Raw genomic sequence first — 54,423 nt, 5'->3', positions numbered from 1 at the left:
TCTTCAGGTCGCCCGAGCGCGCCAGCAACGTGATCACCGGGTCGAGGTTGCTGATCGCGTCGATCTGGCCCGAGCGCATCGCGGCCACCGCACCACTGCCGGCACCCACGCCGATGATCGACACGTCGCCCGGCTTCAACCCGGCCTTGCCGAGCACGAAGTTGGCCAGCACGTTGGTGCTCGAGCCCGGCGCGGTGACGCCCAGCTTCTTGCCTTTCAGGTCGGCCACGCCCTTGAAGTTGGGCATGGTCTTCGGGTTCACGCCCAGCACGATCTGCGGCGCGCGGCCCTGCAGCGCGAAAGCGCGCAGGCGCTGGCCTTTCACCTGCATGTTGATGGTGTGTTCGAACGCGCCCGACACCACGTCGGCGCTGCCGCCGATCATGGCCTGCAGCGCCCGCGAGCCGCCGGCGAAGTCGGCGATGGTCACTTCCAGGCCCTCGGCCTTGAAGTAGCCCAGGCTCTCGGCGATGGTGAGCGGCAGGTAATAGAGCAGGTTCTTGCCACCGACGGCGAGCGTGAGCTTGGGCTTCTCGACGGTCTGGGCTGAAACGAATGCAGGCATCGCGATCAGCGAGCTTCCTGCCAGAACAAAACTGCGGCGTTGCATGGTCAATGTCTCCTGGTGGATCGGTAGGCCGGGGGCGCCCCGTAGAATGAATTTCAATGAATCCATTTCACCCGCGGGTCGCCGCTCTGGCCGGTCTTGTCTGCACATTCTCGCTGAGCGGCCTACCGAGCGGCGCCTGGGGGCAAACCACGAGGGCGCCGGCAGCAGCCGCCGCAGAGCCGGCGGCTTCGGCGCCGGTGTCGTGGACGGCCCGCAAAGTCTACGAGCAGGCGCGCTCGCAACTGGTGCAGATCCGCACCGTGCTGAAGGGCCGCGCCAGCCAGACCTCGGTCGGCTCGGGCTTCTTCGTCTCCACCGAAGGCCACATCGTCACCAACTTTCACGTCGTGGCCGAAGCCGCGCTCAAGCCAGAGCGCCACGACCTCGTCTACGTGACGGCCGACGGCCGCGAAGCGCCGCTGCAGATCTTGCAGCTCGACGTGCTGCACGACCTGGCCCTGCTGAAGGCCGACGACGCTGCCGCCACGCGCCCCGCCTTCGAAGCGCTGCCCTTTCGCCCCGAAGCCCAGGCGCTGGCGCAAGGCGAGCGCATCTACTCGCTCGGCAACCCGCTCGACGTGGGCTTCGCGGTCACCGAGGGCAACTACAACGGCCTGGTCAAGCGCAGCTTCTACCCGCAGATCTTCTTCGGCGGCGCGCTCAGCGGCGGCATGAGCGGCGGGCCCGCACTCGACCAGGAAGGCCGCGTCATCGGCGTCAACGTGGCGCGGCGGGTCGACGGCGAGCAGGTGAGCTTTCTGGTGCCGGCGAGCTTCGCGGCGGCCCTGCTCAAGCGCGGGCGCGAAGCGGCGCCGATCAAGACCGCCGCCTACGGTGTGGTCACCGACCAGCTGATGCAGCACCAGGCCGCGCTGACCGAGCGCTTCATCCAGCAAGGCTTCAAGAGCGCAACCCACCCGCGCTACAAGGTGCCGGTTCCGAGCGACCAGTTCATGCGCTGCTGGGGCAGCAGCGAGCCGTCGCGCACCGGTGGGCTCGACCTCGAACGCTCCGACTGCGTGATGGACACGCGCATCTACGTGGGCGACTACACCACCGGCGCGATCAGCCTGCGCCATGAAAGCTACGACGGCGCCAAGCTCGGCACGCTGCGCTTCGCGGCGCGGTACTCGGCGAGCTTTCGCAACGAGTCGTTCGTGCGGCTGCGGGCCGGCCACCAGACCAAACCGCAATGCCACGAGGCTTATGTGGAACGCGGCGGCCTGCCACTGCGCGCGGTGGTCTGCCTGCGCGCCTACAAGAAGCTGCCGCAGCTCTACGACGTGTCGGTGCTCGTCGCCACGCTCGACCAGACGCAGTCGGGTGTGCAGGGCCGCTTCGACGCGCAGGGCCTGAGCTTCGAGAACGCGCAGAAACTCGCGCGCCATTACATCGACGCTTACGGGTGGGTGAAATGAGCGGCGCCGACAACGTGCTGGCCCTGCTCGAAGTGCTCGACCGCGACGGCCAGGTGCGCCAGTCGATCGGCGTGCGGCACTGGCCGCTGCGCATCGGGCGCGCCCTGGGCAACGACCTGGTGCTGAGCGACGCCCACGTCGCTGCAGAACACCTGTCGCTCGCGCTCGAAGAGAACGGGCTCGAGCTGCAGGTGCTCGACACGAAGAACGGCGTGCAGTTCGGCGCGAAGAAGCTCCCGGCCGGCACCCGCCAGCCGATCGCGCCGAGCGGCGACGCGCCCGAGTTCAGCGCCGGCCGCACCCGGCTGCGCCTGCGCCTGCCCGGCCACACGCTCGCGCCGGAGCTGCCGCTGGCCGTGGTGGCGCCGCTGCGCCAGAGGCTGGTGCCGGTGCTGGCGGCGGCGCTGGTGCTGCTGGCCGGCATGCTGTTCAACACCTACCTCGAGACCGATGCCGACGGCCTGGGCCGCGCGGTCGGCGCGACGCTGCTCAGCACCGTCGCAGGGGCCTTGATCTGGTGTGGCGCCTGGGCGCTGCTGACCAAGACCTTCACGCACCAGGCGCGCTTCGGCTGGCACCTGCGGGTGTTTCTGTTCGCCAGCATCGCGTGGCTCGTCGCCGGCGCCTTGCCGCCATTGCTGGCGTTCGCGCTGTCGTGGCCCTGGCTGAGCGATTTCGGCTTCGTCGGCAGCTACATCGTCGGTGCGGCGGCGCTGTACTTCCACCTGCTCGCGGTCGAGCCGGCGCGCCAGCGCGGCCTGCGCTGGGCGGCGGTGGCATGCGCCGTGACCGGCGTGGCCCTGACGCTGTGGTTCAACCAGCAGCGCACCGACCAGCTCGGCGAAGAGCTGTATATGAACCACCTGTTCCCACCGGCGGTGCGGCTCGTCGGGCCGGTCGCCAACGACGCTTTCATCGACGGCCTGGGCAAACTGAAGCCGCTGCTCGACAAGAAGGCGCTCGAGAAGTCGGGCTCCGACGAGGCCGGCGACAAGGGCGAGGCCGAAGAGTGAGCCCGCGAACACACGAGGTGAATCGACCATGAGCGTGAACACGACCCCGAAGCGCACCGTTCTCGTCACCGGCGGCGGCCGGGGCATCGGCGCCGCCACCTCGCTGCTGTGCGCGCAGCACGGCTGGGCGGTGGCGGTGAACTACACCAGCGGCGAAGCCCCGGCGGCGGCCATCGTCGCGCAGATCCGCGCGGCCGGCGGCAGCGCGCTCGCCGTGCAGGCCGACGTGTCCGACGAAGCGCAGGTGCTTGCGATGTTCGCCACCATCGAGCGCGAGTTGCCGCCGCTCGGCGCGCTGGTCAACAACGCCGGCGTGGTCGACGTGCAGGCGCGAGTCGATGTCATGAGCCTGCCACGCCTGCAGCGTATGTTCGCGATCAATGTGTTCGGCAGTTTCCTGTGTGCGCGCGAAGCGGTGAAACGCCTGTCGACGAAGCACGGCGGCCAGGGCGGCGCGATCGTCAATCTGTCGTCGGCCGCGTCGCGCATCGGTGCGCCCGGCCAGTACGTCGACTACGCCGCGGCCAAGGGCGCGATCGACGTGTTCACGATGGGCCTCGCGAAAGAAGTGGCGCTCGAAGGCATCCGTGTCAATGCGGTGCGCCCGGGCATCATCGAGACCGAGATCCACGCTTCGGGCGGCCTGCCCGACCGCGCCAAGCAGATGGCGCCGCTGGTGCCGATGCAGCGTGCCGGCAGCGCCGACGAAGTGGCGCAGGCGATCGTCTGGCTGATGTCCGACGCCGCAAGCTACACCACCGGCTCGATCGTCGACGTGACCGGCGGACGTTGAAGCCTGTCTTTTCTGCTCCCCCGGGAAGGGGATGGCGAGCAGCATTCATCGCGAGTTCAATGACCATGACTGCTCAAGCCCTGCCCGCGCCCGCCATGCCCAAGCTGCCCCTCGTCACCGACCGGCCCCAGACCTGGGGCGAAGAGATCGCCAACAGCATCAGCCATGGCATCGGCTTCCTGCTGGCCGTGGCGTCGCTGCCGGTGTTGCTGGGCTTCTCGCAAGGCAACGGCAGCACGATGAACAACGTGGCCGTGTGCGTGTTCTCGGCCACGATGATGCTGCTGTACTTCGTCTCGGCCGTGTACCACGCCGTGCCGGCCGGGCGTGCGAAGGACCTGCTCAACCGCTGCGACCACGCCGCCATCTACCTGTTCATCGCCGGCAGCTACACGCCCTTCGTGCTCGGCGTGCTGCGCGGCGGCTGGGGATGGTCATTGTTCGGCGTGGTGTGGGCGATGGCCGCGCTCGGCGTGGCGGCCAAGCTGCTCAACCGTCTGAAGCACCCGCTCTGGTCGACCGGGTTGTACGTGGCGATGGGTTGGGTCGCGGTGGTCGCCGCGGCGCCGCTGCTGGCCCGCATGCCGGGCGCCGGCCTGGCGTGGCTGATCGCCGGGGGCGTGTCGTACACCGCCGGCGCCGTGGTGTTTCTCTACGACTCGCGCATCAAGTACGCGCACTTCGTGTGGCACCTGTTCGTGCTCGGTGGCAGCGCCTGCCACTTCTTCGCGGTGCTCGGCTACGCGGGCTGAACCACCCCCCGCTTCAGCGCGGCGAGAGGATCGCCATCGTGATGCGCGAGACGCAGGTCGGCTGACCCTTGTCGTTGTGCATGTCGATCTGCCACACGTGCGTGCTGCGGCCCACATGAACCGGCCGCGCGACGCCCGTCACCCAGCCCTCGGACACGCTGCGCAGGTGGTTGGCGTTGATGTCGAGCCCCACCGACCGGTGCCCGGCGGGCGAGGCGAACGCCGCGCCGCACGAGCCCAGGGTTTCGGCGAGCACCACCGAAACCCCGCCATGCAAAATGCCGACCGGCTGGCGCGTGCGCGAATCGACCGGCACGCGGGCACGGATGAAGTCGTCGCCGACCTCCAGAAACTCGATGCCGAGCAAGGCGACGGCGGTGTCGACGTGCATCGCGGTCAGGATCTCGACCGTGGCGGGTTGTTTCCAGATCGTGCTCATCGTGGCGTGTGCGTGGTGGTGGGCCGGCAAGTTTGGCAGAGCAGCGGCCTCAACGCGCGGCCGCCACGCGCTTCACGCTGCGCACCGCGATCGGGGCCTTGAGATATTGCTCGGTCTGTGCCTTGCGGTAGATCGCCTGCACCACGGCCATGCCTTCGACCACCTGCCCGAACGCGGCGAAACCCTGGCCGTCGGGGTTGCGGCCGCCGCCGAAGTCGAGCTCGGGCTGGTCGCCGATGCAGATGAAGAATTCGCTGGCCGCCGTGCCCGGCGTGCTGCGCGCCATCGAGACCGTGCCGTTGCGGTGCAGCAGCCCGCTCTGCTGCGTGGTCTCATGTTCGATGGGTGGGCGCGGCGGTTCCTTGCCGTCGGGCAGGTCCATGCCCCACTGCACCACCTGGATCTTGTGCGGCGTGTCGGCCGGCTGGTTGGCCGGCGTCACGATGCGGTAGACCGCGCCGCCGTCGAGCCAGCGCTGGTCGACATACGCGAGGTAGTTGGCCACGGTGAGTGGCGCACGCGCCGTGTCGACGGCGATCACGAAGGCGCCGAGCGCAGTGTCGACTCGTGTGAGCACGCGGCCCTCGCCCGCCGGCGCTTGGGCGTGCGCACTGCGGCCGGCCGCGAAAGCCAGCGCCGAAAGACTCAGAACATCACGTCGTTGCATGCTTCGCGCTCCAGGGTATGGAGCGCGATTCTGCTACGCCCTCGGTTCGCCCAGCCGGTTCACGGTGACGGTGCGCCCCGGGGGGTTGACCATCTGGATGTGGTGCTCGCGCCCGCGGAAGACATAGGTCACGTCCCAGTAGTCGGGCCGCGCCTGGTTCGGCACGTTGGTGCAGCGCTGCACGTCGCGCGTGACCACGGCCTGCCCGTTGCTGCCACGGCCCACATTGGCGCCGACTGCAGCACCTGCCACGGCACCGCCGGCGGTGGCGATGTCCTGGCCGCGCCCGCCACCCACCTGGTGGCCGAGCACGCCGCCGAGCACCGCGCCGAGGATGGCACCCCCCACGTTCACGTCGCCACGTTGCTGCTGCACGACCTGTTCCTGCTCGACCCAGCAGCGCTGCTGCGGCTGCCCGAGCACGGCGCGCACCGAGGTCACGTCGGCCTGGTACAGGCGCTCGTTCGGGCGGCGGTGGTTGTCGTAGACCGGCACCGGCATCGGCGCGTAGCGGTTGTCGGGAATGCGCGCGTTGGTGCTGATGATGCGGGCCGACGAAGCACGGTCGTTCAGGCCCATGGCCGCGAGCGATTCGTAGCGGCCGGGGCGCAGCACCACGCAGCGGCCACGGTATTGGGCGTCGCTGCAGACCTCCCAGCGGTCACGCAGCACCACGACTGAAGACGCTCGGTCGTTGAACCCGTAGCGCTCGAAGTTGGCGACCGGGCGTTCGGTCGTGAAGATGCGGCCCTGAAACCCCTCACGTTCGTGGAAGGTGACCTGGGCGAAGGCCGGTGCGGCCATCACGACAACGGCCGCGGCGACTGTTCTTCTCAGCAATGTGTTCATGGGGTGTTCGTTCGCAATGACGGAGCGGGCAGTATGGGCAGCACGCCCACCTGCGAGCCAGCGGACACCGCCGCCTGGCCTCGTAGTTGCCGTCCTACGCGCGGGTGCAGGCTGGCGGCACGCGCCCGCCCGGTGCGCACAACTGGCGGCCGAGCCAGATCTCGTAGGTGTCGACGCCGGGTTTCGCGTTGCGCAGATCGCTCACGGCCGGCCGCGCCTCGATGACTTCGGCGACCGCCTTGGTGACCCAGCGTGCATAACTGCGGTCGCTCTTGCCTTGCACACGCACCTGCGTGGCCTCGGGCGCGCGGGCGCCCACGAGCTCGATCGCCGGCGCGTCGTAGCCGAAGCTGCGCATCTTCGCGGCCAGCACCTCGGCCATCGGGCGCTGCGCCTCGCTGGCGATCTGGATGTAGGCCAGCGGATGGCGGGCCTGCGCCTGCTGAAGCAGCACGCGCACCTTGCCGGCCTGCTGCGCGGTGTAGTCGCCGCGCGGCTCGGCCGCGGCCAGCAATTGCCCGATCGGCCCGCGGTTGACCTGCAGCGTGCCGGGCAAGGCGCTTTGCAGCAGCACCAGCGTGTTCACCACGCCCGAAGCGGCGCTCGCGCTCAGCGTCGCCGGGTTGGCCTTCAAGACCTGCAAGGCCTTGTCGACGGCCAGCGGCACGGCGTCTGAGAGCGCCTGCGGGTCGAGCACCAGACGCGTGGTCGCGGTGACCCGGGCCTCCTTGTTGTCGTCGAACAAGGCTTCGACGCTCGCCGTGAGTGGCGTGAGCGCTGCGGCAGGCGGGTCGCTGCGCGGCGGCTGGCGCGGCAACACCGGGGCCGCCGCCACCACGGCAGGCGCAGGTGGGGTCGGGCGCGCTGCGCTGCCGGGCCTGATCGAACGGGTCACGATGCCGGGGTCGAGCGCGTCGGGGCGCGCCGGACGCGCTGCCGCCACGGCCGTGCCGCCGGGTGCAGGCGGTGCGGGCCGACTCGCGGCCGCCAGCGCCGGGTCGGGCACCGGCGGCCGGGTGACGGGGGCACTTTCCCCTTCCACCGGTGCCAGCGCGAGCACCTGCTTTTCGGCCTCGGCGCGCTGGCCGCGGTCGAGCAGCGCTTCGGTGCCGGCCAGCGCGAGCTTGAACGATTCCAGCGCATCGGCTGGCCGGCCGGTCTGCGCGTAGATGTGGGCCAGGTAGTAGTGCGCTCGCGCGTGCCCCGGCCGGCGCTCGATCGAACTCAGGTACTCGTTGAGCGCCTTTTCGAGCTGCGGCACGTCGGCGATGTGGGCGTCGAGGCCGGCGCGGAAATGGCGCTCGGCTTCGATCTTGATGGCGTCGATGCGGCGCGCTTCCTCGCGCTGCAGCTTGTCGGCCCGCGCCTGCGCCTCGCGCGCTTCGGTCGCGGCCTGCTCCTGCTGGTCGTGCAGGTACCAGGCCACGCCACCGGCACCGGCCAGCACCAGCGCACCACCGGCCATCCACGACGAGCGGCGCGGCCAGCGCCGTGGCGGCGGCAGCGGCGTGGCGAGCAGCCCGCGCGGCGTGCGCTGGCGGCGCTGCTGCACTTCGAGCAGAAGCTTCTCGAACGCGTCGTCGTCGGCGTCACCTTCCCAGTCGAGCAGGTCGAGCGTGTGCAACTGGCCGAAGCCGAGCGGCAGCTCGATGTCTTCGATGCGCACCGGCAGCAGCTTGTCGTGCTTCAGCGCGCGCGACGATTCGTCGCGCACGAACGACGAACGTGCCGAGTCGGCCGACCACAGCACGATCACGACCGCCGCGCCCTGCAGCTTGCTCTCGATTACCGCGGCGAACTCGCTGCCGGCCGTGAGGTCGCTGTCCCACCAGACCTGCAGGCCGCTCGCGCCCAAGCCTTCGGCCAGTTGCTCGGCCACGGGCCGGTTCTTGCGGGCGTAGCTGATGAAGACGTCGGGCGCGGCCGAGTCGGTCGGTTTCATGATGAAGCCAGCACCTTCAAGCCTTTCAGGATCTCGGCGGCCGCGCGCTGTTCGGTGCTGCCGGCCACCGCCTGGTAGGGCTCGAGCGTGAAGCGCGCTTCGGTGTAGACAGAATCCCAGCTCGACGTGGCCGGCACGCGCGCCTTGAGTTCACGCGCCGCCTCCATCAGCGCCGGCGCCGAGCCGGCGAGGCGGCCCTGGGCCAGCGCTTCGAGCAAGGCCAGCTCGGTTTGCCCGACCACCGACCAGAAGTCGGGCCGCTCAGTCGCGGCCTTGTCGAGCGACTCGCGCACCACGCTCAGCCGCGCTTCGGTGAGCTTCGGCGCGCGCTTCTGCAGGAACGCGAGCCGCAGTTCGGCGCTGATGCCGTTCTTGGCCGGGTAGTAGAGGTTGTCGGCGTTCGATTGGCACGCCAGCTGTTCGGCGTGGGCGTAGTGCACGACCATCTTCTCGAGCGCCGCGAGCGAAGCGGCGTCGCGGCCGGCACGGCTTTCGAGCAGCACCAGCCGCTTCCAGGCCGAGCCGAGCAGGCTTTCGCGTTCGACCGTGGCCTGCAGCGCCACGAGCTTGCCGAGCTGGGCGATGCCTTCCTCGATCATGTGGCGCGCGGCGGCTTCGTCGCTCAGCTTCTCGCCGCAACGCGCCAACTCGTTGCCGAGCTGTTCGGCGGCGCGGAACGAAGCGCTGCCGTCGGCCGAGTTCACCGCCACGCGGTACCACTCGATCGCTTTCACGCTGTCTTTCGCCTGCCCATACGCCAGACCGAAGGCTTCGGCCACGGCGCCCATGTGGCCCCACTCGGGCGCGAACTTCGATTCGAGAAAACGCAGCTTGTCGCGCTGCGCTTCGGCCTTGGCCGGGCCGAAGCGGCTGCGGATCGCGAGTGTCTCGAGCGCGAGCGCGAGCGCCACCGGCGACGACACGCCGATGAACTCGTCGCCCACCGGCGGGGCCGGGCGCTGCGCGTCGGCGCCACCGCGGCTCCAGGTCCAGCCCGGGTCGCCGTAACACTGGTAGGCGGCCCAGGTGTTGCCTTGCGGGTTGTCGCGCCAGGCCGCTTCGCGTGCCGCGGCCACGGCGTCGATGAAACGTTCGCCACGCAGCAGCACCGAATAGAAGGTGGTCGCGAAGGTTTCGGCCGGCTCGTCTTCCACGGCCCAGCCGGCGGCGATGACACAGCGCACGCCGACCTCGATCAGCGCTTCGGCGATGTTGGCGGCGAAGGTCGCGCGGTCGTAAGGCTTGAGCGTGGTCGAGGCGTCGCGGCCGGCGAGATGGCAACAGTTCAGGAACACGAGTTCGGGCACGACGCGCATCGCCTTGATCTCGGCCGCGCCGAGGAAGGTGTTGCCCGAGAGCACCACGCCGCCGTCGATGCCGAGCTGGCCGTGGCCGGCCACGTGCACCACGCGATAGGGGCGCTCGAACAGCGCGTTGATGATGCTGCGCGCGTCGTCTTCGCCGCTGACGAGCGAACGCAGCTTGGCCGCGGGGATGCCGTCGGCACCGCTGGTCAGCCGGTTCACGACCGCGATCGCCTCGGCGCGCGCGCCCGGCAGCGGCGGGTAGTCGGGGTTGTCGCACTTGGGTTCGCCGATCACGAGCACGCTGTCGTCGGCGTTCGCGTCAGACACCTGGGCGCGGAACTCGTTGGTGCGCAGCTTGCGCAGCAACTTGCTGCGGATGGCCCAGGGCCGGGCGTCGCCACCGCTCTGGGCCGGCGCGTCGGTGTCGAGCAGTTCCCAGGGGATCACGGCCGAGCCGCTGTCGAGCTCGATCAGCATCTCGGTCGTGCCGCCGAGAAAGGGCTCCATCTCCACCGGCACCAGCAGCTTGAAGAGGGTGCGGCCGATCTGCGAGTCACGGTTCTCGTCGTTCGAAGCCTTGGCCACCAGCTCCCTCAGCAGCGTGCCCTGCGCATGCACCGCGCGCACCTCGGTGCGGGCGCGGCGGGTGTCGAGCACGTACTCGATGCAGGGCTGGCCGTTCTTGCCGGCCACGCTGAGCGCGCTGATCAGGTCGTAGGCCGCGCCGCGGTAACTCGAGTCGAGCGAGCGCCGCAACGCACCGTCACCCGAGGTGACCAGGCCCACCAGTTCGAGCTGGTTCGGCGTGGCGATGGCCTGCACCTGCAACGAGCGCCAGGCCTCGCTGGCGCGGTCGAGGTAGAACTCGACGAAGATCAGGCGGCCCAGCTGCGGCCAGCCGCCCTGTTGCAGTTTCTGGCTGGCTTCGAAGGCGCCCTGCGCGATGAGCTGCGCCGCGCTGCCCGGCGAGATGCCCTTGCCGCCGCTGCCGATCAATGTCGCGGCGAGTTCGAACTGCGCGTCGCCGCCCTGTTCGGCCACTCTTTGCGCGTAGGCCAGCACCGCCTGTCGCACGGTGTAGACGAGCTCGCTGGCGCGCAGCTTGCCCTCGTCGCCGAGCCCCGCCACGACCACCGCCTGCGGGCGCGCCATCACGAACGGGTTGTTCGGGTCCTTGCGCACGTTGCCGAAGATCTGGTGCGAGCCGGTCGCGTCGGGGTACAGGCCGGCGGCGAGCGACTTGCTCATCGCGTGGCCCACGAGCCCGTCGACGACCCATTCGGTGCCGGTGAGTGCGATCGAGCGGTAGTGGCCGACCATCAGCGGCTGGCCCACGAACTTCAGGTCGCCGTTGAGCACCGACACGCGCAGCGCCGTGCTCTTGCCACGGCCGCGCCGCGCCTCGGCACCAGCACGCGCCGCGCCCAGCACCTCGGCCACGCTGGCCGGCGGGCTCGACGACTGCAGGCCCCGCGAAGGACGGCTGCGCACCAGCGCCGTGGTGGCGGCGGCAGCACCGCCCGCGCCGCGGGTTCCGGCCGCGGCCGGCACGTAGGCCTCGAGCTGGCGGGTGTCGCCGGTCGTGAGCAGCTCGATGTAGGCCGCGAAGGCGCTCGATTCGTCAGGCAGCTTGCCGTGTTCGGCGTCGAGCTTCCAGGTGCGCACGCCGGGCAGCAGCGCGCTCTGCAGAGGCACGCGCCCGTCGCCGTCGTCGGGGGTGTCGAGGTATTCGAGGCCGTCGGAGGTCTGCGTGAAACCGGCCGGCGTGAACGCGGCGTGGCCCACCACGAGCAGCATCTTCTGCGCGTCGGGGCCGAGCGCTTCGGCCTGCGCGTCGAGGCGGCGGCGCAGCTTCACGGCCTGGTCGAGCACGTCTTGCGGTGGCGCGCCCCACTCGTAGATGGTGCGCTGCGAGCCTTCGTCGTGCCACAGGCTGCGGTCGCGCAGCGCCGCCATGTCGTCGTCGGCGAGCTTCTGCCAGGTGGTGGCCTTGTCGAGGCCGAGGTTCGGGTCGAGCAGCGCGGCCTGGAGCTGGATGAAGCCGGGCATGCCGGCCATCATCTTGCGCGTGCCGCCGTTGTCGAACAGCGAACCGAAAGCGACCAGCGCGTTGCCGAAGTTGTCGTCGCCAGAGAGCGTCTGCATCGGGGCCCACGAGCCACCATTGGGTGTGCCCAGCATCAGCAGGCGGCCGCCTTCGCGCGCCATCATCCTCTGCCACGTTTCCGGCTTTTCGAGGCGCATGGTGCGCGCGACCAGGCCGCCCATCGAGTGCGCAATCAGGCGCACCGGCTGTTGGCTCACGTTGCGCGCGGCGAGCGCGGCGTCGACCGCCACCGCGAGCCGGCGCGCTTCGTCTTCGACCGGGCGGCGCCAGTCGTAGGCGAACGGGATCACCTCGTGCGTGTCGGCCAGGCGCTCGATCAGGTCGTCGTAGACCATGCCGATCGGGCCGTCGGGTTCGACTCGGTTGGCGGTGGCCGGGTCCCACGCGAGCTTCTTCAGGCCGTTGATGAAGCGGAAGCCGAGCCAGATGCGCTTGCCGTCGAGCTTGAGGTTGGAGCCGAGGATGCCGGGCAGCACGAACACCGCCGGTCGGTCGGCCGCCGCGCTGCCTTCCGCGCCGCGCGAGCGGGCCACGGCACGCGCCGCGCGCGTGCCGCTCGCGTCCTGCCCGGCCCACGAGAGCGGGCCGATCACCGAGAAGTCGTCGGGCGCGGCCTCGAACAGCGCACTCGTGATCGCCTTGACGGTGCGCTCGTTGACGAAGTAGTTGAAGTGCGAGACCTTGGCGCCGCGGTCGAGCAGGAAGCTTGCGCCGGCGCCACTGGCGGTGGCCGCACGCGGCGCGCCGCCGTACATCGAGCGGGTCTGCACCACGAGGTCGTTGTCGGTCCAGTAGAAGGCATCGGACAGCAGCGTCTTGACCCACGAACCGATCGAGTCGCCTTCCATGTCGCCGGCGATCACGCGCAACTCGCCCGGCAAGCTGTCGCTGCCGCCGTTGAGCCACTTCACCATCGGGCTCTCGGGCATCATGGCTTCGATGCCGGGCAGTTCGTCGGGCTTCGCGCGGCGCCGCGCCACTTCGTGCAGAAAGTCGACGAGCTGCGGCGCGACCGGCACACCGCCGAGCTCCAAACCCCACTTCAGCACCGACAGGTAAGCGTCGAAACGCTTCGACGCGAGCAGCGTGCCACGGGCCGGGCAGGCCACGCGCACCACACGTTCAATGCGCAGGCCCTTGGCGATCGCTTCTTTCGAGAGCGCGATCAGGTCGGCTTTCTGCTGGGCCCGGTCGGCCCCGGCGAACAGCGCCAGCTCGTCGGCGGTGGGCGGCTTGCCACCACACGCACGCGCCAGCACCTCGGCCACCAAACCACCGCGCGAGTGCGTGACGAGGTGCAGGCGCGCGCCGGCCGGCATGGCACGCACGAGCGTCAGCGCGTTCGTGATCGGGCTCGCGCCCATGGTCGGGTGGTCGAGTGCGTAGACACGGCCGGCGTAGTGCGCGAACAGCTCGCGCACGGTCTGCGGGTGGAGGGCCCAGAGCTTGCCGAAGGTCTGGGCCGTGTCGACGAAGGTGCCGTGGATCAACACCAGCAGCGGGCCGCCATCGGCCGCAGCGGGCACGGCGTCGCGCTTGCGGCCGCTGCCCTTGAGCGCCGTCAGGGCATCGGGCGAGAGTTCGTACACGCCGGCATCGACCGCGCCGTCGACCTTCTTCGTGACCGCGGCCGCAGCGAGCTTGGCGGCCGGGTCTTTGGCGAGGCCGGTGACGACCTCGAACGCGCTCAGCACCGCCTGCCCCATCCAGCCGCGCGTGGCACCGCGCGTGGCGCCGGCTTCGAGGCCGGGCCAGCCGAGCTGCGGCGAGACCACCACTTCGCTGTCGCTCGCCGCATTGACCGCGCTGCGCGTGGCGCCAGCGCTCTGCGCGCGCATCAGGTCGCGGGCGTCTTCCGGGTGCAGCACCAGCGTGGGGCCGTTGGCGATGCTGAGCACCACCACGTCGTCACCCGGGCGCGCTGTGACGCGCACCGCGTCGCCACCGCCCCGCTGCGTGCCGACCAGCACCGACGCCTTGGCCGTGCCACGTGTCGCCGCGCCGGCCGCCTGCGGCTTGCCGGGGATGATGAAGGTGATGTCTTGCGCCGATGTGGCCATGTCTCGCTCCTGTGAAATTCGTGCGCCGGGCCGGCGGGCTGCAGTGGTCAGCCCGCCAGGGCCTTGCCCACCTGCGCGATCAGTTCGGCCGGCACCACGGCCTCGCCGAAGGCCCCTGCCAGCAAGGCCTGCGCGGCCCGTTCGGCGCGCTGCGTGCCGCGTGCCCCATGGTAGAAGATGACGGGCAGCGACTGCTGTTTCTCACGCAGCGCGGCCAGCAGGCTCAAGCCCGCCGCCACGGGTTCGCCGTCACGCTCCCAGTCGGTGATCACGAGGTCGAAGCCTTCGGCGTCGCTCTCAATGCGCAGCAGGGCCTGCTGCGTGCTCAGCGCCGTGACGACCTCGATCTGCAGCTTGGCCAGCACCGCCGTTTCGTAGCGGTTGCCTTCGGGCCGGTCGTCGACCCACAGCACCCGCTTCTGCTCGGGCAGGTCGATCAGCGTTTGCACACCTTCCTGCAGCACGCGTGCGGCGGTGCCGGTCAGGCGCGGCGCCTGGCGCAGGCGACCCGCCTCGTCGACCTGATGCGAGACCGCCGCGAGCAGCCGGTCGAGCACCGGGTCGGGCGGGGCCGCACCGGCGGGGGCCGGTGTCGGGCGGGGCCGGATGACACTGCGTTCGCCGGCAAAGGCCTCGAACGGGTCGGCTGCAGCGGGCTGTGCCGACGGGCTTCCGAAATCGAAAGACGGTGCGGATGATGGCGGCGCCCGCACCACCGGCGGCCGGCGTTCGCGGATGCCCTTCACGGTCGCGCGCAGGCCCTTGGCCACGTCGGTCCAGGCTTCGTCGCGGTTCGACCATGAGGTCACCGGGCGAAGGTCGGTGGGCAGGCCTTGCAGCTTCAGGAAGGGCAGGTCTTCGGCGTCTTCGGGGTCGAGGTTGACCGCGCGCACCACGATCGGCACCACCACCGTCTGCCGCGCCACGTGACGCTGCATCGCGGCGCCGAGTTCGGTGCCCATGATGTAGTCGGACTCGATGAAGTCCTTGCTGACGAGCAGCAGCACCAGCTCGGCTGCGCGCAGGTTCTTGTCGATCTGCTGCGACCAGTCTTGCCCCGGCACGATCTTGCGGTCGTGCCAGGGCGCGAGCAGGCCGCGCCGTTCGAGGATCTTCAGGTGACCCTGCAATTCGTCGCGCAGGCCTTCGTCTTCGTGCGCATAGCTGTAGAACAGCGTGACCGGCGCCATCGACGGGTTCATCGCAGGATCGATCGTCTCGCTGCTGGCCATGTCGGGTCCATGCGTGGCAGGGGCGCGCGCCCTCGGGGAGCGCATCATGGGCGCGTGGCACCGCAGGTGCCAGCCCTAGTTCATGGGCGGCCCGAGGGTCTGGGAAACATCGGTGGCGCGCGCTGCCGCTGCTGAATAATTCTTCGATGAGCTGTCGAAACCGGCGCCACCCGAACGTCAAGGCACAGATGCGGCATGGTGCCGTGTCGACCACGGAGCAAAGACCATGAGATACCTTCTGAGCATCTACGCCAGCGAAACCGAAGAAGACAAGATGTCGCCCGAAGACACCGGCAAGCTGATGCAGGCTTACGGCGCCTACACCGAAGCGCTGGTGAAGGCCGGCGCGCTGCAGGCCGGTGAGCGGCTGCGCCCGAGCACCGACGCCACCTCGGTGCGGGTGCGTGGCGGCAAGACCGAAGTGCTCAACGGCCCGTATGCCGAAACCCGCGAGCAGCTCGGCGGCTACTACCTGATCGACGTGCCCGACCTCGACGCCGCGCTGGCCTGGGCCGCACGTTGCCCGACCTCGAGCTACGGCACGATCGAAGTGCGGCCGATCTGGGAGATGTGAACCCCTCGTCCGACGCTGCTGCCGCGGCCGCCGAAACAGCGGCGCGGCGCAGCTACGGCAAGCTCGTCGCGTACCTGTCGGCGCGCACGCGCGACGTGGCGGCGGCCGAAGACGCGCTCGCCGCCGCGTTCGAGTCGGCCTTGCGTGACTGGCCCGCGAACGGCGTGCCGCACAGCCCCGAAGCCTGGCTGATGACGGCCGCCAAGCGCTCGTTGATCGACGCCGCGCGGCGCCGCAAGACGCACGACGAGTCGGCCGCCGACCTGCTGCTGATCGCCGACCTCGCTTCCGACCCCGACGCGCAGCGCGCGATCCCCGACGACCGGCTGCTGTTGATGTTCGCCTGCGCGCACCCCGCGATCGAAGCGGGCGTGCGCGCGCCGCTGATGCTGCAGACCATTCTTGGCTTCGACGCGGCGGCGATCGCGTCGGCCTTTCTCGTGGCGCCGAGCACGATGGGCCAGCGCCTGGTGCGCGCCAAGGCCAAGATCAAGCGCGCGGGCGTGCCGTTCCGCCTGCCCGAACACGACGATCTGCCGGGCCGGCTCGACGCCGTGCTCGAAGCCATCTACGCCACCTTCACCGAAGGCTGGTCCGACCCCGCCGGCACCGAAACCCGGCGCCGAAACCTGGCCGACGAGGGCATCTGGCTCGGCGAACTGGTGGCCACGCTGCTGCCCGACGAACCCGAAGCGCTGGGCCTGCTCGCGCTGATGCTGCACGCGCAGGCGCGCCGCGGTGCGCGGCGTGATGCGGCGGGCGCTTACGTGCCGCTCGCCGACCAGGACCCGGCCCTCTGGAACGCGGCGCAGATCGACGCCGCCGAGTCCTTGCTGCTGCGTGCCAGCAAGATGGCCACGATCGGGCGCTACCAGCTCGAAGCGGCCGTGCAGTCGGCCCACGTGATCCGGCGCCGCACCGGCCGCGCCGACTGGCCCGCGATCGTGCAGCTCTACGACGCGCTCGCCGCGTTGACCGGCTCACCCGTGGTCGCGATCAACCGCGCCGTGGTGCTGGCCGAGACACAAGGCGCCGGCGCAGGTCTCGCGGCGCTCGACGCCGTTGCCGGCGATGCGCGCCTGGCCGACTACCAGCCTTACTGGGCCGCGCGTGCCGGCCTGCTCGCCCGCAGTGGTGCCGGCACCGAAGCCGACGCGGCCTACGTGCGGGCCATCGGCCTGGAAGCCGACCCGGCCGTGCGGCACTTCCTGCAGCGGCAGCGCGCCGCCCTCCACTCGCGCCGCTGAGCGGCTATTGGCGCCACCGCGCTGGCGATTCGTCGCAGCCCGACAGCGGCTGTGGCGGCGCTGCGTAGCATCGCCCCCATTCAAGACTCGGGGAGCGGCGGATGAACGAAGTGCTTCAGGCGCAGGGGCTGCGCAAGGCCTACGGCGAGCGCACGGCGGTGGCCGATGTGTCGCTCACGGCGCGTGCCGGCGAGGTGCTGGGCCTGCTCGGCCCGAACGGCGCCGGCAAGTCGACCACCGTCGGCATGATCGCCGGCCTGACGACCCCCGATGCCGGCTCGGTGACGGTCGGCGGCGTGACCCTCGCGGCCGACGAGTTCGGCTTCAAGCGCCGCATCGGCCTCGTGCCGCAAGACCTGGCGCTGTTCGAAGACCTGCCGGCGCTGGCCAACATCGAACTCTTCGGTGCGCTCTACGACCTGCCGAAAGCGACGCTGAAGAAGCGCGCGATGGAGGTGCTCGAGATGGTCGGCCTGGCCGACCGTGCGCGCGACCAACCCGCCACCTTCAGCGGCGGCATGAAACGGCGCCTCAACATCGCCTGCGCGCTGGTGCACGACCCCGACGTGCTGCTGCTCGACGAGCCGACCGCCGGCGTCGACCCGCAGAGCCGCAACGCGATCTTCGACAACCTGGAGGCGCTCAAGCGCGCCGGCAAGGCGCTGGTCTACACCACGCACTACATGGAAGAAGCCGAGCGGCTGGCCGACCGCATCGTCATCGTCGACCACGGCAAGGTGGTGGCGAGCGGCACGCTGGCCGAATTGCTGCGCGTGTTGCCCGCCGCGCAGACGCTGTCGATCGACATCGACGGCACGCCCGATCTGGTAGCGCTGCAAGCCATTGCCGGCGTGAAGCAGGTGGCGTTCGAGGCCGGCACCCTGAGCATCGGCCTCGACGACCTGACCCGCAGCGCCAGCGCCGTGCTGCAGGCCGTGAGCGCCAGTGGCGCCGTGGTGCGGCACCTGAGCTCGGGCCGCGCCAACCTCGAAGACGTGTTTCTCGCGCTCACCGGGCGCCAGCTTCGCGACTGAACCGCACAAGGACAACGAGACATGAACGCTTTCATCGCGCTGCTGCGCAAAGACCTGGTGCTGTACTTCTCGAACCGCCGCTCGGTGATCATGAGCATCGCGGCACCGATCCTGATCGCCGCTTTCTTCGGCAGCCTGTTCGGTGGCCACGACAACAAGCCGGCGAACATTCCGGTCGCGGTCACCGACCTCGACAAGAGCGAACTCTCGGCCAAGATCGTCGCCGCGATGCGCGCCGACAGCGCGCTCACGCTCAGCGAAGCGAGCGAGGCCGACGCCCTCGCGCAGGTCAAGGCCGGCAAGCTGCGCGCTGCGGTCACCTTGCCCGCAGGCTTCGGCGCCAAGGCGGGCAACGCGCTCTTCGGCGGTGCCGACAAACCGCAGATCGTGCTGAACTACGACCCGTCGCAGTCGATGGTGTTGCCATTGGTGCGCGGCCTGCTCACGCAGCACGTGATGCAGGTGGTGAGCCAGTCGGCGATGAGCGGTGCCGGCTCGATGATGAAAGACATGCGCGAGCAGCTGCTGAAGAACCCGCAGATGCCAGCCGGCCAGCGCGACGAGCTCGTCAGCATGTTCGACAGCATCGCCAAGGTGCAGGAACGCGCGGCGCCCGCGCCCGGTGCGGCCTCGTCGGCTACGGCCGGCGCGAGCTTCAGCGTGCCCTTCACCACCCGTGAAGTCGAAGCCAGCTCGCAGCCCGAGACCCACTACAACAGCTATTCGCACGCCTTCGCCGGCATGGGCGTGCAGTTCATCCTGCTGATGGGCGTGGACATGGCCGTCGGGCTGCTGCTGATGCGCCGCCTCGGCTTGTGGAAACGCCTGCGCGCCGCGCCGCTGTCGCGCAGCAAGCTGCTCGGCAGCCGCATCGCGAGCACGGCGCTGATCGCGCTGATCGTGTTCGCGGTGATCTACGCCGTGGCGATGGCCGTGTTCAAGGTGCGCGTCGAAGGCAGCGTGATCGGCTTCGTCGCCGTGCTGGTGGCCTTCGCGCTGCTGACCGCGAGCTTCGGCCTCTTGATCGCGGCACTCGGCAAGACGCCCGAAGCGACCCGCGGCCTGGCGATCCTGGCGACCTTGCTGCTGGTGATGCTGGGCGGCGCCTGGGTGCCGTCGTTCATCTTCCCGGCCTGGCTGCAGACGGTCTCGCTGTTCGTGCCCACACGCTGGGCCATCGACGGCCTCGACGCGATGACCTGGCGCGGGCTGCCGCTGGAGGCGGCGGCGATGCCGGTGCTGGTGATGCTCGGCTTCACCGCCGTGTTCACGGCGCTGGCGATTGCGCGGTTTCAGTGGGAGGAGTGAACGCCCCCGCCGCGCTCAGCGCGCCGGCCGCTGCATCTGGCACGAAGTGGGCTGCGAGCTGACGTAAGAGTCCCACACCACCTCGGAGCGGAAGCCGTAGCCGGTGTTCTCGGCGTCGTACTTCACGCCCTTGCTGCCCTGCTTGGCCCACAGGCCGAGGAACAACGGCGCCTGCAGCTGGTGGTCGGCCTTGCGCATCTCGATGTCGCCGACCGGGCTCTTGTACTTCATGCCTTCGAGCGCGAAGGCCACTGCCTTGGCGTCGGTCGACTTCGCACTGCGCATCGCCGCCTGCAGCATGTTCATGCTGTTCCAGTGCGCGGCGAAGATGAAGTCGTCGCCGGTCTTCTTCTTGTAGTCGACGTAGATCTTCTCGAGCTCGGGCGTGGGCGCGTTGTGGCCCCAGTTCCAGATCACGCCGACCTTCTCGGCGCCCCACGAGCCCATCTGGGCCGGGATGCTCGGGTTGTTGGCGTTCATCGTGTAGAAGTTGATGTTCTGGCCGAAGTCGCGCGCCGACTTGAACAGCAGGCCCAGGTCGCTGCCCCAGTTCGAGGTGACCACGGTGTCGGCGCCCGAGGCCTGGATCTTCGCGACGTAGGGCGCGAAGTCGCGCACCGTGGCGATCGGCACGAAGTCGTCGCCGACGATCTGGATGTCGGGGCGCTTGCGCGCCAGGTACTCTTTCGTCGCGCGCGACACCTGCTGGCCGTGCGTGTAGTTCTGGTTCAGCAAGTACACCTTCTTGATGTCGGGCCGCTTCATGAAGTAGGTGGTCAGCGCCTCGATCTTCATTTCGCTCGACGGGTAGAAGCGAAAGTGCCAGAAGCTGCAGCGGTCGTTGGTGAGGCCCGGGTCCATCGCCGAGTAGTTCAGGAACACGGTGGCCTTCTGCGGCTCGCGTTCGGCCAGCTTGTTCAGCGCGTCGACGAGCGAAAAGGCCACGCCCGAGCCGCCGCCCTGGGTGATGTAACGAATGCCCTGGTCGGTGGCCGACTTGAGCACCGTGACGCTCTCTTGCGGCGAGCCCTTGCCGTCGAAGGGCACCACCTCGAACTTCGGATCGTTCGGCGCGCTGCGCGCGTTGATCTGGCTCACCACTTCGCGCAACTGCTTCAGCGAGCCCTCGCCGGCAGCGGCGAACGGGCCCGAAAGCACGTCGATGAAGGCGACCTTGACGGTCTCGGCCAGTGCGGCCTGGGTGGCGAACAGCAGTGCGCTGGTGGCGAGTGCGCGGGCGAAGGTGGTTGTGCGGTGCATCGGCGTCTCCGGGGTTGGCCGGCCGATTCAAGCACGCCGGCCCGCGCCGGCCGATGGGCGTAAACCCGTTGCCGCGCTACTGTTGCCGCCACTCCTTCTTCCAGAGCTTGTTGATCTCGATCGCCAGGCCAGGCGACGGGTCGCCGATCACGGTGGTCTTGCCCTTCTCGTAGATCGTGCCGTAGAGCTGGCCACGGTCGGCGGCGTAGAGCAGCACCGCGCTGTTGTCGCCGCAGTCGCCGTTCTTGCAGAAGGCAGCCAGCACGAACTCGTTGCCGACGACGCGGACCTTGCGGGTCGTGGGCGCCGGGCCGTCCATCTTCGCGAGCCAGGGTGTCTTGGCCTTGGGGCCGAGCGCCTTGACGTAGAGCTCCTTGAACTTCGGGTCTTTCAGGTATTCGCTCGGCTCGAGCATGCGCTGGGCCTGCGCCAGCGGCAGCAGAAGACACAGCGCGAAGAGGGCAGCCAAACCCTGGCGCAGGTGCTTGGTGAAGGGGGTTCGGCGCATGGTGTTCTCCTCGGTCCGGGCTCGGTGCCGGCAGTTTAAGGACGGCAACGCACGCGTGGCAAACTCGAGCCCGCCCGACCGGACACGAATCTCGCTGCGCCGTGCAGCCTTCCGCAGTACGCCCATGAGCACCACAGAAATCTTCCTGATCGCGATGCTGATCATCTTCAGCGTACCCTACCTGATCTGGCGGCTCGGGCGCACCGAGTACTTCGCGCCGCTGGTGGTGGTGCAGATCATCTGCGGCATCCTGCTCGGGCCGGGCGTGCTGGGCGCGGCCTTCCCCGAGTACTACAAGTTCGTGTTCAGCGCACCGGTGATCCAGAGCCTGAACGGCATCGCGTGGTGGGCCGTGATGGTGTTCGTGTGGGTCGCCGGCATCGAGCTCGACCTGCACCAGGCCTGGGAACACCGCGTCGAAAGTGGCATCACCGCCGGCCTGGCGCTCGGCGTGCCGCTGGCCTTGGGCAGCGTGGCGGCGCTCGGCATGCTGATGTTCCCGGGCTGGGTCGGCGCCAAAGGGCAGAGCTGGCAGTTCGTGCTCGGCATCGGCATGGCGTGTGCCGTGACGGCGCTGCCGATCCTGATCCTGCTGATGGAGAAGATCGAGATCCTGCGCCAGCCCATCGGCCAGCGCATCCTGCGTTACGCGAGCGTCGACGACATCGCGATCTGGGGTGTGCTCGCACTGATCCTGCTCGACTGGGAGCGCGTCGGCAAACAAGGCGGCTTTCTGCTCGCCTTCCTGGTGGTGGGTTACGGTTTTCGCAAGCTGATGCTCGCCATCCCCGAGCGCGACCGCTGGTACGCCGGCCTGATCTGGCTCGCCGCCTGCGGCTTGGGCGCCGACTGGTCGGGCCTGCACTTCATGGTCGGCGCGTTTCTCGCCGGCGCGAGCATGGACTCACACTGGTTCGACCAGAAGCAGATGGACGCGCTGCGCGGCCACGTGCTGCTGGTCGTGATGCCGGTGTTCTTTCTCAGCACCGGCCTGCGCACCAACTGGAACGTGGGCGGCGCGGCGGTCTTCATCGCCGCGGCCGTGCTGCTGCTGGCGTCGGTCAGCGGCAAGCTGATCGGCACGCACCTGGCCGGGCGGGTTCTGAAGTGGCAGCCGGGCGAAAGCTCGCTGATCGGCTGGCTGCTTCAGACCAAGGCGCTGATCATGATCATCTTCGCCAACGTGTTGCTCGACAAGCAGATCATCACCAGCGAAACCTTCACCGCGCTGCTGCTGATGGCGGTGGCCAGCACGATGCTGACGGTGCCGGTGGTCTCGCCCAAGCTGGCGCGCATGAAAGAGATCGTGTTCCGCGCGAAATGATGCTGCGCTAACGCCGTTCCACGATCACCGGCACGAGCTGCAAGGCCGTGCGCACCCGCTCGGCCACGCCGCGCGCTTCGTCGCGGCTCGGGTAGGGCCCGGCCTGCAGGCGGAACACCGACGCGTCGCTGAACACCGCCAGCAACGGCGCGAGCCAGTCGGCTTCGCTGCTCACGCGCTTGTGAAAACCCTCGGCACCGTCACGCTGCTTGAAGGCGCCGAGCTGGACCCAGAAACCGCGCGCGGGTTGGGTGAAGGCGCGGGCGGCCGGGGCGTCGGCGACCGGTGTCGCGTCGACCAGCGGCGCAGACACCGCCGGTGCAGGCGCCGTGACCTCGGCCACCGGCACGGACGCAACGGACACGACGGGCTCGGGCACCACAGGCACTGCCGCCGGCATCGGCGGCGGCGCCAAAGCCGCGTTGCTCGCTTCAGCCAGCCGCACCGGCTCGGCCTCACGCCGCCACGCGCCGGTGCGGATGTCGTCGAAGGTGATGCGCTGCAGTTCCACCGGCGCCACGCCGCGCAGCAGGTCGAGCTTCAGCGCCGCCGTGTAGCTCAGGTCGACGATGCGCCCGGGGTGGAACGGCCCGCGGTCGTTGATGCGCAGCACCACCTCACGGCCGTTGGCCGGGTTGCGCACGCGCGCATAACTCGGGATCGGCAGCGTCGGGTGCGCGGCCGTCATCGCGTACATGTTGTAGACCTCGCCGCTGGCGGTGCGCCGGCCATGGAACTTGCGGCCGTACCACGAAGCGAGGCCACGTTCGGTGAAGGGTGCGTCTTGCGTGATCGGGGTGTAGTCGCGGCCGAGCACCGCATACGGCTTGTTCGGGCCGCCGCTGCGGATTGGCTCGAGCTTCGGTTCGGCATCGGGCACCCGCGCCAGGTCGGGCGGCGGGTTGGCTTCGGCGCCGTCACGCTCGGACGACGGCGCCGGCCGGCTTGCCGGCGCCGAGGCGGTCGAACCACCGCGTGGCGGCCCCGAGGCACAACCGGCAAGCACCGCCGCCAGCAGCACCAGCAAGGCGGGCAAGGGCCATCGAGGGTGGCACGGCGGCGTGGGCATCGGCATGGCCGCGACCCTACCTCAAAGGAGCGGCCCGTGGTGCGGGCGGCAACGGCTCAACACGGCCGTTGCACGGGCTCACCGGGCTGCGTATTCGGCCGCGCGTGAAGCGGCAGCGGTGACCTTTTCGACGAGAAAAGCACCGCCCGCGTAGCGCTTGCGTGTCTGCGGCGCGGCCCAGGTGGCGTCGTCATAGGCCCCCAGCACCACTTCGCCCTTGATGACGACGAACTGGCCGCCGTAGAGCTGCGACAGGGTGTCCTGGTGGGCAAGGTAGTAGGCGCGTTCGCGGTGAAGATCGAGGCTCATGGTGTTGTTCCTTGGGGTGCGCACGGGCCGCGCGCTGACCATAGGCGCAGTGTCGGCGGCACCAGCGCCGATGAACCGTGGATCAATCGGGCAAATCACCGCCAGATGTCGAACGGCATGGCCCGAGCCCCGGCTCAGTCGACCGGCCAGGGCATCTCTTTGGGCAGCGTCATCGGCGCCGGTTCGGCCACCTTCGACTTGCCGCGCACCTGCTTGCCAACCTCGCGCCACCAGGGCACGACCGGTTCGGCGCGCAGGGGTTCGACCGCTTCGCCGAGGCGCGGCATCACGAGCTGCGCTCCCTGCTTCGGGCCGAGCGCGAGCAGGGTTTCGGCCGGTGCGTCCCAGTCGTGCAGCGCCAGGCTGAAGGTGCCCCAGTGCACCGGCAGGAAAGCGCCACCGCCGAGCAGCGCGAGCGCTTCGAGCGCGTGTTCGGGGCCGAGGTGGATGTCGCCCCACGACGGGTGGAAAGCGCCCACTTCGAGCATCACCAGGTCGAACTTTCCGAAGCGTTCGTGGATCGCCGTGTACTCGTTCGTGAGGCCGGTGTCGCCGCTGAAGAACACGGAATGCTTCTGCGTGCGCACGACCAGCGACGACCACAGCGTGGCATTGCGGTCCTTCAGCCCGCGCCCCGAAAAGTGCTGCGACGGCGTGGCCGTGACCGTGAGCTCGCTGCCGGGCAGCGTGTGCGATTCCCACCAGTCGAGCTCGGTGATGCGCTCGGGTGCCACGCCCCAGGCTTCGAGGTGGGCACCGACACCGAGCGAGGTCACGAACGGCACCTGCATCTTCGCCAGCTCGCGGATCGTCGGGTAGTCGAGGTGGTCGTAGTGGTCGTGCGAGACCAGCACCAGGTCGATCGGCGGCACGGCGCGCAGCGCCACCGGCACGGGCTGGAAACGCTTCGGCCCGGCCAGCCGTGAAGGCGAGGCCCGCGGCCCCCAGACCGGGTCGGTCAGCACGCGCAGGCCGTCGATCTCGATCAGCACCGTCGAATGGCCGAGCCAGGTGGCACGCAGGCCGGTGTCGGGTGGCTTGCCCCAGGCCGCGAGCGGGTCGAGCGCCGGCAGCGGCGCCTCGGGCACGCGGCGCTCGCCGCCACACAAAAACTCGCTCAGCGTGACCCGCGGTGCGGCCAGGTCGCGCAGGCCGGGCTGGATCGGGTGGACGTTGCGGAACGATTCGCCGGCCCACAGCTTCGAGGCCTGCATGCGTTCGAGGCGCAGGCCGACGGCTCTTTTGCCGAGCGACTTCATGCAGGCACCGTTCAGCGGCCGGTCGTCAGCAGGCGGTTCTCGCGCGCCGGACCGCGCAGCATCACGCCGCTGGTCGGCACGCCGGATCGCGCCGCCGACTGCGCCCGGTCCACCCCGGCCGAAACCACTGCGCAGGCACCGGTGCTGCGGTAGGCGAGCGCCGTGGCGAGCATGGCTTCGGCGGTGTCGCCGAGCGCGTGGTTCAGGTCGTCGGCGACAGCGCAACCGGCGATGCCGGTGCTGCCGCTGCCGGCGGGCACGAAGCCGTCGGGGTAGTCGCCGAAGCCCTTGGCGTTGGCGCCCTTGAACTCGATCGGGAAGTACGAGATGCCGCAGTTGTCTTTGGCGGTGAAGCCGTAGGGCTTGCCGCAGGTGGTGCCGCCGATGAGCCGCACGTCCACGTCCACACCGCGCAGGCCGTTGATGATCGACTCGCTGGCCGAACAGGTGCCCGACTGCGCCAGCACGTACACACGCGCCAGGCCGAGCGTGGGCAAGGACACCCCGCCGGTGCTGGTGTTGTAGAACGGCGTGGTGGTGCCCGCGCCGCGCTTGTTGTTGTAGCTGAGCAGCTCGAACAGGCGGCTCTGGATGCGCGCCGGGCCGGCAATCATGTAGGCCAACTCGCTCGCGATGTAGAGGTAGCCGCCGCCGTTGTAGCGCACGTCGAGCACCAGATCGTCGATGCCTTGGGTGGCGAAGTAGTTCACGGCTTCGATCAGCTGCGATTCGGCGGTGGCGAGGTGGTCGTTGAACACCAGGTAGCCGACCTTCTTGCCGTCGATCGCGGTCACCACGCTGCGGCTGAGCACCGGCACCTTGGTGATGTTGGCGGTGGTGAGCGTGACGCTGAAGTTGGCCGAGCCGGCGCGGCTGAAGACCCACTGGTGGGCCACGCCCACGGTGCCGGGGAAGATCGCGGCGTTGAGCACGGCCACACCGGCCTGGGTGTTGTCGTCGGCCGACACGCCGTCGACGGTCACCACCTGGTCACCACGCCGCAGCGCCTTGGTGGCGGCTTCGGTGCCGGGTTCGACGTAGGCGATGCGGATGTTGCGGTTCGGGTTCTGCGCGTTCACCACCAGCGAGCCGAACACCGGCTCGAAGCCATAACCCGGCGTCTCGCCGCCTTGCGACAGCGCGTTCCACTGCGCGGTGGGGTAGGTGAAGCCGAAGCGGTCTTTTCGTGCGCCGGTGGTCGTGAAAGCCGGCGTCTTCAAGGCGTCGAAGTAGTTGTCGAGCGAGGTGTAGACGTCGGCGTTGTTGCTGAACGCCGCCGCGCCGGCGTCGACGACCGGCACCTCGTCGTACCAGAGGTAGGCTTCATCGAAGTACGAGCGCAGCCACTGCTTCTCGATGCTCAGGCTGCCGGTCTTGAGCCCCGCCGAAGCGTAGGGGTTGGTGGCGCTGCACTGCTGGGCCGACTGCGACGAAGGCGGAATGCCGCTGCTGTTGGGCACGGTGCCGGAGCCTCCGCCGCCACCGCAGGCCGACAAGACTGCCGCGAGCGCCAAGGCCGCGAGAAGCTTCACGCGCGGCCGCAGCCGCTTCGGGTTCGTGGGGTGTGCCAACGTGAGCCTCCGCCGGGGTGGGGTGGTGAATCACCGAACCACACCGGCGCACGCGGCGCTGCAGGGGTCGGCTATCGGGTCCGACCCATTGTAGGGAGCCGCCGGCGCGGCTCAGGCGCTCACGTCGAGCATGCCGCCGACCTGCGCGCGCTGCACGCTGCCGGTCGTGTCGGGCGCCAGCGATTGCGCGAGCGAGTGCAGGAACTGGCGCAGCTTCGCGGCCATGTCGGTGGCCGGCGCGTCGGCGCTGGCGGGCTTGAGCGTGTTGAACAGCTTGGTGAACGCGTCGAGCAGCGCGTTCTTCGCAGGGGCTGCAGCCGGCGTGGCGACAGCGGGCGTCGCAGTCGCCGCGGCCGGAGCGGCAGCGGCCACAGCCGGAGCAGCAGCAGCCGCGCCGTCGTCCACCGTCAGCGTGAGCGAGAGCGTCTGGCTGGGCGCAGCCGCACCGGCCGGGCTGGCCGGGGCCGCCGCTGCGCCGAGCGTCTGCGACAACGATTCGAGCCGCTGCGACAGGTTGCCGTAGCCCTGGCCTTCGCCGTGGTGGCGATGGTGATGGTGGTGGTGGCCGTGGCCTTCGACTCGGTCACTGCCGTCGTCGGCCTTCTTGCCGCTGCTGCCGCCCTGGCGCAGTGCCTGGAACAGCGCATGGGCGAACTGCTGCACGGCCGACTCGACCGTGGCAGAAGCATCCTTGCTGGTGGCCGCGGCTTCACTCGCCGCACCGGTGGCAGTGGCCGTTGTGCTCGTGGCGGAAGCCGCTGTGGTCGTGGCCGAAGCAGCCGCGGTGGCGGTGCTCTTGGCAGGCGTGGCCGCCGCTGCGCTCGCGGGCGTTGACGCCGCCGGCGCCGGCGTGCTGCCAAAACCGAGTTCGCGCAGCGCCGACATCATCGCGTCGGCAAAGCGGCTCTGGCGGCTCGCCGGGCGCTGGTGCTCGCAGCCCGCATCGTCGGTCTGCGCCGGCGCTGTCTTGCGCTCGACCGCGGTGGCGGCTTTGGCGGCCTGCGGTGCATAAGAGTTCACCAGCGTGAAGGTGAGCGATGTGATGGTCATGGTGTTTCCTTGCCGCCCGGCGTTTGGCGAATGACGAAGAACTGCGCCGTTGAAAGGCTTGTCGGCCGCTCGGGGCGCCGGGTTCATGGCCGTTGTGTAACCCCGTGCAAGCGCTTCGGTCCGCTGGTTGCATCCGGTTGCTGGAACAATGAGGCCACGACACACCAAGGAACCCCACCATGCAGAAGATCGGATTCATCGGCGCCTCCGGGTTGATGGGCCACGGCATCGCGAAGAACCTGCACGCCAAGGGCCACCCGCTCGCCCTCACCGTGCACCGCAACCGCGAGCGCGTGGCCGACCTGCTGGCCGCCGGGGCGAGCGAAGCGGACACGCCGGCCGCGCTGGCGGGCGGCGCCGAGATCGTGTTCATCTGCGTGACCGGCTCACCGCAGGTCGAATCAGCGGTGCTCGGCCCGAACGGCCTGCTCGCGGGCGCACGCGCCGGCCTCGTGATCGTCGACTGCTCGACCAGCGAGCCCGACTCGACCACCCGGCTGCGCGCGCAGTGCGCGGCCGCCGGCGTGAGCTTCGTCGACGCGCCGCTGGCACGCACACCGGTCGAAGCCGAGGCCGGCAAGCTCAACGTGATGGTGGGTGCCACCGACGCACACTTCGCGCAGCTGCAGCCGGTGATCGCGCGGTTTGCCGAAAACGTGATCCACGTCGGTGGGCCGGGCGCGGGCCACACCATCAAGCTGCTCAACAACTTCATCGGCCAGGCGATCTGCACCGCCACGGCCGAGGCCTTCGCGGTCGGCCAGCGCGCCGGTGTCGACCTGCGCAAGCTGGTCGAGCTGGTGTCGGCCGGCGCGGTGAACTCGGGCCTGTTCCAGGCGATGGCCAAGACGCTGAACGGCGACCTCACGGGCCTGAAGTTCGAGCTCGACAACGCCCGCAAGGACCTGCGCTACTACACCCACCTGGCCGAATCGCTGAACGTGCCTTCGCTGGTGGGCGAAGCGGTGCACCAGTCGCTCGCACTCGCCAGCGCGCTCGGGCACGGTGGCAAGTACGTGCCCTCGCTCGTCGAAGCGCAAGAGCAACTGACCGGAACGCGCATCGTCGCGCGATGAAAGGCAACCGCGCGTCGGGCGGGCTGGTCTATTCGACCGAGGCCGGGCGCATGTGCCCGGCCTGCCGCATGCCGGTGGCCGCCTGCGTGTGCCACCAGAAGCCGGTGCCGGCGGGTGATGGCGTCGTGCGGGTCTCGCGCGAGACCAAGGGCCGCGCCGGCAAGGGCGTGACGCTCGTGAAAGGCCTGGCGCTCGACGCCGCGGCGCTGGCGCAGCTCGGCAAACAGCTCAAGGCAGCGTGCGGCTCCGGTGGCACCGTGAAAGACGGCGTGATCGAAGTCCAGGGCGACCACTGCGAGCGGGTGATCGGGCTGCTGAAGGCCCAGGGGCACGCCGTCAAGCGCGCAGGTGGCTAACCCTCGGAACGAGCGGATTGCTTGCTGTCGTTCAGCACCAGCACGTGGTTCGGGTGGCTCTCGCCGCCGAGCACGAACCGGGCGCTGCCGATCAGGGTGCAACCTTGCGCCGCGTAGAACGCGATCGCGCGCTCGTTCTGCGCGTTGACCGTGAGCCACAGCGGCGACATCGCCCGTTGCGCGGCCAGCGCGTGGGCCCGCCACAGCAGGGCCGCCCCCACACCGCGACGTGTGGACTGCGCCTGCACGTAGAGCGTGGCCAACTCGACCGTGCCGCCGCCCGGCACGGGGCAGACCGCACCGAAAGCGATGCGCGCATACGCAACGAGGTGGGCCTGTCTTTCGGCGACCAGCACGGCGGCCGTGTCGTCGGCCAGCCAGGCGGAGAACTTCGCGGGTGTGAACTCCGCCAGCACGTGGTCGGCGATCACCGCCGAGATCCCGCGCGTGGCGTAGGTGTGCAGGAACACCTGGGTCGCCAGCGCCGCGAGCAACGGAGCGTCGGCGGCCCGGCCGACACGAAGCGAGGTGTCAGCGTCCATCGGCCTCGGCCGGCACCGCGCGCCGCAGCTTGACCATCTCGAGCGCGTCGGGGCCGAGCGTGCCACGCCGGTACTCGCTGAAACCCAGCCGGCGGTAGAGCGTCAGCGCGGGGGTGTTCTTCGCGCCCGTGGTGACCGAGAACACGTGCCCGGCACCACGCCGCAGCACCTCGGCCAGCAGCGCAGCGGCAACCCCCTGGCGCTGGTGCGCCGGGTGCACCACGAGCGAAGCGATGCCGATCTGGCCCGGCTCGTCATCAGGCCCCAGGCCCACCCAGCCGAGCAGCGTGTCGCCTCGCAGCGCCCCCAGAAAGCAGTCGCCACTGGCCTGGATGTCCTGGGCGGTGCGCCCCATGGGCGGTGCATCGGTGGCCCGCAGAAGCCGCGCTTCCTGGGCGTACGCGAGCAGCAGCAGAGCATGAATCTCGCTGGCGACCGGCAGCTCGTGATGCGCCAGCGTTTCGATCCGGATCATGGCAACCCGGCCCGCCGCATCGGGTAGGCGCGCACCATCCACAGGTAGACCAGCGCACCCCCCAGCAAGGCCGCCATCGCCACCTGCAGCGAACGCGTGAAGCCGGCACCGGCACTGGCGCTGTGGCGCAGCAGCAGGGCCACGAGCGGCGGGCCGACGATCTGGCCGATGCCGTACATGGCCGTGGCCAGCCCCATGAAACTCGCGGCGAGCGCTGGCCGAAGGCGCCGCACCTCCTGCATCGCGAAGAAGGTGATCGCGGTAAAGGGCAGGCCGAGCATCAGGCTGCCGATCGCGAAACCGGCCAGGGTCGGGCTCCACAGGCCCACCGCGATGCCCGCCGCCTGGATGAAGTAGCCACCGGCCAGCAACAGGCGCAGGTCGCCGCTGACGCGCATGCGGCTCGCGATGAGCGCACCGCAGAACACGCCGAAGCCGAAGATCGGCCAGAACATGTCGAGCCACGGCGAGCCGGGCAAGGCCGCTCGCGCGATCACCGGCAGGAAGGTGGCGGTGATGATGTAGCCGAAACCGGCGATGCCGTAGGCCCCGCACAGAAAGCCGATCTCGACGGCGCCGTGGGTCTCGCCGGGCGCTGCGGCACCGGCGTTCGCTGCCGCCGCGGGCCGCGGCGCTTCACCGCGGCCGAAGCTGCGCCACACCACGGCACTGAGCACAAACGCGAGCACGCCGAACACCAGCCACGCGTCCACCGCGTGCCAGTGCCACTGCACCATCACACTCGCGAACAGGCCGCTGACGACGATGCCCGCACCGGGGCCGGTGTACATCACCCCGCCCATCGCCGGCGCCTGCAGGCGCGCCAGCTGCGACAGCACCCAGCCCGAGGCATAAACGAACACCACGGCGCTCGCCACGCCCGCGGCAAAGCGCAGCAGTGGCCAGGCCGCCGGCCAGGGCAGCGCCATGCCGAGCGTGAGCAGGCCGGTGGCCACCAGGCCGGCGCGCAGCATCCACGTGGCCTGCACCGGTGGGAGGCGCGGCACGCGCGCCCAGATCCAGGGTTGAAAGGTGCAGAGCAGCGCGCCGGCCAGGTAGCCGAGGTAGTTGGCGCTGGCGAGCCAGCTGGCCGAGGGCAGGTCGATCACGCCGTCGTGCAGCATCATCGGCAGCAGCGGCGTGAACGCGAAGCGGCCGATGCCCATGGCGACCGCGAGCGCCACCGCGCCCGCCACCGCCACCGCCCAGCGGCCTGGCCCCGGATGAAGAAGCCCCGCAGCAGGCGCCGTCACTTGGCCGGCGCCGGCCTCGGCTTCACGTCACCGCACTCGGCCGCGAGCCACTTGCCGGCCATCTCCATCGTCATCTGCTGGGTCTTGCCTTCGCCCTTGGAGGTCATGGTCGACTTGCCGGTGTAGGCCTTGTCGCTGATGAAAGTCATCTCGCCCTCGCCGCTCATCGGGCGCGGCTGGGTGCACTCGAACTTCACCTTCATCGAGCTCGCGCTGCGCTGAAGCACCTGCTGCGTGCAGCCTTCGCGGAACTGCGGCTCGGACTTGCGCGCCGCGTCTTCCTTGGTCACGCACACCTTCACCACGGTGCCCTGCGCGCCCATGCTCACGCCGCGGCTGGCCATCATGTCTTCGATCTGCTTGCGCTGTTCTGGCGGCATGGCGGCCATCTGCTTCTGCATCTCGGCCATGCCCTTTTCCATCTCGCCGTCTTGCGACTTGATCTTGAAGCTGTGCTCCCACAGGCCGGGCGCCTGGGTCTGGGCGAGCGCGTTGAGGGAACCGAGCGTCAGGGCAGCGGCGAACAGAGTGGCGCAGAACTTCATCACAGGCCTCGATGGTTGCAGTCGTGTGCGGCAGTTTACGGCGTCGCTCGGCGGGGCGCCGTGACTCGGCCAGCGCACGGCTGCAGGCTGTCGATAATGCGCGCTGGAACTCCCGCGCATGGACCCCCAGACCGTCGTCATCATCCTGGCCGCCAACCTGATCTGTTCGGGTGGCCTGTTCCACCTCATCGGCAGGCGCATGCCTCAGAGCCGTGGCCTGGCGCACTGGTCGGCAGGTTCGATCCTGTTCGGTTCGACTTACCTGGCGCGCCTTGCGCTGGGGCCGTCGGCGGGCTGGGCGGCCAGCATGCTGATGGACACGGCGATGGTCTGCGCCGCACTGGCCTTTCTGGCGGGTTTGCGGCAGTGGGTACACGACACGCCGCTGCGCTGGTCTCGTCTGGCGGCCGGCGGCCTGGCCTACGCCGCGGCGCAAGGACTCGCCACGCACCAAGAGGGCATGGTCGGCCGCTTCACGCTGCTGAACCTCACGCTGGCCGCGGTCTATGCCACGATCGCAGTCGCCAGCTTGCGCGGGGCACCGCCGAACGCGCGCAACCTGCGCGCGCCGCTGCTGACATTGGCCCTGTTGATGGGCGGGCTCGCGCTGCTCACCGGCCTGCGTGGGCTGCACATCGCGGCAAGCGGCATCGAGGCGATGTCCCTGGGCGTGGCGGCACAGGTCTACTACGCCTATGCAAGCCTGGCCGTGGTGCTGCTCGGCATGAACCTGCTGTGGATGGTGTTCGTGCGCCTGAACGGCCAGTTGCTCGAACTCGCCACGCGCGACGCGCTCACGCTGGTGCTCAATCGCAACGGCCTCGACGACGTGCTGGTGCGCCATTTTTCCGGGCGTGAGGCGTTGCCCATCGCCCTGATCAGCGTTGACGTGGACCATTTCAAGCGCGTCAACGACGAGTTCGGGCACGCCACCGGCGACCTCGTCCTGCGCCATGTCGCAGAAGCACTCACCCGCCGTGTGCGCGGCAACGACTTTGTTGCCCGAGTCGGTGGCGAAGAATTCCTGGTGGGCTGCGTCGGTGCCGACAAGAGCCTGGCGGTCGGCCTCGGCGAGAGATTGCGTGCCGAAGTGGCCGCGTTGCGCATCGCGCGGCCCGGCGGGCGCGCCGATCTGAGCTGCACCATCAGCATCGGCGTGTCTGCCGTGTTCGACTCGCTGGCTGATCGCGACCGTGCCACGAAAGAAGCCGACCTGGCGCTCTACGCTGCCAAGTCGGCCGGGCGAAACCGGGTCGAGGTGTTCGAACCCGCGATGTCGTGAACCTGCTCGGCGCTTACTGCGCCGGAGCGACCTTTTCCTTGATCTTCTCGCCGGTGCGGCGCAGCGCGTCGCCGGTCTTTTCAGCGCCGTTGGCGATGCCTTCGCCGGTGCGCTGAGCGGTGGTCTTGACCGCCTCGCCGGCCTTGCGCACGCCGCGCTTGGTGGCTTCTTCGGCGCGGGCGAACGGGCCCGGCTCGGGGTTCTTGGCCGCAGCGTCGCTGTTGCGGTAGTTCTCGAGCGCGTCGTTCATGCGCTGGTCACGCGTGGTGTCGGTGTCGGCCATGGCGGCAGACGACAGGCCGACGATCGCTGCGACGAGAAAGAGTTTGGCTTGGTTCATGTGATGGCTCCTTTGAAATCCAGAGCCTCCAGCTTAGGAGGGCCGTGCCGGCCGGGCCACCGGCCGACGGCGCGACGCCCTGTCGGCAGCGTCCTACGCACCGATCAAGTCAGCCGAACAGTCTCGACCCAGTTCGGCCCGCGGCCCACGGCGTGCTCGCCGGCCGCGCCAAGCGCACCCGTGAGTGCGTCGACGCGAAACAGCGCGACGCGGTGCGCCGCCTGGCCGGCCACGATCAGCCAGCGGCCATCCTCGGTGAGGTTGAACCCGCGCGGCTCCGTGGGCACCGGCGTGTGGCCGCGCAGGGCAAGTTGGCCGGTGGCAGCATCGAACGCCAACGCGGCGAGCGTGTGGGAGCGCCGGTCGCTGCTGTAGAGAAAACGCCCGTCGGGCGTGAAATGCAGGTCGGCAGCCCAGGGCGCTCCTTGCGAGCTGGCAGGCAGGCTCGACACCGTGTGCGCGTGCGCCAGCGTGCCCTGCGTAGCGTCGAAAGCGAACACGTCGATCGACGCGTCGAGTTCGTTCAGCAGGCACAGCCAGCACCCGCCGGGGTGCCAGGCGAGGTGGCGCGGCCCGGCGCCATCGCGCACGGCGACATGCGGCGGCTCGTTCGGCGTGAGCCGGCCGGTGGCGGCGTCGAAACGGAACTGCAACACCACGCCACCGCCGAGGTTGGTGGCGAAGGCGAATCGGTTCGACGCATCGGTTGCGATCGCGTGCGCGTTCGGCCCCGTGGGCACGACCTGCGTGGTGGCCTGCGCTGCGCCGTCCACGCCGACCGTGCTGACCGCCACGAGGTGGCCACCGTACGACGCACTCAGCAGCCAGCGCCCGCTGCGGTCGGTGCCGATCCAGGCCATGCTGTGCGGCAGCGGTGCCTCGCCGAGGGGCGACAGCGCGCCGCTACGAGCATCGATCGCGAAGCTCAGCACGGCCATGGGCTCGGATCGGCGCGCCGCATGCAGCACACGCCGGTTCGGGGCGAGCGCGAGCGGCATCACGGTGCCGCCGACCTCGACCCGCTGCACGGTCGCGAGCGCGCCGCTCTCGTCGTCGAGATGCAGCACATGGATGTCGCCGCTCTCGGCGTTCGAGACGTAGACGGCCGTCGTCATTCCCGGCTCACAGCCCCATCGCGCGCGGCAGCCAGAGCGAGATCGCCGGCACGTAGGTCACGAGCATCAAGACGATGAACAAGGCCAGGAAGAACGGTTTCATCGCCCGCGTGATCACCGCCATCGGCAGCTTCGAGACCGCGCTGCCGACGAAGAGCACGGTGCCCACGGGCGGCGTGATCAGGCCGATGCCGAGGTTGACCATCATGATCATGCCGAAGTGCACCGGGTCGACACCGAGCAGCTTGACCATCGGCAACAGGATCGGCGTGCAGATGAGGATCAGCGGTGACATGTCCATCAACGTGCCCAGCACCAGCAGCATCACGTTGATCATCATCAGGATCACGTATTTGTTGTCGGACACGCTGGTGAAGAACGCGGTGATCTTCAGCGGGATCTGCATCAGCGTCATCAGGTAGCCGAAGGTCGCGGCGAAGCCGATCAGGATCATCACCACCGTGACGGTCTTGACGGTGCGGTGCACGAGCTTGGGCAGATCGCGCCACTTGTAGTCGCGGTAGATGAACATGGTGACGAAGAACGCCCACACGACCGCGATCGAGGCCGACTCGTTGGCGGTGAACACGCCCGAGAGAATGCCGCCGAGGATGATCACCATCGTCATCAGGCCCCACAGCGCCTCGACGCATATCTTGAGCGCCTGCTTGAGCGGAATGACCTCGCCCTTGGGGTAGTTCTCGCGCCGCGCGATGTACAGGCACAGGGCCGCGAGCGTCAGCCCGAGCAGCAGGCCCGGCATCACGCCGGCCACGAACAGGCTGGCGATCGAGACCGTGCCGCCGGCTGCGAGCGAGTAGATGACGGCGTTGTGGCTGGGTGGGATCAGGATCGCCTGGACCGAGCCGCTCACGGTCACGGCAGTCGCGAACGCGCGCGGGTAGCCCTTCTTCTCCATCTCGGGAATCAACACCGAGCCGATCGACGCGGTGTCGGCGACCGACGAACCCGAGATCGCGCCGAAGAAGGTCGACGCGAGGATGTTGACGAGCGACAGCCCGCCCCGAATGAAGCCGACCAGCACGCTCGCAAAAGCGACCAGCCGGCGCGACATGCCGCCTTCGGCCATGATGGCACCGGCCAGCACGAAGAAGGGAATGGCCAGCAGCGAGAACTTGTTGACGCCGGAGGCGAGCTGGATCATCACCGCGTCGAGCGGCAGGTCGATCCAGAGCGCGCCGAACAGCGACGCCAGACCGAGCGAATAGGCGATCGGCACACCGACTGCCATCAACACGACGAAGCTGCCGAGCAGGACGAGCATGTCCATCACTTCGCCCCTTCGCCGGCTTCGACGAGCTGCTCTTCGTAGCGCACCACGGCACGCTGCGTCTGCGGGCCGAAGATGATGCGTTCGACCACGAACAAGAGGGTGATTGCGCTGCCCAACGGCAGCGCTGCATAGGTCATGCCGACCGGCAGCCAGCTCAGTTCACTGATCGACTGGCCCCAGGTCTCCATGCACAGGCGGGTGCCGTAGTAAGCGACAAAGAGGCACACCACCAGCATCAGCACGTCGACCACGACCAGCAGCGCGCGCTGCGCCGCGGGTGGCAATACGTCGGTCAGCATCGAGACCGCGATGTGGCCGCCGGCGCGGTAGGCACAGGCCGCACCGATGAAGGTGAACACCATCATCAGCAGGATCGCGATCGGTTCGGGCCACTGCGAGCCGGTGCCCAGCACGTAGCGCGTGAACACACCCCAGGGAATGATCAACGACATCAGGAAGATCGCCAGGCCGGCGAACCAGATGCTGGCCAGGTAGAGCCGGTCCATCAGGCGGATGTAGGGGTGGTCCATGGGTGTTCCGGTCAGGAGGAAGCGCGCCCGCGTTCGGCGGGCGCAAGCGGCGTCGAGACCGGCCCCTTCGCAGGTGCCGGCCGTGCGCTCAGTTCGTGGCTTCGATGCGCTTGATCAGGTCGGCGAATTGCGCGCCGTACTTCGCGCGCACCGGGGCGGTGGCGTCGTAGAACGGCTTGTTGTCGATGCTGATGAATTCGACACCTGCCGCCTTGAGCTTGCCGGTGTACTCGGCCACGCTCTTGTCCCACAGCGCGCGCTGTTCCATCTGCGCTTCGCGCGAGAATTTCTTGACCAGCGCCTGATCGTCTTTCGAGAGCTTTTCCCAGGTCACCTTGGACATCACGAAGATCTCGGGAATGATCAGGTGGTTGGTCTGGGTGTAGTACTTCGCACCGGCCTGGTAGTGGTTGGCGGTGAAGAGCGTCGGCGGGTTGTTCTCAGCGCCGTCGACCACGCCGGTCTGGATCGCGGTGAACACTTCGCCGTAGCCCATCGAGATGCCGTTGCCGCCCATGGCGTTCATGGTGTCCACGAACAGCGGGTTGCCCATCATGCGGATCTTCTGGCCCTTCAGGTCCGCCATGGTGCGCACCGGCTTCTTGGTGTAGAGGCTGCGCGAGCCGCCGTCCATCCAGCCCAGGCCGATCATCTTCGCCGGCGAGGCGCTGATCTTGTCGAGCATCTCCTGGCCGATGGGGCCGTCGATCACGGCGCGCATGTGCGCTTCGTTGCGGAACACGAAGGGCATGTTGAAGACGTTGACTTCGGGCACGACCGGGCCGACCGGGCCGAGCGAGGTGCGCAGGATCTGGATCGCGCCGACCTGGGTCTGCTCGATCATTTCCTTTTCGCCGCCAAGCACCGAGCCGGGGAACATCTGGAACTTGATGCGGCCGTTGGTGGCGGCTTCGAGCTTCTTGCCCATGTTCTCGATGGCCACCACGTTCGGGTAGCCCACGGGGTGCACGTCGGCAGCTTTCATCACGATGGTCTGCGCGGTGGCCGACAGGCCGGTGCCGAGCGTGGCCAGGGCCAGCGCGCTGGCGAGAAGGGTTCTGCGAAAGTTCATGCGTGTCTCCTGAGGGGTGGCATGGTGGGTGACGTGGGGCAAGCGGAGGCTTCGTGCCGCCTCACTCGTAAGGACCTTTGACGACGAAACCGCCGCCCTGGTAACGCGCCACCGGGTCGTTCGGGTCGACCACCGGCTGGCGCGCTTCGGCGGCGGCGCGGAAGGGTTCGGAGCTGTCTTGCGGGCGGTAGCCGATGTGGCGGGCGAGTGTGTTGTCCCACCACGTGGTGCTGTTGTCCGACATGCCGTAGATCACCGAGTGGCCGACCACCGGCGCGCCGAGCGCGGCGACGACCAGGCGCTCGAGGTCGTCGTAGCTCATCCAGGTGGCGAGCATGCGGCGGTCGACCGGCGCCGGGAACGACGAGCCGATGCGCAGGCTCACGGTCTCGATGCCGTAACGGTCGAAATAGAACTGCGCGAGGTTTTCGCCGAAGGCCTTCGAGAGGCCGTAGTGGCCGTCGGGACGCATCGGCGCGCGGGCGTCGATCACCTCGTCTTGCCGATAGAAGCCGGTCACGTGGTTCGAGCTCGCGAACACGATGCGCCTGACGCCGTGTTTGCGCGCCGCTTCGTAGAGGTTGTAGGTGCCGACGATGTTGGCCTGCAGGATCGGCTCGAACGGGCCTTCGACCGACACGCCGCCCAAATGCACGATGGCCTGCACGCCGCGCACCAGCTCATGCACGGCAGCAGCGTCCTGCAGCGCGGCGGCCACCACTTCTTCGCCCGCCGCAGCCGGCGCCATCGCCGCCACATCGCTCAGGCGCAGCACATCGCAATAGGCCTTGAGGCGCGGGCGCAGCTCTTTGCCCAGCCCGCCGGCAGCGCCGGTGAGCAACAAGCGCGCGATGCGCGGGCAGGAAACAACGGGTTTCGGCATCGGGTAGAGTGAAAGCCGGGGCTTGTCATCGGTCATCAGTTGTCGTACAACATTGTTTGCCGGCTCAGAACCAGAAGTCAAGGCTGCGCGATCAGGGAATACACGGAGACCACCGATGGAATTGATGCCACCGCCCCGCCGCCGGGCACGCCCGCTGGCGCTGCAGTTGGTCGAGTCGATCGGCGACCGCGTGCGCGACGGGCGCATCGCACCGGGCGCGAAGTTGCCGACCGAAGCGGCCATCATGGGCGAGTTCGGCGTCAGCCGCACCGTGGTGCGCGAGGCGCTCTCGAAACTGCAGGCCTCGGGCCTGGTGGAAACGCGCCACGGCATCGGCACCTTCGTCGTCGGCCTCGGTGACGCTGCGCCCTTTCGCATCGCCCCCGAACAGTTCGCCACCTTGCGCGACGTGATCGCGGTGCTCGAATTGCGGATCGGCGTCGAGACCGAGGCCGCGGGCCTGGCCGCCCAGCGCCGCACGCCTGACAACCTGCGCGAAATGCGTTCGGCGCTCGATGCATTCTCGAGTGCGATCGAAGAAGGCCGCGACGCGGTCGGCCCCGATTTCCAGTTCCACCTCGAGGTCGCCCGCGCCACGCAGAACCCGCACTTCACCGAGTTGATGGGCACGCTCGGCTCGATGATCATTCCGCGCGCCCGGCTCGAGCCCGCCGAAGCCATCAGCGAAGACCGCCAGGCCTACCTGCGGCGCGTGAACGGCGAGCACGAGAACATCTGCGACGCCATCGCCAACCAGGATCCCGACGCCGCCCGCGCCGCCATGCGCACGCACCTGGCGAACAGCCGCGAGCGCCGCCGACGTGCCAACAGCGGCGTGGCGGCCTGACAAGCCGAAGCCGCCTGTTCGCCACAAAAAGCGGTTGACTTTCACCGCTCAAGTTGTACGATGACTGACAACAAGAGGCCACTTCGAGGCCCAAAACCAATCAGGAGACCCGAATGAAGTTCCCCCGCAGCCTGCTGCTCGTCGCACTCGTGGCCTCTGGCGCCGCCTTTGCCCAGGAATGGCCGGCCAACAAGCCGATCCGCATCGTCGTGCCCTACACGCCGGGGGGTTCGTCGGACATCATCGCGCGCGCCATCAGCCAGCCGCTGGCCGACGCGTTGAAGACGACCGTGGTCGTCGAGAACAAGCCCGGTGCCAACGGCAACACCGGCACCGACCTCGTCGCCAAGTCGCCGGCCGACGGCTACACCCTGCTGCTGTGCGACGTGGGGGCGCTGGCGATCACGTCGTCGGTCTACACCAAGCTGCCCTTCGACCCGAGCAAGGACCTGCGCGGTGTCGGCATGCTGGCCTATTCGCCGCACATGCTCGTCGTACACCCGTCGGTGCCGGCCAACAACCTGAAGGAGTTGGTCGCGCTGTCGAAGACGACCAAGCTCAACTTCGCCGTCACGGCAATGGGCAGCGCGCCGCACATGGCCGGCGTGGCGGTCGAACGCGCCAGCGGTGCGAAGTGGGAATACATCCCGTACAAGGGCGGCTCGCAGGCGATCCAGGACACGATCGGCGGCCAGACTCAGGTGCTGATGAACGGCATGCTGGCCACGCTGCCTTTCGTGCAATCGGGCAAGCTCAAGGTGCTGGGCGTGTCGCGCGCCACGCGCGTGCCGATGCTGCCCGACGTGCCCACCATCGCCGAACAAGGCGTGAAGGGTTTCGAGTCGGGCACCTGGCAAGGCGTGCTCGTGCCGGCCGGTACGCCGCCGGCCGTGATGGCGAAACTGGCCACCGAACTCACGCGCATCATCCGCTCGCCCGACATCCGCTCGCGCCTCACCGCCCAGGGCGCCGAGGTCTACACGATGTCGCCACCGGAGTTCACGCAGTTCTTCGAGAAAGAGCGCAGCAAGTGGGCGACGGTCGTCACGCAGAGCGGCGTGAAGCTGGATTGAACCCGCCACCGAACCCCACCCGACACTGGAGACAAGCATGAGAGAAAACCGCCTGCGCACGATGTGGAAGAACGACCAGGCCGCGGTCAACGGCTGGCTCGCCATCGGCAACAGCTTCTCGGCCGAGACCATGGCCAATCAGGGCTGGGACACGCTGACCATCGACCTGCAACACGGCGTGATCGACTACCAGGCGATGGTGACGATGCTGCAGGCGATCTCGACCACCGCCACCGTGCCGATCGTGCGTGTGCCCTGGCTCGAGCCGGGCATCATCATGAAAAGCCTCGACGCCGGCGCCTACGGGATCATCTGCCCGATGATCAACAGCCGCGAAGACGCGCAGAAGCTCGTGGCCTACACACACTACGCGCCGCGCGGCACGCGCAGCTTCGGGCCGGTGCGGGCGCTGCTGTACGGCGGCGCCGACTACCCGCAGCACGCCAACGACACGGTGGTCGCCTTCGCGATGATCGAAACCGCGCAGGCGCTCGACAAGCTCGACGAGATTCTCTCGGTCGAGGGGCTCGACGCGATCTACATCGGCCCGTCGGACCTGTCGCTCTCGATGGGTTGCAAACCGGTGTTCGACGACGTCGACCAGCCGGTGGCGCAGGCCATCGCCCACATCGCCGAGCGCGCCAAGGCGCATGGCGTTCAGTGCGGCATCCACAACGGCGTGGCCGCCGGTGCACTGGCGCGCGTGGCGATGGGCTACCGCTTCGTCACGCTCGGTTCCGACGCGCGCATGCTCGCGGCCGGGTCACAGCAGTTCCTCTCGGCGATGCGCGCCAAGGGCTGAGCAACGCAGTGATCCCCGTGGCCGCTCAGGCCACGGCGTCGAGCAGCGAACCCATCGCCTCGTCCTGGTGGCGAAACACCGCCAGGTTCGCGAGGAACGCGTTCTTCGCCTGCAGCAGGCCAACCATGTCGGTCAGCATCGCTTCACCCGGCTCGGCGCTGCGCGTGAGCGTGGTGCTCACACCCGCCGGCGCCACCGAAGACTGCACGACCTGCTGGCGCCGGAAACCTTCGGTGTTCAGGTTCGCGATGTTGTGCGCAGCCACCTGCAAGCCGGTCTGCGCAGCGTTCATGCCGGAAAGGGCGATCGCGGAGATGGACATGAGGTTCAGCCTGAAGCGGTGAAGAGGTTCGCGGCAGTCTAGGCTGCGGCCGGCGCTCGTGCTCACACCCGACCACCCGATTCCGTGCCGATTTGGCGCCGAAGCGCCCGCCGATCTCAGGCGGCCGTGCGCCGCGTGCGCACCGCCGTGGCCAGCGCCTGCAGCACCGGCACGGTCTGCGCGAAGCCGATGCAGGCGTCGGTGATCGACACGCCGCGTTTGAGCTCCACGCCGGGCCGCAGGTCCTGCCGGCCTTCTTCGAGGTGGCTCTCGATCATCACGCCGCAGATGCGTTGCTCGCCGCCCGCGATCTGCGCCGCCACGTCGTGCGCGACGACGATCTGGTTCTGGTGCTGCTTGTTGCTGTTGCCGTGCGACACGTCGACCATCACCTGCTCGCGCAGGCCGGCGGCGCGCAGCAGCTCGCAACTCGCGGCCACGCTCGCAGCGCTGTAGTTCGGCGTCTTGCCGCCGCGCAGGATCACGTGGCAGTCGTCGTTGCCGCGGGTCTCGAAGATCGCGGCCACACCCATCTTCGTCATGCCCATGAAGGCGTGGGTCGCGCGCGCCGCAAGAATGGCGTCGGCCGCGACACGCACGCCACCGTCGGTGCCGTTCTTGAAGCCGACCGCGCAGCTCAGGCCCGAGGCGAGCTGGCGGTGGCTCTGGCTTTCGGTGGTGCGCGCGCCGATCGCACCCCAGCCGATCAGGTCGGCGATGAACTGCGGGCTCAGCAGGTCGAGAAACTCGGTGCCGGTGGGCAAGCCGAGCGTCGTGAGCTCGAGCAGCAGGCGGCGCGCACGCTCCAGGCCTTCGTTGATGGCAAAGCTGCCGTCGAGGTGCGGGTCGTTGATGTAACCCTTCCAGCCGACGGTGGTGCGCGGCTTCTCGAAGTAGGTGCGCATCACGATCAGCAGGTCGTCGCCGAGGGCATCGGCCACGGCCTTCAGGCGGGTGCCGTAGTCGATCGCCTGCTCGTGGTCGTGGATCGAACACGGGCCGACGACGACGATCAGCCGGTCGTCGCGGCCGTGCAGCACGTCGGCGATGGCGGCGCGGCTGCCTTCCACCAGCGCCAGCGTGTTGTCACGCACCGGCACGCGTTCTTGCAGCAGCGCCGGCGTGATCAGCGGGCGCACCGCGCCGATGCGCACGTCGTCGATGCGGGTGGTGTCGAGCGTGCTGTCGCGGTTGCCGACCTCGCGGTCGTGGAAGGGGTCGTCGAGTGAACTCATGCGCGTGTTGTGCAGTGGGCGGCGCCGGCGCGCTCAGAGGTGGCCTTCGGGCACCAGCGGCCCGACCAGCCACAGCCAGGTGCGCTGCCACCAGCCGGTGTCGGGTTCTTCGAAAAAGGTCTGCCGGCCTTCGGGCGTGGTGATCTGCCATTCCGGCTTGCCCGTTTCCCGGTTCAGGAGCACCCGGTAGGCGGCTTCGCTCTTCACGAACTCGGCCAGCGCCAGCAACTGGCTGGTGAGCTGCGGGCTGCGGATCAGGAAACCGAGCTCGGTGTTGTGCTTTTCGGAGCGCGGGTCGAAGTTGAGCGAGCCGATGAACATCAGCTTGCGGTCGATGGCTGCGGCCTTGGCATGAAAGCGCCCGATCGAGCGGCCGAAGGAACCGAGGTTCTTGCTGCTCTGCACCCGGCTCGGGGCCACTTCGTAGACCTGCACGCCGAGGTCGAGCATCTCGCCGCGGTAGCGCCGGTAGCCGGCATGCACCAGCGGTTCGTCGGTCGACGCCAGCGAGTTGGTGATGATGGTGATCGGCAGGCCGTAGAGCCGGCCTTCGCGCATGTCTTCGATCACCGAACGGTCGGGCACCATGTAGGGCGAGGACACGAGCACGTCTTCACGCGCCAGCAGCAACTCGGTCATCAGGCTCTGGCGCACGGTCGGGCCATCGTCTGCGGCAGCAGGCGCCAAGCGGCGGTGGCTGATGACGCGGTCGGGCGAATCGGCGAATGCGTCGGCTTCGGCCCAGACCAGATCGAGCACGCCGGCCTGCATCTCTTCAGAAAGGTTGGGCTGCCCGATCAGGTCCTTGGCGCCGGCAGCGGGCGGCTGCGGGCCACGCCCCGCTTGCGCCGCGGTCGCGTCAGTGAAACTGCGCTGCAACGCGGCCGCACTCTCGCCGCTGCGCACGATCGCCTGCACCGGGTAGACGTGTTCGCTGTTCCAGTAGCGGTCGAAGAGCTGGCCGAGCTTGGGCAGCACCGCGCCGATGGCGAAGACGTCGAGGTCGATGTAGTTGGCGCCGTCGTGCACCATGAAGTACTCGTTGCCGATGTTGCGCCCGCCGGCCACCGCCATCGCGCCGTCGGCGATGAACAGCTTGTTGTGCATGCGGTGGTTGAGCCGCCCGAAGTCGAACAGCGACGCGGCGAACCGGCCCACCAGGCCGTCGAAGCGCGCCGGGAACGGGTTGAACAGGCGAACCTCGACGTTCGGGTGCGCCGCCAGACCGAGCAGCAGTGCGTCGCTGCCGCCGGTGTACAGGTCGTCGAGCAGCAGCCGCACGCGCACGCCACGCGCAGCCGCGTCGCGCAGGGCGCGCAGCAGCCGGTGGCCGGTGTCGTCGTTGGCGAGGAGGTAGTACTGGACATCGAGCGAACGGCGCGCCCGGTTCGCCAGCTCGATGCGGGTGGCGAACGATTGCTCCGACCACGACAGCAGGCGAAAGCCGCTCAGCGAAGCGTCGCGCGTCGAGGCCTTCGCGATCTGCACCAGCGGGCTGGCGTCATCGGCCGGCAGCGCCTGCGTGGGCACCCGTGCCACGCCCTGCGGCAAACCGGCACAAGCCGTCAGCAGCAAGAGGGTGGCGAGCAGCAGCCCTGTGCCGAGCCGTTGCCATGAGGAAGACGGTGACTGCGGCATTTGCATGGGCATGGAGACCGGCTGCAAGTGGGTGGTGGCGCCGCATCACGCGGTGCCGGCGCGGTGCGCGGAAGGCACCTGGTGCGACCGGCAGGAATCGAACCTGCGCCTAAGCCTTCGGAGGGCCCAATGATATCCACTTCACCACGGTCGCTTGCCGTGGCGCGATTCTAGCGGGCGCTTCGTTCAGCCCTGCGTGCGCACCACGATGCGGCCGCGCACGCTGCCGTCCATCAACCGGTTCGCGGCGGCTATCGCATCGGCCAGCGGCACTTCGGTCGTGATCGATTCGAGCAGCGCCGGGTCGAGGTCGGTCGCCAGCCGCGCCCAGGCCTGCTCGCGCAAGGCGCGCGGCGCCATCACGCTGTCGACGCCGAGCAGGGCGACCGAGCGCAGGATGAACGGCATCACCGTGGTCGGCAAGTCGAATCCCTGCGCCAGACCGCAGGCTGCCACGGCGCCGCCGTAGCGGGTCTGGGCACAGGCGTTGGCGAGCGTGTGGCTGCCGACCGCGTCGACCACCGCCGTCCAGCGTTCTTTCTGCAGCGGCTTGCCGGGCGCCGCCAGTTCGGCCCGGTCGATCAGCCGCGCCGCGCCCAGGCTTTGCAGATAACCGGCTTCGTTCAGCTTGCCGGTGGCGGCGACCACGGTGTGACCGAGCTTGGCGAGCAAGGCGACGGCGACCGAGCCCACACCGCCGGTGGCGCCGGTGACCAGCACTTCGCCGTCTCCGGGCTTCACGCCGTGGCGTTCGAGCGCCAGCACGCACAGCATGGCCGTGTAGCCCGCCGTGCCGATGGCCATGGCCTGGCGCGCACTGAAGGCCGCCGGCCGGCGCACCAGCCAGTCACCCTTCAGGCGCGCCCGCCCGGCCAGGCAACCCTTGTGCGTTTCGCCGACCCCGAAGCCGTTGTGCACGACCGCGTCACCCACCTTCCAGGCCGGGTGGCTGCTGGCGCTGACCTTGCCGCTGCCGTCGATGCCGGCCACCATCGGCCAGCTGCGCACGACCGGCGAGCGGTTGGTGATGGCCAGGCCGTCCTTGTAGTTGAGCGTGGAGTACTCGACGTCGATGGTCACATCGCCTTCGGGCAGAAAAGCATCGTCGACTTCGCGCAGTGCGGCGGCGAAGTCGGGGTTCTTGTCGAGAACCAGAGCCTTGAACATGGGCGTCTCCTCAGGAAGCAGCGGGGCGAAGCCGAGACTGTAGACCGAGAGCGGGCACGCGGCGCGGCGGCGCCTGCAGCCCGGCCCGCCCGTGCCCGGGGCCCTATAATTCGCGGGTTTTTGCGCAGAAGCGCCACCGAATTTCGCAGTTGAGGATCTCATGAGCGACGCCCACACCCCGCACGACTCCGACGGCCCGCACGAAGGCCCCATCAAGACGCCGAAGCAGCTGATCCTGGCCGTGCTGTACGCGTTCGTCGTGCCGGTCATCGTGATCATCCTGCTGGTCGAGTACGTGACTGCCGACCACCGCCCGGCCGCCGGCAGCTCCGGCCTCACGCCCGAAGCGGTGGCTCAGCGCATCCAGCCGGTGGGCAAGGTGCAGGTGAAAGACGCTTCCGATCTGTCGACGCTGAAGACGGGCGAGCAGGTGTTTGGCGCCGCGTGCACGGCCTGCCACACCGCCGGCCTGGTGGGCGCGCCCAAGCTGGGTGACGCCGAGGCCTGGGCCCCGCGCATCAAGACGGGCTATGAGGCCTTGCTCAAGTCGGCGCTGGGCGGCAAGGGCCAGATGGGTGCACAAGGTGGCGGCGACTTCGCCGACCTCGAGATCGCACGGGCCGTGGTCTACATGGCCAACAAGGGCGGTGCCAAGTTCGACGAACCCAAGGCGCCCGCCGCTGCGGTGGCGGCCGACGCCGCACCGGCCGCCGCCGCCACGCCCGTGGCCGCTGTGGCCCCGGCCGCCATGGCGGCACCGGCTGCCGTGGCCACGGCGGTGGCCGCAGCGCCCGCCGCCAAGGCAGAAGCCGTGCCCGCGCTCTACACCAACCTGTGCCAGACCTGCCACGTGGCGGGCGTGGCCGGCGCGCCGAAGATCGGCGACAAGGCCGCCTGGGCGCCGCGCCTCGCGCAAGGCATCGACGGGCTGACTGCGAGCGTGATCAAGGGCAAGGGCGCGATGCCGCCCAAGGGTGGTTCGGCCGCCAGCGAGGCCGAGATCAAGGCCGTGGTCACCTACATGGTGAGCAGCGTCAAGTAAAACGCGGCACCCACAGAAGAGCCGGCTTGCGAGCCGGCTTTTTTTCGCCCGCAGACCGCTGCATCCGATCGGCAGCACGCTGCGTATGGGCGGAGGTGCGAGCGGCGCGAACGAGTGCGTCGCTGGCCGACCATCGCACCCCAACCCCCAGGAGCTTCCCATGAAAAAACTCTCGATGATCGCCGCCGCCATCGCGCTGTCGGCCTGTGCCAGTGCCCCGATGATGATGAAAGTCGACAACGCCGCGCTGCCCGAACCCGTTCGGGTGCCGGCCGGCCAGAAGGTGATGATGTCGACCACCGGTGTCGGCGAGATCACTTACGAATGCCGCGAGAAGAAGGACATGGCAGGCGCGCACGAGTGGGCTTTCGTGGGCCCGGTCGCCACGCTCTACAGCGGCGACAAGAAGACCGTCGGCAAGTACTACGCCGGCCCGACCTGGGAAGCGAACGACGGCTCCAAGGTCACCGGCAAACAGCTCGGCGTGGCGCCGGCCGCGCCGGGCAACATCCCGCTGCAGCTGGTGAAGACCGACCCGGCGATGGGCGCCGGCGCGATGACGGGCGTGAGTTACATCCAGCGCCTGAACACCAAGGGCGGCGTGGCCCCGGCGATGGCTTGTGATGCAACCAGCAAGGGCAAGCGCCAGCAGGTGGCCTACGAGGCCGACTACGTGTTCTACGGAATGATGTGATTCAGGGCGCCGGCGCGAGCCGGTAGCCGAAGCGTGTGACCAGTGCGTCGAAGGTCGTGGCAGTGGGTGACCACGCCGCGCTTTCGACGGCACCGGCGGCCGCTTCCATGTCGAGCGTGTGCACGATGCCGAGGCCGAGGTCGGTGGCCAGGAACAGGCGATCGTGATCGTCGAGCCAGGCCGATTGGAACTGCGCCGCCAGCCCGGTGTGGCTGGTGATGCGCGGCGCGGCGCCGGGCAGCGCTTCGAGGCGCCACACCCACGGCGCCGCTTCGAGCTCCACGTACACCCGCTGCGGCCCGTTCTGGAAGAACCAGCAGCCGGCTTCATCGACGAGGTAGTTGCGCTCGATGAACTCGCGCAGTTTCTCGTGCAGGATGCGGCTGCCCTTGACCTTCGGGAACGGCCCTGCGGCCTGCACCCGGTCGTCGCGCATGTACCAGTCGCCCCGCGCGTCGAGCGCGAGCCAGCCGTAACAGTGCGGCACGTTGGGCCACTTCTTCAGCGCCTGCTTGACGATGTCGTCCATGCGTTGATCTTCGTTCAGAGCTGGCGTTTGATCCAGCCCATCACCGCGTCGGGCAGCGTGTGCACATGGCCCGGCCAGCGCCCACCCGGGAAGCCGACGTGCCCACCGTGCGGCGGCTGCCACAGCGTCACGTGCGTGCCCACCTCGTGCACGCCCGGCAGGCTGCTCGCCGGCACGAAGGGGTCGTTGCGCGCGTTCAGCACCAGCGCCGGGATCCGGATCGTGTGCAGATGCGGCTTGGCCGAGCCGCGCGACCAGTAGTCGTCGGTGCCCCTGAAGCCGTGCAGCGGCGCGGTGAACACGTCGTCGAACGCGTACAGGTCGCGCGCGGCCAGCAGCTTCTCGCGACTGAACAAACCCGGGTGCTGCGCCAGCTTGCGCAAGGCCTTGGGCTTCATGCTGCGCAGGAACATGCGGGTGTAGACCTGCCGGTTGAAGCCTTCGCCGATGGCGCGGCCGCCGGCGGCCAGGTCGATCGGCGACGACACCGCACACACCACGCTCGCGCTCTGCCCTGCGGTGTCGCCAGCCTCTTCGGCCCAGCGCAACAAGGCGTTGCCGCCAAGCGAAACGCCCACGGCGGCGATGCGGCCGGCGTGCATCGAACGGATGCGTTGCAGCACCCAGCCGATCTCTTCGAAGTCGCCCGAGTGGTAGGCCCGCGGCGCCAGGTTCAGCTCGCCCGAACAACCGCGGAAGTGCGGCACCACGAAGCGCCAGCCGTGCTGCCGCGCCCAATCGGCAAAGGCCTGCGCGTAGTGGCTGCCCGACGAGCCCTCGAGGCCGTGGAACAGCACGAGCAGCGGGGCCTGCGTGTCTTCACCCTGCCAGTCGACGTCGATGAAATCGGCGTCGGGCGTGGCCCAGCGCTCGCGCCTGAAGACCGGTGCCTGGCCGCTGAAGCGCTTCGAGAACAAGGCCGGCCAGATCGTCTGCGCGTTGCCACCGACCAGCCAGCGTGGTGCGCGGTACTGCTCCATCGGGCTCAATGCAGCACCGAGGCCGCTTCGGCGATCTCTTGCACCTCGCGCGGCGAACCGGGGCTCGCGTGGTGCGCCACGAGCCGCCAGCCTTGCGCGCCTTTCACGTAGACGTTGGTCGCGATCACCCAGGCCGACTGCGGGCCCTCTTCGGTCATCACGCGAACCTGCTCGAGCACGCTGTGCACGGCGCAGGCGTGGGTCTGCAGGCGCCGCACCTTCTCGGGCCGGGCGTCGATGGTGCCGTTGGCGAACATCGAATCGAAAGCGGCGCGGATCGCACTGGCGCCCACCACGCGCGGCCCGCCGGGGTGCACGCAGCTGATGTCTTCGTCGTCGGACCACACGGCCATCAGCCGCTCGATGTCACCACGCTGCAGTGCTTCGTAGAACTGCTGCTCGATCTCGTCGGGCGAAGCCAGGGGCGCCATCGATTTCGGTCGGGCCATGCGAACTCCGGTTGTTCAGCGAAACACGACCGTCTTGCTGCCGTTGAGCAACACCCGGTGTTCGACGTGCCAGCGCACGGCGCGCGCCAGCACCACGCTCTCGACGTCACGCCCCACGGCGGTGAAGTCTTCGGGGCTGAGCGCGTGGTCGACGCGCTCCACGTCCTGCTCGATGATCGGCCCTTCGTCGAGCTCGGCCGTCACGTAGTGGGCCGTGGCGCCGATCTGCTTCACGCCACGCGCGTGGGCCTGGAAGTACGGTTTCGCGCCCTTGAAGCCGGGCAGGAAGCTGTGGTGGATGTTGATCGCGCGGCCCGTCAGGAAGCCGCAGAACTCGGGCGACAGGATCTGCATGTAACGCGCCAGCACGACCAGGTCGACGTGCAGCTCTTCGACCAGCGCCTGCACCTGCCGCTCCTGCGCGCGCTTGTCGGCGGGCGCGGCGCCGGCCTTGAGCGGCAGGTGATGGAAAGGCACGCCATGCAGCGCGCACAGGTCCTTGAAGTCGGGGTGGTTCGAGACCACGGCCACCACCTGCGCCGGCAGCTGGCCGGTGTCGCAGCGGAACAGCAGGTCGTTCAGGCAGTGGCCGTGCTGGCTGACCATCAGCAGCAGGCGCGGCTTGCGGGCGAGTGAATAAACCTGCGTTTGCATCCCGAACTTCTGACGCAATGGCGCCATCAGCCCTAGCAGCTTGTCGCAGTCGGCCAGCGCCTCGGGCGCTTCGAAGTGCACCCGCATGAAGAACAGGCCGCTGCTGTCGGCGTTCAGCACGTCGCCGAACTGCTGCGAGTCGACGATGTTGCAGCCGGCTTCATACAACAAACCCGAGACGGCATAAACGATGCCCTTGGTATCTCGACAAGACAGGGTGAGAACGAATTCGCTGGGGCTGGACATAGGGTAGGCTTCCGGGCTGCTTCGATTGTACGAAGCCCCCTCTCCTGCCCCATGCCCACACCACAAAGCGACTGGACCGAACGCAGCCTCGAGCTCTCGAAGCTGCTGGCACGCGCCGGTTTGGGCGACCGCGCGGCATTTGCCACGCTTTACGAACGAACCAGCGCGCATCTGCTGGGCGTGGTGCTGCGTATCCAGAGAGACCGGGCCCAGGCCGAAGACATTCTCCAGGAGGTGTATGTCAACGTCTGGCGCGCGGCGCAGAGCTTCGATGCCGCCCAGAGCCAACCCTTGACCTGGCTGGGCAGCATTGCGCGAAACCGCGCGATCGACAGCCTGCGCCGCACGCAAACCCAGCCGCAATTCCGCTCCACCATCACCTCCAGCATCGACGACGAGGAAACCGACGTGTACGACACCGTGGCCAGCGACGCGCCCGGCCCGCTCGATCTGCTGAGCCGGGCCTCGGATGCGCGCGCGCTGTCGTCGTGCATGCAGGGCCTGAGCGCGCAGCAGCGCCAGAGTGTCGCGCTCGCCTTCTTCGACGGTTTGAGCCACGCCGAAGTGGCCGAGCAGATGCGCCAGCCGCTGGGCACCGTCAAGTCGTGGGTGCGGCGCGCGCTGATGTCGCTGAAGAGCTGCCTCGAATCCGCAGTGCAGCGCGACAACACGAGCACAGGGGCCTGACATGGACTACAGCCGCCCCGAACTCGCCGACCGCCTCGCCGCCGAATACGTGGCCGGCACCTTGCGTGGCCCGGCGCGCCGCCGCTTCGAAGCGCTGCTGCCGGCGCATGCCACGCTGCGCGCCGCCACGCGCGCCTGGCAAGACCGGCTGATGCCGCTCACGGCCAGCGTGGCGCCGGTGAAGCCATCAGACGCGGTCTGGCAGAAGATCGAACAGCGGATCCAGCCGGCGCGTGCCCCGGCACAGAGCGCGCCCACCGGCTGGTGGCGGCAGCTCGCCTTCTGGCGTGCTTTCTCGGGCGTGGCCGCGGTGGCGGTCGTGAGCCTCTCGGTGCTGCTCGCCAACCCCGGGCCGGCGCCGGCGCCGATCATCGTGGTGCTGTCGTCCACCGCGCCGGCCGAGGGGGGCGCGGTCGTGCCAGCCTCGTTCGTGGCCAGCATCAGCGGCGACGGGCGCACGGTGGTGACCAAGCCGCTCGTGAACGTGAGCGTCGAATCGAACCGCGTGCTCGAACTGTGGGCCGCCGCCGGCAAGGGCGCGCCACGTTCGCTCGGCTTGATCTCGGCCAACGGCGCGAGCGCCTTCACCAAGGCCACGCTGCCGGTCGGCACCGACCACCTGGCCGTGAGCCTGGAGCCGCCGGGCGGCTCGCCCACCGGCGCGCCGACCGGGCCGGTGTTGTTCTTCGGCAAGCTGACGCTCTAGGTACGCGGAACGCGAATCAAGAGGTCCCGAGCGCCTGATCCAGAGCGCTTTCCACCCGCATCGGGCTCAGCTCCGTCAAACATCGGTAGTGGCCGAAGCGGCAGGTGCGCTCGAAACACGGCGAACACTCGAGCTGCAGTTCTTCCTTCAGCCACAGCACACGGGCACGCGGGTTCAGCGGTGGGGTGTGCTCGGGGCTGGTCGAGCCGAACACGGCCGCTTGTGGCACGCCGAAAGCCGCAGCCACGTGCATCAGGCCGGAATCGTTGCTGACCACGCCGCGCGCGGCAGCAATCAGCGCCATCGCATCGATCAGCGAGGTCTTGCCGGCCATCACGATGCAGGCGCCGGGCGCAGCGGCGGCGATCTCTTCGCACAGGGCCGCTTCCTTGCCCGAGCCCATCAACAACACCGGTTGCCCATGCCGTGCGAACAGCGAAGCCGCGAGCGACGCGTAGTGCGCGGCAGGCCAGCACTTGGCGGGGCCGTATTCGGCGCCGGGGGCGAAGGCCCAGTAGGCGTGTGGCTGCACGTTCGCGGCCCGCGTCGCGGCTTGCAACACGGCGTCGTTGAAGCGCAGTTGCGGGCGTTCGTTCGCGGGCACCGGCTCGCCGGCCAGCGCGCTGTAGAAAGCGACCATCGGCGGCCGGCCCGCGGGGCTCTTCAGCCGTTGGTTCAGCAGCACGTAGCGGCCTTCACCCTGGTAGCCCACGCGCTTCGGAATGCCGGCGAGCCACGGGATCAACGCCGACTTCAGCGAATTGGGCAGCACGTAGGCCAGCTCGAACCGGCCGCGCAATTGCGCGGCAACACGCCTGCGCTCGGCCCAGTCGAGCCGACCGTGTGCGAACGGCAGGTCGATCACTTCGGCCACCTGCGGCATGGCCCGGTAGACGGGCGCGACCCAGGGCAGCGCCGCCACCGTGAGTTGTTCACCTCGCGCTGACAAGCGCGCGAGCAGCGGCTCGGTCATCACCGCGTCGCCGATCCATTGCGGCGCGACGATGAGGCTGCGTTTGCTCACACCGTCAATGGGCGTGGACTTTTTCGCCGGCCTTGAGCTTGTAGACCGTGCCGCAGTACGGGCACTTGCCTTCGCCCGTGGTCGCCACGTCGATGAACACGCGCGGGTGGTTGCTCCACAGCGCCATCTTCGGGTTCGGGCAGAACACCACGCCGGGGCCTTGCAGGTCGTGGGCGGTGACTTCGATGGGCGCTTGCTGTTTGCTGTCGCTCATGGTCTCAGACCTTGGTCAGCCATTCGGCGTATTTCGGGTTGCGGCCGTTCACGATGTCGAAGAACGCGGTCTGGATCTTCTCGGTGATCGGCCCGCGCGATCCGGCGCCGAGCGTGATGCGGTCGAGCTCGCGGATCGGCGTGACTTCGGCCGCGGTGCCGGTGAAGAAGGCTTCGTCGGAGATGTAGATCTCGTCGCGCGTGATGCGCTTCTCGACCAGCTTCAGCCCCAGGTCGTTGCAGATCGCGAGGATGGTGTCGCGCGTGATGCCGTTGAGCGCACCGGCCGACAGGTCGGGCGTGTAGACCACGCCCTTCTTGATCACGAAGATGTTCTCGCCGGCACCTTCGCTCACGAAGCCGGCCGAGTCGAGCAGCAAGGCTTCGTCGTAGCCTTCTTCGGTCACTTCCATGTTGGCCAGGATCGAGTTGGTGTAGTTGCTCACCGCCTTGGCCTGCGTCATCGTGATGTTGACGTGGTGGCGGGTGTAGCTCGAGGTCTTGACGCGGATGCCGCGCTTGATGCCGTCTTCACCCAGGTAGGCGCCCCAGGGCCAGGCCGCGACCATCAGGTGGATGGTGTTGCCCTTCGGGCTGACGCCGAGCTTTTCGGAGCCGATCCAGACCAGCGGGCGCAGGTAGCAGCTTTCGAGCTTGTTCTCGCGCACCACGAGCTTCTGCGCGTCCATCACCTGCTCGGGCGTGAACGGGATGTTCATGCGCAGGATCTTGGCGCTGTTGAACAGCCGCTCGGTGTGTTCGCGCAGGCGGAAGATCGCTGTGCCACCGACGGTGTTGTAAGCCCGCACGCCTTCGAAGGCGCCGCAGCCGTAGTGCAGGGTGTGGGTCAGCACGTGGATCTTGGCGTCGCGCCAGTCCACCAGCGTGCCGTCCATCCAGATCTTTCCGTCGCGATCGGCCATCGACATGGCGGGTCTCCTTGGGTTCGCCCCGAAGGAGCCGGGGCGCGGGAGACGATTCTATTCGGGGCGGCTCAGGGCGAGCCGCCCGGTCAGCGGCAGCTCAGCGGCCGCCGAAGAAGTGGTGGAACACGTCGGGCTCGACCACTTCGCGCATCGACAGGCCGGTCAGCGTTTCGCGGAACGGCTCGGAAGGTGCCAGCGCGTCGAGGTCGGCCGGCATGGTCGCGTCCCAGGGTGCGTGGAACGAGGTGCTCGCCTCAAACCCCGACACGGTGTTGGCCGCATCGCGAGCCCAGCTGCCGCGGGTGACGAGGCGCTTCGAGAGCGAATCGGCCAGCGAGGGCAGTTCTTCCCATTCGATCGCGCCACCGTAGGCGACGGCGCGGTGCTGGGCTGCAAAGTATTGTTTGGGTTGTGCGTGGCTCATGGGGTCTGCCTTTCGAGTCGGTATGTGAAGCGTATCGGCAGGCCGAAAATTTCATTGACCGAAAAGCGGGTGAAGGCCGCGCCAGTTCGCACCGCGGCGGCCACGATCGTGAAGAAGTGCAGCTGCGCGGGCCCACCACCGCTTGACGCGACAATACAAACCATGCCCCGCCTCGCGCCCCTGCCGCCTGTTCAAGAGCTGGTGCCCGCCACCGCCGCGAAACGGGTGCGCGGCGTGCCCGCCGACCCGCAGAAGTTCGCGGTCGAGGTGCACCAGAGCGCCATCGACGGGCAAGGCGCG

56 protein-coding genes and 1 tRNA gene (2 of these 57 running past the window's edge) are annotated in these 54,423 nt (G+C 69.0%); 20 read left to right on the top strand and 37 right to left on the bottom strand.

Annotation, left to right across the window (positions count from 1 at the left end):
- A protein-coding gene (locus AC30PD_RS19665; protein WP_489537557.1) for an ABC transporter substrate-binding protein crosses the window boundary here: on the bottom strand, positions 1-565 show its 5' portion. The gene continues 416 nt to the left of window position 1, outside the view; 565 of the gene's 981 nt are visible here — the first part of the coding sequence; it begins with the start codon at positions 563-565; its stop codon lies beyond the left edge, outside the window.
- Positions 566-666: 101 nt separating this feature from the next.
- Between AC30PD_RS19665 and AC30PD_RS19660 the strand changes: the two genes are divergently transcribed.
- From AC30PD_RS19660 to trhA, 4 genes are all read left to right on the top strand, one after another.
- Positions 667-2,028, top strand: a complete 1,362-nt coding sequence (locus AC30PD_RS19660) for a S1 family peptidase (protein WP_489537376.1) — start codon at positions 667-669, stop codon at positions 2,026-2,028.
- Positions 2,025-3,041, top strand: a complete 1,017-nt coding sequence (locus AC30PD_RS19655; protein WP_489537375.1) for an FHA domain-containing protein — start codon at positions 2,025-2,027, stop codon at positions 3,039-3,041. Before AC30PD_RS19660 ends, AC30PD_RS19655 begins: the two co-directional genes overlap by 4 nt.
- Positions 3,042-3,069: 28 nt before the next feature.
- Positions 3,070-3,834 carry an SDR family oxidoreductase gene (locus AC30PD_RS19650; RefSeq protein WP_489537374.1) on the top strand — a complete coding sequence of 255 codons (765 nt, stop codon included), beginning with the start codon at positions 3,070-3,072 and terminating at the stop codon, positions 3,832-3,834.
- Between the two features lie 65 nt (positions 3,835-3,899).
- A complete protein-coding gene (gene trhA / locus AC30PD_RS19645; RefSeq protein ID WP_489537373.1) occupies positions 3,900-4,586 on the top strand; it encodes a PAQR family membrane homeostasis protein TrhA in 687 nt (228 codons plus the stop codon).
- A 13-nt stretch (positions 4,587-4,599) separates the two neighbouring features.
- Here trhA and AC30PD_RS19640 read toward each other — a convergent pair whose 3' ends face one another.
- The 6 genes from AC30PD_RS19640 to AC30PD_RS19615 all read right to left on the bottom strand — a co-directional run bounded on the left by AC30PD_RS19640 (position 4,600) and on the right by AC30PD_RS19615 (position 15,189).
- Positions 4,600-5,025, bottom strand: a complete 426-nt coding sequence (locus AC30PD_RS19640; protein WP_489537372.1) for a hotdog fold thioesterase — start codon at positions 5,023-5,025, stop codon at positions 4,600-4,602.
- 49 nt (positions 5,026-5,074) lie between these two features.
- The gene (locus AC30PD_RS19635) at positions 5,075-5,692 is read right to left on the bottom strand and encodes a peptidylprolyl isomerase (RefSeq protein WP_489537371.1); all 618 of its coding nucleotides are present in this window, start codon (positions 5,690-5,692) and stop codon (positions 5,075-5,077) included.
- Positions 5,693-5,725: 33 nt separating this feature from the next.
- Positions 5,726-6,541, bottom strand: coding sequence for a beta/gamma crystallin-related protein (locus tag AC30PD_RS19630; RefSeq protein ID WP_489537370.1), 816 nt, complete (start codon positions 6,539-6,541; stop codon positions 5,726-5,728).
- 94 nt (positions 6,542-6,635) lie between these two features.
- On the bottom strand, positions 6,636-8,483 hold the full coding sequence (locus AC30PD_RS19625) for a toll/interleukin-1 receptor domain-containing protein (protein ID WP_489537369.1): 1,848 nt from the start codon (positions 8,481-8,483) through the stop codon (positions 6,636-6,638).
- Positions 8,480-13,957: a DUF7379 domain-containing protein gene (locus tag AC30PD_RS19620; RefSeq protein ID WP_489537368.1), complete on the bottom strand. Its 5,478-nt coding sequence runs from the start codon at positions 13,955-13,957 to the stop codon at positions 8,480-8,482. The genes AC30PD_RS19625 and AC30PD_RS19620 overlap by 4 nt, the downstream gene beginning before the upstream one ends.
- Positions 13,958-14,004: 47 nt before the next feature.
- Positions 14,005-15,189: a toll/interleukin-1 receptor domain-containing protein gene (locus AC30PD_RS19615; protein WP_489537367.1), complete on the bottom strand. Its 1,185-nt coding sequence runs from the start codon at positions 15,187-15,189 to the stop codon at positions 14,005-14,007.
- Positions 15,190-15,415: 226 nt separating this feature from the next.
- On the opposite strand from AC30PD_RS19615, the gene AC30PD_RS19610 reads away from it, so the two are divergent.
- The 4 genes from AC30PD_RS19610 (at position 15,416) to AC30PD_RS19595 (ending at position 19,352) form a co-directional block, all read left to right on the top strand.
- Complete coding sequence (locus AC30PD_RS19610) at positions 15,416-15,763, top strand: YciI family protein (RefSeq protein WP_489537366.1); 348 nt, start codon at positions 15,416-15,418, stop codon at positions 15,761-15,763.
- On the top strand, positions 15,760-17,010 hold the full coding sequence (locus tag AC30PD_RS19605) for an RNA polymerase sigma factor (RefSeq protein ID WP_489537365.1): 1,251 nt from the start codon (positions 15,760-15,762) through the stop codon (positions 17,008-17,010). The genes AC30PD_RS19610 and AC30PD_RS19605 overlap by 4 nt, the downstream gene beginning before the upstream one ends.
- Positions 17,011-17,111: 101 nt before the next feature.
- The gene (locus tag AC30PD_RS19600; RefSeq protein WP_489537364.1) at positions 17,112-18,044 is read left to right on the top strand and encodes an ABC transporter ATP-binding protein; all 933 of its coding nucleotides are present in this window, start codon (positions 17,112-17,114) and stop codon (positions 18,042-18,044) included.
- Positions 18,045-18,065: 21 nt separating this feature from the next.
- Positions 18,066-19,352 (top strand): ABC transporter permease, encoded by a 1,287-nt coding sequence (locus AC30PD_RS19595; protein ID WP_489537363.1) that lies wholly within the window; start codon positions 18,066-18,068, stop codon positions 19,350-19,352.
- A gap of 15 nt (positions 19,353-19,367) precedes the next feature.
- Here the strand turns inward: AC30PD_RS19595 and AC30PD_RS19590 are convergent, their stop codons facing one another.
- Positions 19,368-20,612, bottom strand: a complete 1,245-nt coding sequence (locus AC30PD_RS19590; protein ID WP_489537362.1) for a branched-chain amino acid ABC transporter substrate-binding protein — start codon at positions 20,610-20,612, stop codon at positions 19,368-19,370.
- A 76-nt stretch (positions 20,613-20,688) separates the two neighbouring features.
- Entirely contained in the window at positions 20,689-21,120 is a 432-nt protein-coding gene (locus AC30PD_RS19585; RefSeq protein WP_489537361.1) for an Ivy family c-type lysozyme inhibitor, read from the bottom strand.
- A gap of 124 nt (positions 21,121-21,244) precedes the next feature.
- Here AC30PD_RS19585 and AC30PD_RS19580 point away from each other — a divergent pair, with 124 nt between their 5' ends.
- Entirely contained in the window at positions 21,245-22,444 is a 1,200-nt protein-coding gene (locus AC30PD_RS19580; RefSeq protein ID WP_489537360.1) for a cation:proton antiporter, read from the top strand.
- A 7-nt stretch (positions 22,445-22,451) separates the two neighbouring features.
- Here AC30PD_RS19580 and AC30PD_RS19575 read toward each other — a convergent pair whose 3' ends face one another.
- From AC30PD_RS19575 to AC30PD_RS19555, 5 genes are all read right to left on the bottom strand, one after another.
- A complete protein-coding gene (locus AC30PD_RS19575; protein ID WP_489537359.1) occupies positions 22,452-23,480 on the bottom strand; it encodes a septal ring lytic transglycosylase RlpA family protein in 1,029 nt (342 codons plus the stop codon).
- 111 nt (positions 23,481-23,591) lie between these two features.
- Positions 23,592-23,822 carry a hypothetical protein gene (locus AC30PD_RS19570; protein ID WP_489537358.1) on the bottom strand — a complete coding sequence of 77 codons (231 nt, stop codon included), beginning with the start codon at positions 23,820-23,822 and terminating at the stop codon, positions 23,592-23,594.
- Between the two features lie 134 nt (positions 23,823-23,956).
- Positions 23,957-25,081: an MBL fold metallo-hydrolase gene (locus AC30PD_RS19565; protein WP_489537357.1), complete on the bottom strand. Its 1,125-nt coding sequence runs from the start codon at positions 25,079-25,081 to the stop codon at positions 23,957-23,959.
- Positions 25,082-25,092: 11 nt separating this feature from the next.
- Positions 25,093-26,652, bottom strand: coding sequence for a S41 family peptidase (locus AC30PD_RS19560; RefSeq protein WP_489537356.1), 1,560 nt, complete (start codon positions 26,650-26,652; stop codon positions 25,093-25,095).
- A gap of 111 nt (positions 26,653-26,763) precedes the next feature.
- Entirely contained in the window at positions 26,764-27,702 is a 939-nt protein-coding gene (locus tag AC30PD_RS19555; protein ID WP_489537355.1) for a hypothetical protein, read from the bottom strand.
- A gap of 179 nt (positions 27,703-27,881) precedes the next feature.
- Here AC30PD_RS19555 and AC30PD_RS19550 point away from each other — a divergent pair, with 179 nt between their 5' ends.
- Positions 27,882-28,778, top strand: a complete 897-nt coding sequence (locus AC30PD_RS19550) for an NAD(P)-dependent oxidoreductase (protein ID WP_489537354.1) — start codon at positions 27,882-27,884, stop codon at positions 28,776-28,778.
- On the top strand, positions 28,775-29,134 hold the full coding sequence (locus tag AC30PD_RS19545) for a translation initiation factor Sui1 (protein WP_489537353.1): 360 nt from the start codon (positions 28,775-28,777) through the stop codon (positions 29,132-29,134). The genes AC30PD_RS19550 and AC30PD_RS19545 overlap by 4 nt, the downstream gene beginning before the upstream one ends.
- Here AC30PD_RS19545 and AC30PD_RS19540 read toward each other — a convergent pair.
- The 4 genes from AC30PD_RS19540 to AC30PD_RS19525 are packed head-to-tail and all read right to left on the bottom strand — an operon-like array spanning position 29,131 to position 31,949.
- Positions 29,131-29,676, bottom strand: coding sequence for a GNAT family N-acetyltransferase (locus AC30PD_RS19540; RefSeq protein WP_489537352.1), 546 nt, complete (start codon positions 29,674-29,676; stop codon positions 29,131-29,133). The genes AC30PD_RS19545 and AC30PD_RS19540 overlap by 4 nt on opposite strands.
- Complete coding sequence (locus AC30PD_RS19535) at positions 29,666-30,151, bottom strand: GNAT family N-acetyltransferase (protein ID WP_489537351.1); 486 nt, start codon at positions 30,149-30,151, stop codon at positions 29,666-29,668. Before AC30PD_RS19535 ends, AC30PD_RS19540 begins: the two co-directional genes overlap by 11 nt.
- On the bottom strand, positions 30,148-31,404 hold the full coding sequence (locus tag AC30PD_RS19530; RefSeq protein ID WP_489537350.1) for a YbfB/YjiJ family MFS transporter: 1,257 nt from the start codon (positions 31,402-31,404) through the stop codon (positions 30,148-30,150). The genes AC30PD_RS19535 and AC30PD_RS19530 overlap by 4 nt, the downstream gene beginning before the upstream one ends.
- A complete protein-coding gene (locus tag AC30PD_RS19525; protein ID WP_489537349.1) occupies positions 31,401-31,949 on the bottom strand; it encodes a DUF3617 domain-containing protein in 549 nt (182 codons plus the stop codon). The genes AC30PD_RS19530 and AC30PD_RS19525 overlap by 4 nt, the downstream gene beginning before the upstream one ends.
- A gap of 118 nt (positions 31,950-32,067) precedes the next feature.
- Here AC30PD_RS19525 and AC30PD_RS19520 point away from each other — a divergent pair, with 118 nt between their 5' ends.
- Positions 32,068-33,231 carry a GGDEF domain-containing protein gene (locus tag AC30PD_RS19520; RefSeq protein WP_489537348.1) on the top strand — a complete coding sequence of 388 codons (1,164 nt, stop codon included), beginning with the start codon at positions 32,068-32,070 and terminating at the stop codon, positions 33,229-33,231.
- A gap of 13 nt (positions 33,232-33,244) precedes the next feature.
- Here AC30PD_RS19520 and AC30PD_RS19515 read toward each other — a convergent pair whose 3' ends face one another.
- The 6 genes from AC30PD_RS19515 to AC30PD_RS19490 form a co-directional block, all read right to left on the bottom strand.
- Positions 33,245-33,571 (bottom strand): hypothetical protein, encoded by a 327-nt coding sequence (locus tag AC30PD_RS19515; protein ID WP_489537347.1) that lies wholly within the window; start codon positions 33,569-33,571, stop codon positions 33,245-33,247.
- A 104-nt stretch (positions 33,572-33,675) separates the two neighbouring features.
- Positions 33,676-34,686: a lactonase family protein gene (locus AC30PD_RS19510; protein ID WP_489537346.1), complete on the bottom strand. Its 1,011-nt coding sequence runs from the start codon at positions 34,684-34,686 to the stop codon at positions 33,676-33,678.
- A gap of 7 nt (positions 34,687-34,693) precedes the next feature.
- Positions 34,694-35,977 (bottom strand): TRAP transporter large permease, encoded by a 1,284-nt coding sequence (locus AC30PD_RS19505; protein ID WP_489537345.1) that lies wholly within the window; start codon positions 35,975-35,977, stop codon positions 34,694-34,696.
- Complete coding sequence (locus tag AC30PD_RS19500) at positions 35,977-36,510, bottom strand: TRAP transporter small permease (RefSeq protein ID WP_489537344.1); 534 nt, start codon at positions 36,508-36,510, stop codon at positions 35,977-35,979. The genes AC30PD_RS19505 and AC30PD_RS19500 overlap by 1 nt, the downstream gene beginning before the upstream one ends.
- Before the next feature lie 88 nt (positions 36,511-36,598).
- Positions 36,599-37,582, bottom strand: a complete 984-nt coding sequence (locus AC30PD_RS19495) for a TRAP transporter substrate-binding protein (protein ID WP_489537343.1) — start codon at positions 37,580-37,582, stop codon at positions 36,599-36,601.
- Between the two features lie 61 nt (positions 37,583-37,643).
- Positions 37,644-38,465 (bottom strand): NAD-dependent epimerase/dehydratase family protein, encoded by an 822-nt coding sequence (locus AC30PD_RS19490; protein WP_489537342.1) that lies wholly within the window; start codon positions 38,463-38,465, stop codon positions 37,644-37,646.
- Positions 38,466-38,580: 115 nt separating this feature from the next.
- Between AC30PD_RS19490 and AC30PD_RS19485 the strand changes: the two genes are divergently transcribed.
- From AC30PD_RS19485 to AC30PD_RS19475, 3 genes are all read left to right on the top strand, one after another.
- Complete coding sequence (locus tag AC30PD_RS19485) at positions 38,581-39,312, top strand: FadR/GntR family transcriptional regulator (protein ID WP_489537341.1); 732 nt, start codon at positions 38,581-38,583, stop codon at positions 39,310-39,312.
- 113 nt (positions 39,313-39,425) lie between these two features.
- Entirely contained in the window at positions 39,426-40,385 is a 960-nt protein-coding gene (locus AC30PD_RS19480) for a Bug family tripartite tricarboxylate transporter substrate binding protein (RefSeq protein ID WP_489537340.1), read from the top strand.
- A gap of 37 nt (positions 40,386-40,422) precedes the next feature.
- Positions 40,423-41,187: an HpcH/HpaI aldolase family protein gene (locus AC30PD_RS19475; RefSeq protein ID WP_489537339.1), complete on the top strand. Its 765-nt coding sequence runs from the start codon at positions 40,423-40,425 to the stop codon at positions 41,185-41,187.
- Positions 41,188-41,212: 25 nt separating this feature from the next.
- On the opposite strand, the gene AC30PD_RS19470 is transcribed toward AC30PD_RS19475, so the two are convergent.
- The 5 genes from AC30PD_RS19470 to acuI form a co-directional block, all read right to left on the bottom strand.
- Positions 41,213-41,509, bottom strand: coding sequence for a flagellar basal body protein (locus AC30PD_RS19470; protein WP_489537338.1), 297 nt, complete (start codon positions 41,507-41,509; stop codon positions 41,213-41,215).
- Positions 41,510-41,625: 116 nt separating this feature from the next.
- Positions 41,626-42,744: a 3-deoxy-7-phosphoheptulonate synthase gene (locus AC30PD_RS19465; RefSeq protein WP_489537337.1), complete on the bottom strand. Its 1,119-nt coding sequence runs from the start codon at positions 42,742-42,744 to the stop codon at positions 41,626-41,628.
- A gap of 33 nt (positions 42,745-42,777) precedes the next feature.
- On the bottom strand, positions 42,778-44,394 hold the full coding sequence (locus tag AC30PD_RS19460; protein ID WP_489537336.1) for a phospholipase D family protein: 1,617 nt from the start codon (positions 44,392-44,394) through the stop codon (positions 42,778-42,780).
- A 67-nt stretch (positions 44,395-44,461) separates the two neighbouring features.
- A tRNA-Arg gene (locus AC30PD_RS19455) sits at positions 44,462-44,536 on the bottom strand.
- A gap of 32 nt (positions 44,537-44,568) precedes the next feature.
- The gene (gene acuI / locus AC30PD_RS19450; protein ID WP_489537335.1) at positions 44,569-45,549 is read right to left on the bottom strand and encodes an acrylyl-CoA reductase (NADPH); all 981 of its coding nucleotides are present in this window, start codon (positions 45,547-45,549) and stop codon (positions 44,569-44,571) included.
- Between the two features lie 160 nt (positions 45,550-45,709).
- On the opposite strand from acuI, the gene AC30PD_RS19445 reads away from it, so the two are divergent.
- Positions 45,710-46,591 carry a c-type cytochrome gene (locus tag AC30PD_RS19445; RefSeq protein WP_489537334.1) on the top strand — a complete coding sequence of 294 codons (882 nt, stop codon included), beginning with the start codon at positions 45,710-45,712 and terminating at the stop codon, positions 46,589-46,591.
- A gap of 160 nt (positions 46,592-46,751) precedes the next feature.
- Positions 46,752-47,285, top strand: a complete 534-nt coding sequence (locus AC30PD_RS19440; protein WP_489537333.1) for a DUF3455 domain-containing protein — start codon at positions 46,752-46,754, stop codon at positions 47,283-47,285.
- 1 nt (position 47,286) lies between these two features.
- Here the strand turns inward: AC30PD_RS19440 and AC30PD_RS19435 are convergent, their stop codons facing one another.
- From AC30PD_RS19435 to purU, 4 genes are read right to left on the bottom strand one after another with little or no spacing between them, the layout of a single operon-like run.
- Positions 47,287-47,814, bottom strand: a complete 528-nt coding sequence (locus AC30PD_RS19435) for a DUF2946 family protein (protein WP_489537332.1) — start codon at positions 47,812-47,814, stop codon at positions 47,287-47,289.
- 14 nt (positions 47,815-47,828) lie between these two features.
- On the bottom strand, positions 47,829-48,794 hold the full coding sequence (locus AC30PD_RS19430; RefSeq protein WP_489537331.1) for a YheT family hydrolase: 966 nt from the start codon (positions 48,792-48,794) through the stop codon (positions 47,829-47,831).
- A 5-nt stretch (positions 48,795-48,799) separates the two neighbouring features.
- Positions 48,800-49,243, bottom strand: a complete 444-nt coding sequence (locus tag AC30PD_RS19425) for a YybH family protein (RefSeq protein ID WP_489537330.1) — start codon at positions 49,241-49,243, stop codon at positions 48,800-48,802.
- A gap of 15 nt (positions 49,244-49,258) precedes the next feature.
- Positions 49,259-50,143 (bottom strand): formyltetrahydrofolate deformylase, encoded by an 885-nt coding sequence (gene purU, locus AC30PD_RS19420; RefSeq protein WP_489537329.1) that lies wholly within the window; start codon positions 50,141-50,143, stop codon positions 49,259-49,261.
- Positions 50,144-50,194: 51 nt separating this feature from the next.
- Between purU and AC30PD_RS19415 the strand changes: the two genes are divergently transcribed.
- Both AC30PD_RS19415 and AC30PD_RS19410 read left to right on the top strand, forming a co-directional pair.
- The gene (locus AC30PD_RS19415; protein WP_489537328.1) at positions 50,195-50,830 is read left to right on the top strand and encodes a sigma-70 family RNA polymerase sigma factor; all 636 of its coding nucleotides are present in this window, start codon (positions 50,195-50,197) and stop codon (positions 50,828-50,830) included.
- A gap of 1 nt (position 50,831) precedes the next feature.
- Entirely contained in the window at positions 50,832-51,536 is a 705-nt protein-coding gene (locus AC30PD_RS19410; protein ID WP_489537327.1) for an anti-sigma factor, read from the top strand.
- A 16-nt stretch (positions 51,537-51,552) separates the two neighbouring features.
- Here the strand turns inward: AC30PD_RS19410 and waaF are convergent, their stop codons facing one another.
- The 4 genes from waaF to AC30PD_RS19390 all read right to left on the bottom strand — a co-directional run bounded on the left by waaF (position 51,553) and on the right by AC30PD_RS19390 (position 54,123).
- On the bottom strand, positions 51,553-52,560 hold the full coding sequence (gene waaF / locus AC30PD_RS19405; RefSeq protein ID WP_489537326.1) for a lipopolysaccharide heptosyltransferase II: 1,008 nt from the start codon (positions 52,558-52,560) through the stop codon (positions 51,553-51,555).
- A gap of 4 nt (positions 52,561-52,564) precedes the next feature.
- Entirely contained in the window at positions 52,565-52,774 is a 210-nt protein-coding gene (locus AC30PD_RS19400; protein ID WP_489537325.1) for a zinc-finger domain-containing protein, read from the bottom strand.
- A 4-nt stretch (positions 52,775-52,778) separates the two neighbouring features.
- A complete protein-coding gene (locus tag AC30PD_RS19395) occupies positions 52,779-53,702 on the bottom strand; it encodes a branched-chain amino acid transaminase (RefSeq protein ID WP_489537324.1) in 924 nt (307 codons plus the stop codon).
- Positions 53,703-53,796: 94 nt separating this feature from the next.
- On the bottom strand, positions 53,797-54,123 hold the full coding sequence (locus tag AC30PD_RS19390; RefSeq protein ID WP_489537323.1) for a hypothetical protein: 327 nt from the start codon (positions 54,121-54,123) through the stop codon (positions 53,797-53,799).
- A 162-nt stretch (positions 54,124-54,285) separates the two neighbouring features.
- On the opposite strand from AC30PD_RS19390, the gene AC30PD_RS19385 reads away from it, so the two are divergent.
- Positions 54,286-54,423: the 5' portion of an SET domain-containing protein gene (locus tag AC30PD_RS19385; protein WP_489537322.1), read on the top strand. It continues 348 nt past the right edge of the window; only the first 138 of its 486 coding nucleotides appear in the window; it begins with the start codon at positions 54,286-54,288; its stop codon lies beyond the right edge, outside the window.

It is taken from the genome of Rhizobacter sp. (assembly GCF_032229685.1).
GTDB lineage: Bacteria > Pseudomonadota > Gammaproteobacteria > Burkholderiales > Burkholderiaceae_C > LMDS01.
This window is presented reverse-complemented; position numbering and strand designations above follow the sequence as displayed.

Coding starts and splice junctions, on each gene's coding strand:
- AC30PD_RS19660 (WP_489537376.1), top strand. CDS start 667: ATGAATCCATTTCACCCGCGGGTCGCCGCTCTGGCCGGTCTTGTCTGC.
- AC30PD_RS19655 (WP_489537375.1), top strand. CDS start 2,025: ATGAGCGGCGCCGACAACGTGCTGGCCCTGCTCGAAGTGCTCGACCGC.
- AC30PD_RS19650 (WP_489537374.1), top strand. CDS start 3,070: ATGAGCGTGAACACGACCCCGAAGCGCACCGTTCTCGTCACCGGCGGC.
- trhA (WP_489537373.1), top strand. CDS start 3,900: ATGACTGCTCAAGCCCTGCCCGCGCCCGCCATGCCCAAGCTGCCCCTC.
- AC30PD_RS19640 (WP_489537372.1), bottom strand. CDS start 5,025: ATGAGCACGATCTGGAAACAACCCGCCACGGTCGAGATCCTGACCGCG.
- AC30PD_RS19635 (WP_489537371.1), bottom strand. CDS start 5,692: ATGCAACGACGTGATGTTCTGAGTCTTTCGGCGCTGGCTTTCGCGGCC.
- AC30PD_RS19630 (WP_489537370.1), bottom strand. CDS start 6,541: ATGAACACATTGCTGAGAAGAACAGTCGCCGCGGCCGTTGTCGTGATG.
- AC30PD_RS19625 (WP_489537369.1), bottom strand. CDS start 8,483: ATGAAACCGACCGACTCGGCCGCGCCCGACGTCTTCATCAGCTACGCC.
- AC30PD_RS19620 (WP_489537368.1), bottom strand. CDS start 13,957: ATGGCCACATCGGCGCAAGACATCACCTTCATCATCCCCGGCAAGCCG.
- AC30PD_RS19615 (WP_489537367.1), bottom strand. CDS start 15,189: ATGGCCAGCAGCGAGACGATCGATCCTGCGATGAACCCGTCGATGGCG.
- AC30PD_RS19610 (WP_489537366.1), top strand. CDS start 15,416: ATGAGATACCTTCTGAGCATCTACGCCAGCGAAACCGAAGAAGACAAG.
- AC30PD_RS19600 (WP_489537364.1), top strand. CDS start 17,112: ATGAACGAAGTGCTTCAGGCGCAGGGGCTGCGCAAGGCCTACGGCGAG.
- AC30PD_RS19595 (WP_489537363.1), top strand. CDS start 18,066: ATGAACGCTTTCATCGCGCTGCTGCGCAAAGACCTGGTGCTGTACTTC.
- AC30PD_RS19590 (WP_489537362.1), bottom strand. CDS start 20,612: ATGCACCGCACAACCACCTTCGCCCGCGCACTCGCCACCAGCGCACTG.
- AC30PD_RS19585 (WP_489537361.1), bottom strand. CDS start 21,120: ATGCGCCGAACCCCCTTCACCAAGCACCTGCGCCAGGGTTTGGCTGCC.
- AC30PD_RS19580 (WP_489537360.1), top strand. CDS start 21,245: ATGAGCACCACAGAAATCTTCCTGATCGCGATGCTGATCATCTTCAGC.
- AC30PD_RS19570 (WP_489537358.1), bottom strand. CDS start 23,822: ATGAGCCTCGATCTTCACCGCGAACGCGCCTACTACCTTGCCCACCAG.
- AC30PD_RS19565 (WP_489537357.1), bottom strand. CDS start 25,081: ATGAAGTCGCTCGGCAAAAGAGCCGTCGGCCTGCGCCTCGAACGCATG.
- AC30PD_RS19555 (WP_489537355.1), bottom strand. CDS start 27,702: ATGACCATCACATCGCTCACCTTCACGCTGGTGAACTCTTATGCACCG.
- AC30PD_RS19550 (WP_489537354.1), top strand. CDS start 27,882: ATGCAGAAGATCGGATTCATCGGCGCCTCCGGGTTGATGGGCCACGGC.
- AC30PD_RS19545 (WP_489537353.1), top strand. CDS start 28,775: ATGAAAGGCAACCGCGCGTCGGGCGGGCTGGTCTATTCGACCGAGGCC.
- AC30PD_RS19540 (WP_489537352.1), bottom strand. CDS start 29,676: ATGGACGCTGACACCTCGCTTCGTGTCGGCCGGGCCGCCGACGCTCCG.
- AC30PD_RS19535 (WP_489537351.1), bottom strand. CDS start 30,151: ATGATCCGGATCGAAACGCTGGCGCATCACGAGCTGCCGGTCGCCAGC.
- AC30PD_RS19525 (WP_489537349.1), bottom strand. CDS start 31,949: ATGAAGTTCTGCGCCACTCTGTTCGCCGCTGCCCTGACGCTCGGTTCC.
- AC30PD_RS19520 (WP_489537348.1), top strand. CDS start 32,068: ATGGACCCCCAGACCGTCGTCATCATCCTGGCCGCCAACCTGATCTGT.
- AC30PD_RS19515 (WP_489537347.1), bottom strand. CDS start 33,571: ATGAACCAAGCCAAACTCTTTCTCGTCGCAGCGATCGTCGGCCTGTCG.
- AC30PD_RS19510 (WP_489537346.1), bottom strand. CDS start 34,686: ATGACGACGGCCGTCTACGTCTCGAACGCCGAGAGCGGCGACATCCAT.
- AC30PD_RS19505 (WP_489537345.1), bottom strand. CDS start 35,977: ATGGACATGCTCGTCCTGCTCGGCAGCTTCGTCGTGTTGATGGCAGTC.
- AC30PD_RS19500 (WP_489537344.1), bottom strand. CDS start 36,510: ATGGACCACCCCTACATCCGCCTGATGGACCGGCTCTACCTGGCCAGC.
- AC30PD_RS19495 (WP_489537343.1), bottom strand. CDS start 37,582: ATGAACTTTCGCAGAACCCTTCTCGCCAGCGCGCTGGCCCTGGCCACG.
- AC30PD_RS19490 (WP_489537342.1), bottom strand. CDS start 38,465: ATGCCGAAACCCGTTGTTTCCTGCCCGCGCATCGCGCGCTTGTTGCTC.
- AC30PD_RS19485 (WP_489537341.1), top strand. CDS start 38,581: ATGGAATTGATGCCACCGCCCCGCCGCCGGGCACGCCCGCTGGCGCTG.
- AC30PD_RS19480 (WP_489537340.1), top strand. CDS start 39,426: ATGAAGTTCCCCCGCAGCCTGCTGCTCGTCGCACTCGTGGCCTCTGGC.
- AC30PD_RS19475 (WP_489537339.1), top strand. CDS start 40,423: ATGAGAGAAAACCGCCTGCGCACGATGTGGAAGAACGACCAGGCCGCG.
- AC30PD_RS19470 (WP_489537338.1), bottom strand. CDS start 41,509: ATGTCCATCTCCGCGATCGCCCTTTCCGGCATGAACGCTGCGCAGACC.
- AC30PD_RS19465 (WP_489537337.1), bottom strand. CDS start 42,744: ATGAGTTCACTCGACGACCCCTTCCACGACCGCGAGGTCGGCAACCGC.
- AC30PD_RS19460 (WP_489537336.1), bottom strand. CDS start 44,394: ATGCCCATGCAAATGCCGCAGTCACCGTCTTCCTCATGGCAACGGCTC.
- acuI (WP_489537335.1), bottom strand. CDS start 45,549: ATGTTCAAGGCTCTGGTTCTCGACAAGAACCCCGACTTCGCCGCCGCA.
- AC30PD_RS19445 (WP_489537334.1), top strand. CDS start 45,710: ATGAGCGACGCCCACACCCCGCACGACTCCGACGGCCCGCACGAAGGC.
- AC30PD_RS19440 (WP_489537333.1), top strand. CDS start 46,752: ATGAAAAAACTCTCGATGATCGCCGCCGCCATCGCGCTGTCGGCCTGT.
- AC30PD_RS19435 (WP_489537332.1), bottom strand. CDS start 47,814: ATGGACGACATCGTCAAGCAGGCGCTGAAGAAGTGGCCCAACGTGCCG.
- AC30PD_RS19430 (WP_489537331.1), bottom strand. CDS start 48,794: ATGGAGCAGTACCGCGCACCACGCTGGCTGGTCGGTGGCAACGCGCAG.
- AC30PD_RS19425 (WP_489537330.1), bottom strand. CDS start 49,243: ATGGCCCGACCGAAATCGATGGCGCCCCTGGCTTCGCCCGACGAGATC.
- purU (WP_489537329.1), bottom strand. CDS start 50,143: ATGTCCAGCCCCAGCGAATTCGTTCTCACCCTGTCTTGTCGAGATACC.
- AC30PD_RS19415 (WP_489537328.1), top strand. CDS start 50,195: ATGCCCACACCACAAAGCGACTGGACCGAACGCAGCCTCGAGCTCTCG.
- AC30PD_RS19410 (WP_489537327.1), top strand. CDS start 50,832: ATGGACTACAGCCGCCCCGAACTCGCCGACCGCCTCGCCGCCGAATAC.
- AC30PD_RS19400 (WP_489537325.1), bottom strand. CDS start 52,774: ATGAGCGACAGCAAACAGCAAGCGCCCATCGAAGTCACCGCCCACGAC.
- AC30PD_RS19395 (WP_489537324.1), bottom strand. CDS start 53,702: ATGTCGATGGCCGATCGCGACGGAAAGATCTGGATGGACGGCACGCTG.
- AC30PD_RS19390 (WP_489537323.1), bottom strand. CDS start 54,123: ATGAGCCACGCACAACCCAAACAATACTTTGCAGCCCAGCACCGCGCC.